Origin of the sequence: Oleiharenicola lentus (assembly GCF_004118375.1) — a bacterium.
Lineage (GTDB): Bacteria > Verrucomicrobiota > Verrucomicrobiia > Opitutales > Opitutaceae > Lacunisphaera > Lacunisphaera lenta.
In genome coordinates this window covers 226398-284068 of record NZ_SDHX01000001.1, presented here as the reverse complement: position 1 = coordinate 284068, position 57671 = coordinate 226398, and the positions used below count along the sequence as shown (strand labels likewise).

At 67.2% G+C, this 57671-nt stretch carries 41 protein-coding genes and 1 pseudogene (1 of these 42 only partly in view); 27 read left to right on the top strand and 15 right to left on the bottom strand.

The window, feature by feature from the left end:
* Positions 1-117 precede the first annotated feature (117 nt).
* From ESB00_RS01205 to ESB00_RS01170, 8 genes are all read right to left on the bottom strand, one after another.
* Entirely contained in the window at positions 118-2154 is a 2037-nt protein-coding gene (locus tag ESB00_RS01205; RefSeq protein ID WP_129045912.1) for a sodium:solute symporter family protein, read from the bottom strand.
* A gap of 247 nt (positions 2155-2401) precedes the next feature.
* The gene (locus ESB00_RS01200; protein WP_129045911.1) at positions 2402-4360 is read right to left on the bottom strand and encodes a tetratricopeptide repeat protein; all 1959 of its coding nucleotides are present in this window, start codon (positions 4358-4360) and stop codon (positions 2402-2404) included.
* A 259-nt stretch (positions 4361-4619) separates the two neighbouring features.
* Positions 4620-8411: a TonB-dependent receptor gene (locus tag ESB00_RS01195; RefSeq protein WP_164975972.1), complete on the bottom strand. Its 3792-nt coding sequence runs from the start codon at positions 8409-8411 to the stop codon at positions 4620-4622.
* 281 nt (positions 8412-8692) lie between these two features.
* Positions 8693-9661, bottom strand: coding sequence for an autoinducer 2 ABC transporter substrate-binding protein (locus tag ESB00_RS01190; RefSeq protein WP_218938652.1), 969 nt, complete (start codon positions 9659-9661; stop codon positions 8693-8695).
* A gap of 10 nt (positions 9662-9671) precedes the next feature.
* The gene (locus ESB00_RS01185; protein ID WP_129045908.1) at positions 9672-10691 is read right to left on the bottom strand and encodes an ABC transporter permease; all 1020 of its coding nucleotides are present in this window, start codon (positions 10689-10691) and stop codon (positions 9672-9674) included.
* A gap of 169 nt (positions 10692-10860) precedes the next feature.
* Positions 10861-11793 (bottom strand): ABC transporter permease, encoded by a 933-nt coding sequence (locus ESB00_RS01180; RefSeq protein ID WP_129045907.1) that lies wholly within the window; start codon positions 11791-11793, stop codon positions 10861-10863.
* Entirely contained in the window at positions 11790-13313 is a 1524-nt protein-coding gene (locus ESB00_RS01175; RefSeq protein WP_129045906.1) for a sugar ABC transporter ATP-binding protein, read from the bottom strand. The genes ESB00_RS01180 and ESB00_RS01175 overlap by 4 nt, the downstream gene beginning before the upstream one ends.
* Before the next feature lie 90 nt (positions 13314-13403).
* Positions 13404-14570, bottom strand: a complete 1167-nt coding sequence (locus ESB00_RS01170) for a Gfo/Idh/MocA family protein (protein WP_129045905.1) — start codon at positions 14568-14570, stop codon at positions 13404-13406.
* 224 nt (positions 14571-14794) lie between these two features.
* Here ESB00_RS01170 and ESB00_RS01165 point away from each other — a divergent pair, with 224 nt between their 5' ends.
* The 9 genes from ESB00_RS01165 to ESB00_RS01125 all read left to right on the top strand — a co-directional run bounded on the left by ESB00_RS01165 (position 14795) and on the right by ESB00_RS01125 (position 29120).
* Complete coding sequence (locus tag ESB00_RS01165) at positions 14795-17656, top strand: glycosyl hydrolase (RefSeq protein ID WP_129045904.1); 2862 nt, start codon at positions 14795-14797, stop codon at positions 17654-17656.
* Positions 17657-17816: 160 nt separating this feature from the next.
* Entirely contained in the window at positions 17817-18872 is a 1056-nt protein-coding gene (locus ESB00_RS01160; protein WP_129045903.1) for a LacI family DNA-binding transcriptional regulator, read from the top strand.
* 78 nt (positions 18873-18950) lie between these two features.
* Positions 18951-20684 (top strand): sodium:solute symporter family transporter, encoded by a 1734-nt coding sequence (locus tag ESB00_RS01155; protein WP_129045902.1) that lies wholly within the window; start codon positions 18951-18953, stop codon positions 20682-20684.
* Positions 20685-20691: 7 nt separating this feature from the next.
* Positions 20692-21771, top strand: a complete 1080-nt coding sequence (locus ESB00_RS01150; RefSeq protein ID WP_129045901.1) for a class I mannose-6-phosphate isomerase — start codon at positions 20692-20694, stop codon at positions 21769-21771.
* Position 21772: 1 nt separating this feature from the next.
* A complete protein-coding gene (locus ESB00_RS01145) occupies positions 21773-22777 on the top strand; it encodes a hydroxyacid dehydrogenase (protein WP_129045900.1) in 1005 nt (334 codons plus the stop codon).
* A 2-nt stretch (positions 22778-22779) separates the two neighbouring features.
* The gene (locus tag ESB00_RS01140) at positions 22780-24672 is read left to right on the top strand and encodes a DUF2264 domain-containing protein (protein ID WP_129045899.1); all 1893 of its coding nucleotides are present in this window, start codon (positions 22780-22782) and stop codon (positions 24670-24672) included.
* 1 nt (position 24673) lies between these two features.
* The gene (locus ESB00_RS01135; RefSeq protein WP_129045898.1) at positions 24674-26830 is read left to right on the top strand and encodes a heparinase II/III domain-containing protein; all 2157 of its coding nucleotides are present in this window, start codon (positions 24674-24676) and stop codon (positions 26828-26830) included.
* 136 nt (positions 26831-26966) lie between these two features.
* Positions 26967-28046 (top strand): alginate lyase family protein, encoded by a 1080-nt coding sequence (locus ESB00_RS01130; protein WP_164975971.1) that lies wholly within the window; start codon positions 26967-26969, stop codon positions 28044-28046.
* 210 nt (positions 28047-28256) lie between these two features.
* Entirely contained in the window at positions 28257-29120 is an 864-nt protein-coding gene (locus ESB00_RS01125; RefSeq protein WP_129045896.1) for an alpha/beta hydrolase, read from the top strand.
* Positions 29121-29312: 192 nt separating this feature from the next.
* Here the strand turns inward: ESB00_RS01125 and ESB00_RS01120 are convergent, their stop codons facing one another.
* Positions 29313-31883 carry a TonB-dependent siderophore receptor gene (locus tag ESB00_RS01120; RefSeq protein ID WP_164975970.1) on the bottom strand — a complete coding sequence of 857 codons (2571 nt, stop codon included), beginning with the start codon at positions 31881-31883 and terminating at the stop codon, positions 29313-29315.
* Between the two features lie 184 nt (positions 31884-32067).
* Here ESB00_RS01120 and ESB00_RS01115 point away from each other — a divergent pair, with 184 nt between their 5' ends.
* Entirely contained in the window at positions 32068-33423 is a 1356-nt protein-coding gene (locus ESB00_RS01115) for a Gfo/Idh/MocA family oxidoreductase (RefSeq protein WP_129045894.1), read from the top strand.
* Positions 33424-33614: 191 nt separating this feature from the next.
* Here the strand turns inward: ESB00_RS01115 and ESB00_RS01110 are convergent, their stop codons facing one another.
* Positions 33615-34709 carry a LacI family DNA-binding transcriptional regulator gene (locus ESB00_RS01110; RefSeq protein ID WP_129045893.1) on the bottom strand — a complete coding sequence of 365 codons (1095 nt, stop codon included), beginning with the start codon at positions 34707-34709 and terminating at the stop codon, positions 33615-33617.
* 172 nt (positions 34710-34881) lie between these two features.
* Between ESB00_RS01110 and ESB00_RS01105 the strand changes: the two genes are divergently transcribed.
* The 11 genes from ESB00_RS01105 to ESB00_RS01055 all read left to right on the top strand — a co-directional run bounded on the left by ESB00_RS01105 (position 34882) and on the right by ESB00_RS01055 (position 48435).
* Positions 34882-36537, top strand: a complete 1656-nt coding sequence (locus ESB00_RS01105; RefSeq protein WP_129045892.1) for a ribulokinase — start codon at positions 34882-34884, stop codon at positions 36535-36537.
* A gap of 130 nt (positions 36538-36667) precedes the next feature.
* On the top strand, positions 36668-38176 hold the full coding sequence (araA, locus tag ESB00_RS01100; RefSeq protein WP_129045891.1) for an L-arabinose isomerase: 1509 nt from the start codon (positions 36668-36670) through the stop codon (positions 38174-38176).
* Positions 38177-38272: 96 nt separating this feature from the next.
* Positions 38273-39289: an arabinose ABC transporter substrate-binding protein gene (locus tag ESB00_RS01095; RefSeq protein WP_129045890.1), complete on the top strand. Its 1017-nt coding sequence runs from the start codon at positions 38273-38275 to the stop codon at positions 39287-39289.
* A gap of 136 nt (positions 39290-39425) precedes the next feature.
* The gene (gene araG, locus ESB00_RS01090) at positions 39426-40934 is read left to right on the top strand and encodes an L-arabinose ABC transporter ATP-binding protein AraG (RefSeq protein ID WP_129045889.1); all 1509 of its coding nucleotides are present in this window, start codon (positions 39426-39428) and stop codon (positions 40932-40934) included.
* A gap of 115 nt (positions 40935-41049) precedes the next feature.
* Entirely contained in the window at positions 41050-42006 is a 957-nt protein-coding gene (gene araH / locus ESB00_RS01085; RefSeq protein WP_129045888.1) for an L-arabinose ABC transporter permease AraH, read from the top strand.
* A gap of 98 nt (positions 42007-42104) precedes the next feature.
* Entirely contained in the window at positions 42105-42806 is a 702-nt protein-coding gene (gene araD, locus ESB00_RS01080; protein WP_129045887.1) for an L-ribulose-5-phosphate 4-epimerase AraD, read from the top strand.
* A 355-nt stretch (positions 42807-43161) separates the two neighbouring features.
* Positions 43162-43698, top strand: coding sequence for a helix-turn-helix domain-containing protein (locus tag ESB00_RS01075; RefSeq protein WP_129045886.1), 537 nt, complete (start codon positions 43162-43164; stop codon positions 43696-43698).
* 118 nt (positions 43699-43816) lie between these two features.
* The gene (locus ESB00_RS01070) at positions 43817-45199 is read left to right on the top strand and encodes a glycosyl hydrolase (RefSeq protein WP_129045885.1); all 1383 of its coding nucleotides are present in this window, start codon (positions 43817-43819) and stop codon (positions 45197-45199) included.
* Positions 45200-45282: 83 nt separating this feature from the next.
* A complete protein-coding gene (locus ESB00_RS01065; protein WP_129045884.1) occupies positions 45283-46119 on the top strand; it encodes a sugar phosphate isomerase/epimerase family protein in 837 nt (278 codons plus the stop codon).
* 202 nt (positions 46120-46321) lie between these two features.
* Positions 46322-47470 carry a Gfo/Idh/MocA family protein gene (locus ESB00_RS01060; RefSeq protein ID WP_129045883.1) on the top strand — a complete coding sequence of 383 codons (1149 nt, stop codon included), beginning with the start codon at positions 46322-46324 and terminating at the stop codon, positions 47468-47470.
* A gap of 146 nt (positions 47471-47616) precedes the next feature.
* Positions 47617-48435, top strand: coding sequence for a 3-ketoacyl-ACP reductase (locus ESB00_RS01055; RefSeq protein WP_129045882.1), 819 nt, complete (start codon positions 47617-47619; stop codon positions 48433-48435).
* 55 nt (positions 48436-48490) lie between these two features.
* Here the strand turns inward: ESB00_RS01055 and ESB00_RS01050 are convergent, their stop codons facing one another.
* Positions 48491-48979 (bottom strand): type II toxin-antitoxin system VapC family toxin, encoded by a 489-nt coding sequence (locus ESB00_RS01050; RefSeq protein WP_129045881.1) that lies wholly within the window; start codon positions 48977-48979, stop codon positions 48491-48493.
* The gene (locus ESB00_RS01045) at positions 48972-49754 is read right to left on the bottom strand and encodes a hypothetical protein (RefSeq protein WP_129045880.1); all 783 of its coding nucleotides are present in this window, start codon (positions 49752-49754) and stop codon (positions 48972-48974) included. Before ESB00_RS01045 ends, ESB00_RS01050 begins: the two co-directional genes overlap by 8 nt.
* Before the next feature lie 279 nt (positions 49755-50033).
* On the opposite strand from ESB00_RS01045, the gene ESB00_RS01040 reads away from it, so the two are divergent.
* Positions 50034-50366 (top strand): nuclear transport factor 2 family protein, encoded by a 333-nt coding sequence (locus ESB00_RS01040; RefSeq protein WP_129045879.1) that lies wholly within the window; start codon positions 50034-50036, stop codon positions 50364-50366.
* 92 nt (positions 50367-50458) lie between these two features.
* A pseudogene (locus ESB00_RS20215) lies at positions 50459-50743 on the top strand (DUF1016 N-terminal domain-containing protein); the annotation flags it as partial.
* A gap of 48 nt (positions 50744-50791) precedes the next feature.
* Here the strand turns inward: ESB00_RS20215 and ESB00_RS01030 are convergent.
* Positions 50792-51490, bottom strand: coding sequence for a YceH family protein (locus ESB00_RS01030; RefSeq protein ID WP_129045878.1), 699 nt, complete (start codon positions 51488-51490; stop codon positions 50792-50794).
* 206 nt (positions 51491-51696) lie between these two features.
* Here ESB00_RS01030 and ESB00_RS01025 point away from each other — a divergent pair, with 206 nt between their 5' ends.
* Positions 51697-52005, top strand: a complete 309-nt coding sequence (locus ESB00_RS01025; protein ID WP_129045877.1) for a hypothetical protein — start codon at positions 51697-51699, stop codon at positions 52003-52005.
* Positions 52006-52161: 156 nt separating this feature from the next.
* Here the strand turns inward: ESB00_RS01025 and ESB00_RS01020 are convergent, their stop codons facing one another.
* Positions 52162-52995, bottom strand: a complete 834-nt coding sequence (locus tag ESB00_RS01020) for a GNAT family N-acetyltransferase (protein ID WP_164975969.1) — start codon at positions 52993-52995, stop codon at positions 52162-52164.
* A gap of 99 nt (positions 52996-53094) precedes the next feature.
* Between ESB00_RS01020 and ESB00_RS01015 the strand changes: the two genes are divergently transcribed.
* The 3 genes from ESB00_RS01015 to ESB00_RS01005 all read left to right on the top strand — a co-directional run bounded on the left by ESB00_RS01015 (position 53095) and on the right by ESB00_RS01005 (position 57182).
* Complete coding sequence (locus ESB00_RS01015; protein WP_129045875.1) at positions 53095-54390, top strand: TonB family protein; 1296 nt, start codon at positions 53095-53097, stop codon at positions 54388-54390.
* A 4-nt stretch (positions 54391-54394) separates the two neighbouring features.
* Positions 54395-55192: a hypothetical protein gene (locus ESB00_RS01010; protein ID WP_129045874.1), complete on the top strand. Its 798-nt coding sequence runs from the start codon at positions 54395-54397 to the stop codon at positions 55190-55192.
* 247 nt (positions 55193-55439) lie between these two features.
* On the top strand, positions 55440-57182 hold the full coding sequence (locus ESB00_RS01005; RefSeq protein WP_129045873.1) for an HDOD domain-containing protein: 1743 nt from the start codon (positions 55440-55442) through the stop codon (positions 57180-57182).
* 108 nt (positions 57183-57290) lie between these two features.
* Here ESB00_RS01005 and bamJ read toward each other — a convergent pair whose 3' ends face one another.
* Positions 57291-57671 carry the 3' portion of a BamJ family beta-barrel-assembly machinery protein gene (bamJ, locus tag ESB00_RS01000; RefSeq protein WP_129045872.1) on the bottom strand. Its footprint extends 345 nt past the window's final position, so 381 of the gene's 726 nt are visible here — the last part of the coding sequence; the start codon falls outside the window, past its right edge; it ends in the stop codon at positions 57291-57293.

The window sequence follows — 57671 nt, the reverse complement described above, 5'->3', positions numbered from 1 at the left end:
GTTGTCATCCTGATCCCACGCCCGCGGAAGAAGAATCCGGCATGCACCCGGCAGCGGGCAACGCGCTGGATTCTTCGCTGGGCTCAGAATGACAGGTGTCGGGAGGAGATTGGGGCTTCACGCCCCGCTGGCGAGATTGAGCAGGAAAAGGAACAGGCCGACGATGGAGCCGGAGAGGGCGCAGCAGGCGAGGAAGCCGATGGTGTCGGTCTTGTCCCAGCGGCAGAATTCCCACCACGAGTTCCGGCCGAGGAGCTTAGTGTCGTCAAAGCGACCGGGGTTGCGTCGCGTCTCTTCCATGGCGGCAGCTTCGAGCTCGGGCGTGTCGCCGACGGGGGTCTTCATCTTGCCGTAGAATAAGGCCACGCGCGCGGGGTCGGTGGGCTTCGTCAGCAGGCTGACCACGATCAGCACGGCGAAGGGGAACAGGCCGTCGAAGAAGAACTGGGCGGTGAACCGCTGCGTGGGCGTGAGCGCGACCACGTCCACCCCGGCCTGGCCGAGCAGCCAGACCTCGAAGTTGAAGCGGTTGGTGCGGGCCGGAGCAGCGATGTAGGGGCTCGTGAGATCGTTGGGGTCGGAGTGGACGACCTTGGAGAAATAGACGCCGGTGCCGGGTTTGGTGCTGGGCTGGGCCAGCTCGGCGCTATGCGCAACGGCGTCAAACTTCGAGGCGGTCCACGGCACGACGAGGATCACGAGCGTGGACAGGATCACGCAGGCCCAGACGGCGGGGCCGGTGACGCGGCGCCACCAGTAGGTGAGGAGGACGGCGGCGCCAAAGGGGATGTTCACCGTGAGCACGATGTTCACGATGTCGTAGAAGCTGCCCATCAGCGTGGCCGCGACGGTGCCGAGGATGAGGACGACGACGATGGTGCACCGGGCGTAGAAGACGCCCTGCTCCTGCGAAATATCGGGCCAGATCTGGCGATAGACGTTGCGGACGAAGAGCGAGGAGATGGCGAGGGCCTTGGCGGCAAGCGTGGACATGGTGCCCGCGATCACGCCGGCGAGCATGAGGCCGACGAGACCGGTGCCGAGCAGCTGGTTGGACATGGTGCCCCAGACCGCATCGGGGTCGGAGAGCCCGCCGGCGCCGAACATGGCCACCGCGATGAGTCCGGCGAAGGCCCAGAGGATGATCATGAGGCGCTTCAGGTAGGTGCCGGAGACGCCGGAGCGGGCGGCCATCTCGTTCTTGGCGGAGCCGCAGATGCCCATGTTGTGGCTGAGGCCGCCGTTCTGCACGATGCTGACGAGCAGGATGCCGCCCAGGCTCCAGGCGGTGAACTGGGCGCCGCCCGCCGAGCCGAAGAGGTTGAACATCTCCTGCGGCACCTTCTGGGCCAGGGCGCCCCAGCCGCCGATGGCGTGCAAGCCGGTGGGAATGAGCAGGAGGGAGAAGACGATGATGAGCACGCTCTGCAGGCCCTCGTTGAGCGCGGCGGCCGCCATGCCGCCGAGCACGATGTAGGTGCCGACCACGATCGTGAAGATGGTGTAGAAGAGGATGTCGTTGAGCACCGTCACGTAGCTGCGGAGTTCGCCGCGGGCGTTGCGGTCGCGCAGCGTGTCGAGCTTGAGCTTCGCCTCGGGAGCGAGCGGCGTGACGGCGGCCTGTTTCTCCAGGGCCTTCATCTCGCGGTAGCCCTCGACCGCGGCGCGCTCGGGGGCCGTCCACTGGACCTCCTGCTTCACGACGAGCGAGGAGGCGATCTTGTAGGCGGTGACGTTGCCGAAGCCCAGGAAGACACAGGCCACGAGGATCTGGAAGATGGCGTAGAAGAGGCTGAGGCCCTTGCTGGCGTAGCGGTCCTCGAAGAGGTCGGAGACCGTGGTGAGGCGCACGCGGCGGAACCAGACGTTCATGAACCAGAAGTAAGGGTTCATGAAGACGGTCTGGAACGAGAGCCACGCCCCCGGCGCACCTTGCTGGTAAACGAAGCTGGCCGTGCTCACGGCGCCCTGCGGCTCGGTGGCGTTGCCGAAGTTCAGGAAGAACTGGTAGAGCTTGCCGAGTTTGCGGCCCGCGAGGAAGAAACCCTCCTCGCTGTTGGTGCCGGCGGCGGCACGACGGCCGATCCAGATGACGGCCGCCAGGTAGGCCAGGACCACGAGAATATCGAGAAAGTGCAGGCTGCCAAAACGCATGGGGAGGTGGGGTTGGACGGACGCCGAGCCGCAAGCAGGAGTGGACCAAGAAACCAGACGCCGGGGAAGAACCAAAGCTTGGCCGTGGTCCCGGCCTCGCAACCGGACCCGGCTCTGACAGTTCGCGAAAGGGGGCGTGGATCGGGCCGAGGGGGAACCGCGCCTGAGTCCCGCCACCGCGGGACGAAAGCGTGGCCGCTAACCGACCACGCTGTCGCTCTGCTCCAGCGCGGCTACTTCCCGGTGCCTAGCGCCCAGCCAAGGCCTCGCGGGCGAGGCGCAGGTTTTCCTGCACGCGGGTGTCGCCGGGGCGCAGACGCAGGGCGGCCTCGTATTGGGCGGCGGCTTCGGCGGGCCGGCGGGTGAGCAGGAGCACGTTGCCGTAGTTGGCCCGCGCATCGGGGTCATCGGGCTGCCATTCGACCAAAACGCGGAACTGTTCCCCCGCCTCGGGCAGGCGACCCGCCTGCGCCAGCAGGAGGCCGAGGCGGCGGCGCGCGGGCACCAGACCGGGGTCGAGCGTCAAGGCGGAGCGCCAGGCCTGCTCGGCCTCAGCCGGACGTCCGAGTTCCAAAAGCACCACCGCGAGATTGTGCTGGGCATCGGCGGCGGGCTTCAGCTCGAGCGAGGTGCGAAAAGCCGCCACGGCGTCGGCCGCGCGGCCGGCGCGCATGAGCGCGTTGCCGAGCGCCAGATGGGCGTCGGCGTGGGCGGGACCGAGCTTCACCGCCTGCTCCAACCGGATGACGGCCTCCGGAGCGCGCCCCAGCTCCAGCAAGGCAAGTCCACCCGTGTAGTGCGCCGGCAAATAGTCCGGCGAAAGCGTCCGGGCGTTCTCCGCGTGGGTGAGCGCCTCCCCGGCGCGTCCGCGGTTGAGCAACTCGACCGCGAGATTGTGCTGGGCCCGGGCGCTGGTCGGATACTTCGCGACGGAATCGCTCCAGATGACGAGGGCATCGCGGTAGTCGTGGTTGCGCGCGACCGTCAGCCCGGCGAAAACCAGCGCGAGCGCACCCCACCCCGGCCATGCCCGCGGCCCGGTCAGCCGGTGCAAACCGATAAGCGCCAGCGCGAGCACGGCCGCCAGGGGCAGATACATGCGGTGCTCGGCCATGGTCTGCGTGACGAGCGGCACGACGCTGGAACTCGGCGCGAGGATCGCAAAGAATACCACCCCCGCAAAACCGAGCGCCGGGCGGCGCCAGAGCGCCCAGAGCGTGCCGCCCACCAGCGTCCACACGACCAGCCCCTGCCACCAGACCTCGGCCGGTGAAGCCGCCACGGCGGTGCCGTAGTCGAGGACCAGCGGGTGCGGCCAGAACGAGAGCTTCAGGTAGAGCACGAGCGCCTCGGCCTGCTTGAGCAGGTAGGTCCACCCCGAGACTCCGAGGCCAAGCCCCGCCGCCGAGCCGCGCGTGCCGCCGGCGCCGAGCACGAGGATCACGAGCAGCAGCCAGGTGGCGGCGAGCGCCAGATAATAGGACCGCCGCGCCCGCCACGCACCCACGAAAGATCCGGCCACGAAGGTGCGGTCCGCGAGCAGCACGAGCAGCGGTGCCGACACCATCACCTCCTTGCTGCCCATGCCGAGCAGGCAGGTGACGACGGAAACCACCAGCCATGGCCTATGGGTTTGGCTGTAGCGGCGGTCTATGACCGCCGAATCTCCCACCCCGGGCGGTCGCAGACCGCCGCTACAATCCGTGCCGCGCAGGAAGGCGTAGAGCGTGCCCAGCAGGAAAAACCCGCAGAGCACCTCGGTGCGCTGGGCCACGCAGGTCACGGACTCGGTCTGGAGCGGGTGCAGCGCCCACAGCAGGGCCAGACCCAGCGCGAGTGATGGAGCCGCCTCGGGCACGACGCGCTGGAACAACCGCCGGGCCACGCCGAGCAACGCGAGCGCGGCGGCGGCATGGAAAGCGATGTTGCCGGCCCGGTGGCCCCACGGCTCCGCGCCGCTGAGCTTGTAGGTCAGGGCAAAGCTGAAGTTTAGCACCGGCCGGGCGGTGGTGGTGCTGCCGTCAGCCGGCGGGAACCACGCCGTGGCGAGGCTCCGGATGCTGGTGTTCTCCGTGATGGCTCCGCGGTCGTCGAAGAGCAGCGGCGCGCGCAGGGTGCCCGCATAGACCGCGATGACCGCGGCGACGACGAGCACGGCCGGCCCAAGGGCGGCGACGGTGAAGCGGGCGGGCACGGGCGATGGCATGCGGCGGATCAGAGGAACCACGCTTTCGCCCCGGGCTCAAGCGCGGCCACGAGGCGGTTCGGGCGCCAGCGACGCCTCCAGCTGTAGGTCGGGGTCTCCGACGGAGGCTCGGCGTAGATGGCGAAACAACTCCCGCGTAAGGTGCAGCAACCTCATCCTGAAGAGGCGGGGTTCGGAGACCCCGCCCCTGCAGAACGCCCCAACAAAAAAGCTCCCCGGCTTGCACCGGGGAGCTCGTAATTTACCCAGACAGACAGACTCAGAAATCGAAGGTCGTCGTCAGGATGAACTGGCGCGGATCGATGATGCGGAAGCCCCAGGGCTTGCCGTCCCAGTTGACCGCCACCGGGCGGAGTCCGCCGTCTTCCATCACGTTGTTGACGTTCAGCTGGACCTTCATGCGCACCTTGTCGTTGAAGATGCGGCGCGTGTAGGAGGCCCAGAGGTCGGTGTAGAAGTTGCCGTTGTCGAGATACACCGGGCGGGTGATGTCGGAGGCGTTGATGACCGTCGGCAGGAGCGGGTTGGCGGCCTTGCCGTAGTAACCCACGGCGGCCTTGGACTCCCAGCGCTGGGCGCCACCCACGGCGAAGCCCTTGAAGCGGCCTTCCGTGATGTTGTAGTTCGTCAGGAACGAGGCGCGGTAGATGCGCTGGTTGGGCGAGACGGCGCCTTCCAACGCCTTGGCCAGGGCCACCTCGGACTCGACCACCTGTTGATGGTAGGCCTGCGGGCTCGTCTGCCCGTTGAGGTTTTCCTTGAGGGCGGAGGAGTGGAAGCCGTAGCCGGTCCAGAAGTTCTTGAGCGACCATTCGCGACCGTTGCTGGCGATGAAGTCGGGAATGTCGGACGCGGTGAGCGACTGCCAGACCGGGAGACGCTCGGCGAGCCAGTCGTCATACTGCGGAGCGACGTCGGTGTAGGTGCTCTTCGTCTTCGTGCCCGTGAACTTCATGGTCCAGTTGCGGGTGGGATTGTAGGTGAGCTGCACCTCCACGCCCTTCGCGATGCTCTGCTGCGTGGCCGCCAGCTGGATGCCGCTGTAGTAGTTGAGCGGCAGCTTGAGCGTGTCGTAGATCTTCTGCTGGTTGGCGGCGTCGCTGACGTCGATGCCACCGGCGGCCACGTTGTCCGAATTCCAGTCCGGATCAGCCGTGATGTCGGCGATGGTGCGGCCGGCGGCCATGCCGACGCGCAGACGCTGGACGGCGCTGGCCCAGGCATAACCCGTGGTGGTATCCGAGTAGGCCAGGCGGGTCAGCAGGGTGCCGGCCGCGCTGGTGCGCTCGTTCTGGTTCTCGGTCTGGAACCAGTTCACGCGGGCGACGAGCTTGTTGTCGAACAGGTTGAAGCCGAAGCCACCGTCCTTGCCGTCGCCGGTCGGCTTGGGCAGCTGCCGCTTGAAGTAGTCCGTCTGCTTGCCCGGGGGCGGGTTGAAGTTGTCGGACTGGTTGTAGTAGAGCGTCAGGCCGCGGAGGAAGTCGCTCAAGATGTTGCCGTTGTTGGCGCTGTTCTCGATGCGGTTCCAGCCGGTGAGCGGACGGAAGGCGGCGCCGACGGTCTTGGTGTCGCCCTCGAGTTCGTCCCAAACGTTCCAGCGGTTCATGACCAGGTCATAATTCGCTTCGCCGTTCTTGTAGGGGTAGATCTGGTTCGCGGTGAGGGCGGGCGCAATCACGGTGCCATCGAGGGCGTTGAGCGTGCCGCCGGTGGTGTTGCGGGCGCGATACTGGTCGTTGCGCATGCCGAGCGTCAGCACGAGGCGGTCGTTCCAGAGGTAGCTCTGGGTGGCGAGGGTCCAGCTGCTGACCTCGCGCTGGAAGTTCGCGCTGCCGTTGTCCGCAAAGGAGATCCGCTCGGAGGTGGTCACATTCTTCCAGGCGTTCTCGGCGATGTTGAAGACGCGGACCTGCGAAACGTAGGGTGTTTCCCAGCCGGGGTTGCCGTAGAAGCCGAGGGACTGGGTGACCGTGGCCTGCGGATCGCCCGGGCTCGCGGCGTAGTAGGCCTTGCGGATGGCCGTGGAATTCCAGTGGGACTGACCGTCCAGCGTGAGATTGCGGGTGTAGCGCAGCTTGCCCTCAACGTCGCCGTCGGTGTAGGTGAGGCGCCAGCGCTCGCGGTTGCGCCGCACGTCGTGCTGCGCGGCCAGGCCGAGCAGCCGGTGGCGACCGAACCACTTCGTCCAGCCGGCGTTCTTGGAGAAGTCGAGGTTGTAGGCGGCCATCAGGCGGGTGCTGTCGTTGGTCTCGGGCGAGAAGAACGTGTCCACGCCGCCACCGAGGCCGAGCGGAACGAAGGCGAGCCCGTAGTAGGGGTTGGGCGTGCCATCGAGCTTGTTGATGTTCGTGTCAACCTGGAGGGTGTTGCCCTGGAGCTGCGAGAGGATGTAGTTCTCCGCGGCGTCGATCTGCTGGCGATACCAGCCGGCGCTGAGGAAGAGATTGTCACCGATCTGCTGCTCGATCTCGATGTTGTAGTTGCCGGCCTTGAGCAGGCCGAAGTTCGGCTGGTTCAGGTTGTGGGTGGTCCAGTCGTAGATCGACGGGTCGGTCACGCCGGGCGCCTGGTAGGAGGCGTAGGTGTAGATGGTGCCGTTTTGCTCGAGCACCGGGGCGATGCCCGTGGTCGAGCTCGTCCAGTTGCGGTCGGTGGTGAGGAAGCGCTGATCACCGGCCAGCCACGAGCCGTTGGTCGGGGTGGCGGTCGCCGGGTTGGTGTGGGCGGGTGCGAAGAAGCCGATACTGCGCGTGATGTAGTCGATCTGGGTGCCGTTGTCGAAGCGCTCCAGCGTGTTGGTGTTGCCGGTGTCGAAAGCAAGGCCGGCCGGCAGATAGTAGGGCGAGAGGCTGTTGGTCAGCAGGGCCGCGCCGGTGAGGCGCTGGCCGTTGGCCGCCACAATGGTGGCAACGGAGCCCGGGGAGCGGGTGTCAAAGTAGATCGGTCCGATGACCTCGCCGGCCGTACGCGTCTGCATGTTTGCACCGGTCCAAGGCTGGTTGAAGACCTTGGGATAGCTGGTCGCATCCATGAACTTGATGGTGCGGGTGACCGGATCATAGGAGGGACGACCGGCCTTCAGCCAGGGCGTGACCATGTCGCGCGGCGTGATGAAGTTCGGGCGGTTGGATTTGTTGTCGAAGTTCTCGGCGAAGGCCCGGATGACGGTCTTCGGGAAGGGACGGAAGGTGATGGCGCCGAACTGGCGCTTGGTCAGGTCGTAGGAGGGTTTGCGCTCGAACTGCTGGTCATTGTAGAGGCCGGCGACATAGATCGCGAGCTTGTCCTCGATGAGCGAGCGGTTGAGGGCGAACGAGGCGCGGGCCGAGCCGAGGTGGTCGGTGCGCAGGCTCAGGGTGTTGGAGTTCCGGTTGATGACCGCCTGGGCCGAGGACTGGTTCACGATGCCGGAAGGGCTGCCAAGGCCGAAAAGCAGCGAATTCGGACCACGGCTGATTTCCACCGACTGGATGTTGTAGCTGTCGAACGGAACGCGGCTGTTCGAGGGGTGGTAGTTGATCGAGGCGTCGGGCGCCGCCAGGCCGCGCACGCGGTTGGACTGGGAATTGGTCGTGGTGTCGCCGTTGTTACCAAAGGAGTAGCCACCCACGGTGTCCTTCAGGGTGCCGCGGTCGGTGACCTGCGGGGTGTAGGTGCTCGAACCTTCGGTGCCCGCCTCATAGCGGAACACGTCGTTGATATCGAGGGACGCCGTGTCATCGAGCTGCTGCTTGGTGACGACGGTGATGGAGGCGGCGAGATCGGCGAGATTGGAATTCAGGCGGCTGCCCGCGAGCGTGTTCTCCGCGAAATAGCCCTGGTCCTTGCTGGTCGTGACGACGAAGGGCGAGAGCTCGAGCACACCCTTGTCACCGGCGCCAGCGTTGGCCGCCGGCGTCTGCGTGACCGGAACGGGTTTCTGTTCAGCGGGGGGCGGGGGCTGGGGGTTGTTGGCCACCTGCGCGAAGGCAGGCAGGGCCACCGACAGGGCCAGCAACGGCGTCAGGTAACGCCGGACTCGATCCAGATTGGGTTTGGATTGCGGTGTCATGGTTGGGTTGGGGTCAGTGAAGGGACGGACGGACGTGCGCATGCGCGAAGGCAGGCAGAACGGCACGGGCCGGTTTCAGGGGTGGAGGGGTGCGGGGTGCAACTACTACCATGCACCAGACACCCCGGCCGCGCCAGTGACAATCGGGGCTTGTTTCAGACAGTCCGAGCAATCCCGGCCCGCCACGGCCCGAGGGCGAATCCGCGCGCCGCCCTGGGTGCAGCAAAAATAAAAGCGACGCCCGGGCGGGGCGTCGCGGCCGGCGTCACAACCGGGGTCGCTCAGAAATCGAAGCGGTCAATGTTCTCGCGCGTGAACACGAAGGGCGAGCCGAGCAGAATGTTGTCGCCCTCGATGGCGAAGGTGCGGTTGCCGACCTTGAACTGCTGGTCGCCGGCCTTGAGCTTGCCGTCGGCCAGCGCGACGCCGGCCTGCACGGTGAGGTAGCCCAGGTCACCGGTGTCCCAGAGGATGACGGCGTCGGTCACGCCCTCGTGGACGTAGCGCTTGTTTTCGTTGGGCAGGCCCAGGCCGATGACCTTCACCGCGCCCGCGCGGCCGGCCTGCTTCACGGCCTCGGCGGCGCCGGGGACGCCCGGCGAGCAGATGGCCATGATGAGCTTCAGGTTCTGGTGCGCGCTCATGAGCGCGGTGGCCTCGGATTGCGCGCGGTCCTTGAGATCGTCGCAGGGGCGCACGGCCACGAGCTTCATCTTCGGATATTTCTCGGCGAGGCGCGCCTCAATGTGTTTCTGCCACTCGCGCTGGTTGGCGGCGGTGAGCGTGGCGGTGATGATGGCAAACTCCCCTTCCCCGCCGGTCAGCCGCGCGGCCTCGTCCATCAGCGTGTAACCGATGCCCTGCGGCGTGGCCTGGTTCACGAAAAAACTGCGCGCGGCGGCCTGGGCGTCGGCGTCGTAGGTCAGCACCGTGATGCCCTGCGCGCGCGCCTTGCGCAGCGCGGTGGAGATGCCGTCGCGGTTCTCGGCGGCCACGGCGATCACGTCCACGCCGAGCGTGATCCAGTTCTCGACAATCTCGTTCTGCTTGGCGGCGTTGGTGTCGGTGGGGCCGTCGAAGAGCAGCTCGACGTTCAGCTCCTTGGCGGCCTTTTCGGCTCCGGCCTTCACGGAGAGGAAGTAGGCGTTGCCCTTGGCCTTGGGCATGAGGGCGAACATCAGCTTGGCGTCGGCCGCGAGCGCGGCGACGGCGGTGGCGAGGAAGAGGGCGAGCAGGCGCGGGGTTTTCATGGGGAAATTTTTAATGCGGGGCACGGCGGGCGGACCAGGCACCGAGGCCCAGGGCCAGGAGGAGGAGCGCGCCGGTGGCAAGGCCGGCGATCTCCTCGGCGGCATTCAACCGAATCACAACCGGCAGCGTGGCAAGCCCGCTCTTCAGCACCGCGATGGCCGCGACGCCCAGCAGCGTGCCCGTGACGCTGCCGCGCCCGCCGAAGATGCTCGTGCCGCCGAGCACGACGGCGGTGATGGCGTAGAGCTCGTAGCCGGTGCCGGCATCGGCCTTGGCCTGGCCGAGGCGCGCCGTGTAGATGAGCGCGGCGGCGGCGGCGATGACGCCGGCCAGCACATAGACCAGCGCGACCCGCCGGTCGGCCGGCAGCCCGGCGAAGCGCGCGCCTTCCGGGGAAAAGCCGATGGCCCGCAGCGAGCGTCCGACCGTCGTGGCGTGCACCAGCACCCACACGAGCAGCGCGACGAGCAGGAAAATCCACGCCTGCGCCGGCAGCCCGAGCCAGCGCTCCTGACCGAGAAACAGGAAAGACGCCGGGAAATCCGTGTAGGTGACCGAACCCTTCGTGAAGGCCTCGGCCAAGCCCCGGAACAGCGAATAGGTGCCAAGCGTCACGATCAGCGGCGGCAGCCGGAGCTTCGTGATGAGCCCGGCGTTGAGCCCGCCGGCCAGGGCGCCGGCGCCGAGCGTCAGGGCGGCCGCCAGCGGCAGGCCCAGCTGCGCGTCGTGCGAAAGCAGGCCAAAGATCACCGCGCACAAGCCGAGCAGCGAACCGACCGACAGGTCGATGCCCGCCGTGATGATCACCGGCGTGAGCGCGAGCGCGAGCAGGCCGATTTCGCAGGAGTGGCGCAGGATGTCCATCTGCCGGTCGATCGTGCCGAAGCCGACCGTCACGCCACGACGGTTCACCGTCGTGCCAAAATGCCAGAACAGCAGCCACTCGACGACGAGCAGCGCGAGCAGCAGCGTCTCGTGCCGCAGGAGCAGGGCCTTCCAGGCGGGCTGGTTGTCGGCGGAAGTGCTCATGTTCGTGGCCGGAGAAATTTCCCGAAAGCCCCGTCATTACCCAAAACCGTCATCCTGAGCGAAGCGAAGGATCCAAGCTTTTGTCCGCGAGCGGCCGTACCCCTGGATCCTTCGCTTCGCTCAGGATGACAGGAATCTGTGCTGTTCTGGTTATCCGGGTTCATCCGTGTCATCCGTGGTTGCTCCTCTTCCGTCCGAGGCCGTCCGACGCCGCCGCCAGGAGGATGATCGCGCCCTGGATCGCCTTTTCCCAATACGCCTCGATGTGCAAGTGCGTGAGCGCGGGCGGGATCGTCGCGAGCAGCAGCAAACCCGCCAGCACGCCCCACAGGCTGCCGCGTCCGCCCGAGATGGCCACGCCGCCCACGACGGCGGCGGCGATGACCTTCAGCTCAAGACCGCTGCCCACGAGCGGCTGCACCTGCGGCGACTGGATGAGATTCAGCACCGCCGCAAAACCGGTGAGCGCGCCCATGAACACAAAAACTCCCAGCGTGACGCGAACGGGATTCACGCCCGCCAGCCGCGCCGCGGCGGCATCGCTGCCCACCGCATAGACAAACCGCCCGGCGGCGAGGTGCCGCGAGGCCCACGCCAGCGCGGCGAGCACGCCCGCCGCCACCGCGAGCACGAGCCACTGGCCGGCCGTCTGGCTCAGGCCGAACCATTGCACGCCGTCGGGCAGGTTCACGAATTCGCCCTGCCGCGCCAGGTTCAGGCCCTGGCGGAGGGTCACCATCGTCGCGAGCGTGACCACGATGGAGGGCAGCCCGGCGAGCGCGACCAGCGCACCGTTGGCGAGGCCCATGAGCGCGCCGGCGCCCAGCGCCGCCAGCAGCACGAGCGGCAGCGGCCAGCCGGCGGCGGCGAGCAGGCCCGCCAGCACGCTGCAGAGGGAGAACTGTGACCCGACCGAGATGTCGATCTCGCGCGCGACGATCACGAACGCCATGCCGCAGGCCACGATGAGCGCGGGCATCTCGCGCACGAGCAGCGAGCGCAGCGGTTGCGGCGAGAAGAACGCCGGGGCGACGATGGCCAGCGCCACCAGCAGCAGGGCCAGCACTCCGGCCACGGAAAGTTCGCGCGGGTGGCGCCTCATGCGACGGCCTCCTTCGTCTGGCCCAGCGCGGCCGCCATGACCGCCGGTGCCCCGGTTCCGCCCGGCAAAGTCTCCACCAGCCGGCCGCCGCGCATCACGCCGATGCGGTCGCTCATGGCCAGCACCTCAGGCAGGTCGCTGGAAATCAGGAGCACCGCGAGCCCGTCGGACGCGAGCCGCCGGATGATGCGGTGAATCTCGCCCTTCGCGCCGACGTCCACGCCCTGCGTCGGCTCGTCAAGGATGAGCACGCGCGGCTTGGTCGCGAGCCAGCGGGCGAGCGCAACCTTCTGCTGGTTGCCGCCGCTCAGGCTGGCGCCCGGGGCGAGCGGGCCGGCGGTCTTGACCGCCAGCTCGCGGATGTAGTCGGCCGCGAGCGCCAGCTCCGGGCCGGACCTCAGCCACCCGCCGGGAAACACGCGGCCGTGCACGGCCATCGTCATGTTCTGCGCGATCGGCATCTCGAGGATCACGCCGTGCCGGCGGCGGTCCTCCGGCACGTAGGCCAGGCCGGCGGCGATGGCCTCGCGCGGGCTGCGGATGCGGCGCTCTTCACCGTCCACGAGGATGCGGCCGGCGTCGGCCGGTGTCAGGCCGAAGAGCGTGCGCGCCAGCTCGGTGCGGCCCGCGCCGACGAGCCCGGCCAGGCCGAGGATTTCGCCGGCCCGGATCTCGAATGAAACCCCGTTCACGCCGCCCTCGGCGCAGGCCAGTTGCTCCACCGCGAGGCGCACGGCCCCGGGCGTGACGCCGGCGGTGCGCTCCGTGAGCGACACCTCGCGGCCGACCATGAGCTTGATCAGCTCGGGCTCGGTGACACCGGCCACGTCGCGCGTGCCCACGCTCACGCCGTCGCGCAGCACGGTCACGCGGTCGGCCAGCGCCCGGATTTCCTCGAGGCGGTGGGAAATGTAGATCACGCCGACCCCCGCGGCGCGCAGCCCGCGGACGATCCCGTAGAGCTTCTCCTGCTCGCGCCGCGTGAGCGAGGCGGTGGGCTCGTCCATGATGACGATGCGCGCGCCCGCGCCGAGCGCGCAGGCGATTTCCACCAGCTGCTGCTCGGGCATGGAGAGTTCGCGCACGGTGCGGGAGGCGGGAAATTCCGCGCCGATCCGCCGCAGCAACTCCTCCGCCTGCGCCGCGCGCCGGCGCCAGTCCACCTTCCGCCACACCCCGCCCGCCTCCAGGCGCAGGCCGATGTTCTCGGCCACGTCGAGCTCGGCGAACAACGCGGGCTGCTGGTAGATGCAGGCGATGCCGCGCGCCCGGGCGGAACCGGTCGTCAGGCCGGCCAAAGACTCCCCGGCCACGCGGATCTCGCCCGCATCGGGCCGGTGGGCGCCGGTGACGACCTTGATGAGGGTGGACTTGCCCGCGCCGTTCTCGCCCAGCAGGGCGTGCACCTCGCCGGCGCGCAGTTCAAAATCCACCCCCTGCAGCGCACGCACCGCCCCGTAGCTTTTGCGGATGCCGTGCAGGCTCAGCAGCGGAGACGGAGATTCCGTGACAGGGGTCATGCGTGGGGAATCGCGACGCTCCAATCTGATATGATTGGAGTCAATCATATCCCCGGTGCGCGGGGCCGCGGCGGCCCCCTCGGCCCGGCCTCAGGTGCCGAGCCGGAATCCCGCCTCGGCCAGCGACTGCTCAGCGGCATAGGAACGCCGCAGGGCCTCGCCCAGGCCGCGGATGTCCGGGACCTGCGTGGTCATGCCGTTTGCGCCGGTCCAGTTCACTTCGGCCGTCGGCACGACGCCGATGCGCCCCTGCCGGTGGATGGACTCGATGAGCGCCGTGTGGCGGCCGGCGAGTTCGGTCGTGCAAATGCGGGCGGCCGGGTCGCGCAGGCGCGCCAGCGCGGCGGCGAACATCGCGCGGCGGGCCCCGGTGATGTCGAGCAGGGCACGCCGCTCGGTCCGGCCGTCGGCAGCCCGCCACCAGGCCTCGGATTCGTAGCGCCAGGCGGCCTGGCCGCGGCTGCCGGTGATGACGATCTCCGGCTCGACGGTGTCCGCGCAGGCGTGGCTGGTGCCGAACCAGAGTTTGACGCCGCTGGGGGTGCGCGAGCGGACGACCGCGGTGTCGAAGCTCTCGATGGCGTGCGCGCGCATCAACTCGGCGCCCTCGAGCACCAGGTCCTGCCCGCCGACGAAGAACAGGCTCAGCATGACGAAGTGGGCGAAGGCGTTGTTGAGCGGCGAATCCATCACCGGCATGCCGTTGACCGCGAGGCGGCCGGCCCAGTCGTTGCGCGTGAAGTAGCCGCGCGTGCGCGGCCAGACGCCGAGGAAGCGCACGGACCTGATCTCGCCGATCACGCCGCGATCCAGCTCCTCCTTCAGCCAGGTTGTGCCGGGCTCGTAGAAATCCTGGAAACCCACCGCCACGAAGCGGCCGGTGCGCTGCTCCGCCGCGCGGACCGCCGCCACCTCGGTGAGCGAACCCGCCAGCGGTTTCTCCACCAGCACGTTGGCGCCCGCCTCAAGCGCGGCGATCGTCATGCGCGCGTGCCAGTGGATGCCGGTGGGAATCAGGCAGAGGTCAATGCGCCCGGCGTGGGCCCGCAGCATCTCGGTGTAGTCGGTGAAAATCTCCGCGCCGTGGCTGCGCAGTTCCGCGATGTTGGCCGCCTCCTGGTCGGGATTGATGATGGCCGCCGCGGTGATCTGCGCCTCGCCGCGCTGCCGGCTCTCCCGGGCAAGCTGCAGATGGATGCTGCCATAGCCGGATACGCCGATGATGGCGAGGCGGGCAGGTTGGGAGGGAGCGGTCATGAGACGAAAAAGTGGGGGCTACCGGCCGCCATCGGGAGCAGCCAGCGCGGGTCAACCGGCTGGGCGGCTCCTGCTGTGCAAGGGGTAGAATCTGGGGTTGCGAGTCATGGACGCTACCGCGTCCGCAAAATGCGTCATTGTTTCCGCGGTCTTGACAGTCCGAGCAGATTGCGGACCGGCTCGCTTGAAATGGCGCCGGGGCGGAACTACTGGTTGGCCACCCCATGAGAAACCGCCCCGTTCTGCCGTTGCTGCTGCTTGCCTTCGTCCTGCCCCTGTCCGCCGCCGAGCCGGCGGAGCTTGCCTGGCCGGCGATCACCCGCGACCACAAGCCGTGGACGCGCTGGTGGTGGCTCGGCAACATCGGCGACGCCCATTCGTTCACCTCTGAGATGGAGAAATACGCCGCGGCCGGCCTCGGCGGCCTGGAAATCACCCCCATCTACGGCGTGCGCGGCGCGGAGGACCGCTTCGTGCCGTTTCTGTCCGATCGCTGGGTGGGTAATCTGGAGCACGTCCTGAAAGAGGGCCGCCGGCTCGATCTCGGCATCGATCTCGCCACCGGCACCGGCTGGCCCTTCGGCGGACCCTGGATCGAGGGCGAGGATGCCGCGCACTACCTTGCGCACCGGACTTTCACCGTCGCCTCCGGCGGCACGCTGGGCGAACCGGTGCAACTCGTGCAGAAGCCGCTGCTGCGTTTCGCCGGCCGCACGCGTGTGCCCATCGCCGACCTGCGCGAACCCGTTACCGCCAACGCCAACCTGCAGGAACTCGCCATTGACCAGGTCCGCTTCCCCCGGCCGCTGCCGCTGGTCTCGCTGATGGCCTACCCGGGCGCAGGCGCCGACCGCGCGCCGCTTGATCTCACGTCGCGCGTGGCGGCGGACGGACGCCTCGACTGGACCGCGCCCGCGGACCGCGGCACCTGGACGCTCTACGCGCTCTTCCAAGGCCAGCACGGCAAAATGGTGGAACGCGCCGCGCCCGCCGCGGAGGGCTACGCGCTCGACCATCTTTCCTCCCGGGCGCTCGCGCGCTACCTCGCGGAGTTCGACCGGGCGCTGACCGGCCGCGCCACGAAAGGGATTCGCGCCTGGTTCAACGACTCCTACGAGGTGGACGACGGCGAGGGAGAGTCCGACTTCACGCCGCGCTTCTTCGCCGAGTTCACGCGGCTCCGTGGCTACGACCTGCGCACGCAGCTCCCCGCGCTCTTCGACCCGGCCGACAGCCGCGTGCTGGCCGACTACCGCGAGACCGTTTCGGACCTGCTGCTGGAACAGTTCACCGTCCCCTGGCGCGAGTGGGCGAACCGCCACGGCGCGCTGATCCGCAACCAAGCCCACAACGCGCCCGCCAACATCCTCGACCTCTACGCCGCCAGCGACATCCCCGAGCAGGAGGGCAACGGCCACCTCGCGATGAAAATGGCGTCGTCCGTCGCCCACGTCACCGGCAAGCCCCTCGCCTCCGCCGAGACCGCCACCTGGCTGAACGAGCATTTCCTCTCCACCCTCGCCGAGCTCAAGGCCACGGTGGACGGCTTCCTCCTCGCGGGCATTAACCACAACTGCTACCACGGCACGCCGTTTTCCCCGCCCGACGAGCCGTGGCCCGGCTACCATTTCTACGCCTCCGTCGAGCTAAGCCCCGTCAATCCCATCTGGCGCGACTTCGCCGCCGTCAACGCCTACGTCGCCCGCGCCCAGTCCTTCCTCCAGTCCGGTCAGCCCGACGAGGACCTACTTCTCTATTACAACATCCACGACCGCTGGGCTGTCCGCGGCACGGGTGAGATGCCGCACTTCGGCCACGGCCGCGACCCGCTGGGCGTCGACAGCCTCCGTGAGACCGCGACGCGTCTCGTCGATACCGGCGTGGGCTTCGACTACATCTCCGACCGGCAGATCCAAGGACTCGAATATCGCGGCAAGCTGATCGAAAGCGGACGCCAGGGTTACCACGCCGTGCTCGTGCCACCGACCAAGTTCATGCCGCTCGCCACGCTCGCTCACCTGGTCGCGCTCGCCGAACGCGGCGCCACCATCCTCGTCGAGCAGGCTCTCCCCACGAGCGCCCCCGGCCACTCCGGCCGGCTTCAGCAAAAGGAATTCGACCAGCTGCTCGCCCGCCTCACCGCCCGGGCGCTGCCCACCGGAGGCATCACCCGGCTGCCCGTCGGCAAGGGCGAGTTCATCGTCGGCCCGGACGCGACGCAGCTGCTCGCAATCCGGCCCGGCATTCCGCGCGAGTCGCTCACCGACCATGGCCTGGAGTTCGTGCGCCGGCGCACCGACCACGGTTTCCTTTATTTCATTGCGAACCGCAGCGACCGCCCGGTGAACGGCTGGGTGCCGCTGCAGGCGCACGGCCAAACCGCCGCGCTCTTCGATCCCGCGACCGGCCGCCTCGGCCGCGCCGCCGCACGGCTGATCCCCGCCCAACCGAGCCAGGTTTACCTGCAGCTCCCCCCCGGCGAGTCGGTGATCGTCACGCTCGAGAACCGCGAACTCACCGGCCCGGCCTGGGCCTACTGGCAGGATGCCGGAGAAACCCAGCCGCTGGCCGGCACATGGGGTGTCCGGTTCGCCGACGGCGGCCCCACCCTGCCCCCCGCCACCACCGTGCCGGCGCTGAAATCCTGGACGGATTTCGGCGGCGACGAACTGAAGCGCTTTTCCGGCCACGCCGCCTACACCCTGAGATTTGCGAAACCGGCCGGCCCGGCCCCGGCATGGCGGCTCGACCTCGGCCGCGTCGCCGAAAGCGCCCGCGTGTCCCTGAATGGCCGCGAGATCGCCACGCTTTGGCAGACACCCTATGCGGTCGTAATCCCCGCCGGGTTCCTCGCCGCGGAGAACACGTTGGAGATCAGCGTCGCCAACCTCGCCGCCAACCGCATCGCCGACCTCGACCGGCGCGGCGTGAACTGGAAAAAATTCTACAACGCCAACATGCCGGCCCGGTTCCGCGAAAACACCGGCCCCGACGGCCTGTTCAGCGCCGCCCAGTGGGCCCCGCGACCCTCCGGTCTGCTCGGACCCGTCACGCTCACGCCCTTGCGCCGGCTGGACCCCAGGTAACTTTGCCGTGGGTGGTGAGCCTGCTCTCGCCACAAAAATGCTGTCGCAGCCGTGGCGCCAGCCGTTCGGCAGGCTCAAGGCCCTGAGCCCATCGAACGGGCAAGCAGGCCGCCCACCCCACGCACAATTCCGTTGCCGTGCGCCTGATGAAAATTAGGCCATGAGCATGCGTCCGAAGCGCCGGGTCTCCCAACAGTCCATCGCCCGTGACCTGGGCATTTCCCAGGCGCTCGTCTCCCTGGCCCTGAACGGCCGCAAGGAGGGCATCAACCCGGAGACCTACAAGACCATCTGGGATCACGCCTCGCGCCTCGGCTACCAGCCCAAAGGCATGAACCCCGCGCAGTCGCCCGCCGGCGTGCGGCAGCGGCAGGTTGGCTTCATCCTGCGCTCCGGTCTCTCCATCCACAACCAGGGCTCCTATTTCAGCCTCGTGCTGCACGGCCTGCACACCGCGCTGGCGGCGCGCGGCCACACCGCGGTTTTTCTCGGCGCCGAGGACACGCTGGAACCGGCCCGCCTCGCGGAACTCTTCCCCTCCGGCCACTCGATGCGCGGCGTCGTGCTGCTCGGCGAGGTCGCCGCGCCGTTCCTGAAGTCGCTCCGCCGCCACGAGACCCGCCTCGTCGCCGTGTCCGCCCGCCACCCCGGCCAGTGCCACTCCGTCATCGGCAACGAAGCCCAGGCCCTCGACCTGCTCGTGCGACACCTGCACGAGCTCGGCCACCGGCGCTTCGGCTGGATTGGCGGCAACGTGGGCCTCAACCGCCACCAGATGCGGTTCGACGCCTTTCACGACGCGCTCCGGGCGCACGGTCTCGCCGCCGAGGAGCGCTACTGCGTGCGCCTCGCCCAGGGCGACCGCGCCGAGGGCTTCGAGGCCGTGCTGTCCCTGCGGCCGCATCTCCGCCGCAAGGATTTCCCCACCGCCTTCCTCTGCTACAACACCCTCATGGCCGCCGGCGCGGTCAAGGCCTTCGTCCACGAGGGCTGGCGCGTGCCGGCCGACGTGAGCATCGCGGGCGCCGACAACTCGCGCCTCGCCGCCGCCGAGTCGCCCCAGATCACCGTGGCCGGTTCCGACGCCGAGAAACTCGGCGCCGCCGCCGCCCGCCTCCTCCTCGACGCCACCGGCGATGATGAAGAGAGCATCAACGACCTCATCCTCCCCGCCCAGCTCGTGCCCGGCGGCACCACCGGCCCCGCGCCGGCCTGAATCCGGTCCGCCCGGCCGGCGCACTTTGGGCTTGTTGCCTAATAATTATTAGGCAAGCGTACCCCTCCGCCCCACCCCATGACTTTCTACGACCACGCCGTCATCGCGTTCTACTTCGCCTTCATGCTGGGCATGGGCTGGCTGGTGGCGCGTTTTGTCCGCAACACCAGCGACTACTTCCGCGGGGGCGGCCAGATGCTGTGGTGGCTGGTGGGCAGCTCGGCGTTCATGACGCAGTTCAGCGCGTGGACCTTCACCGGCGCGGCGAGCATGGCCTACACCGAGGGCTGGCCCATCCTGCTGCTCTACTTCGCCAACGCCGTCGGCTTCGTCTTCAACTGGCTCTACTTCGCCGCGCGCTCCCGCCAGATGCGCGTGATCACCGTGATCGAGGCCGTGCGGATCCGGTTCAGTCCGGCCAACGAGCAGGTGTTCACCTGGCTGCAGGTGCCGCTGAGCACGCTCTACGCCGGCATCTGGCTGAACGGGCTCTGCGTGTTCCTGACCGCGGCCTTCGGCTTCGACCTGGAATTCACCATCATCGTCACGGGCGCGGTCGTCGTGCTGATGACGATCTTCGCCGGGAGCTGGGCCGCGGTGGCGGGCGACTTCATCCAGGTGCTCATCCTCATGCCGGTCTCGGTCGTCGCAGCCTTCCTCTCGGTGCAGGCGGTCGGCGGTCCGTCGGCCTTTGTCGAGCGTTTGCCGGCCGGCCACCTCGACCTCGGCCGACTGCTCGACTCCAAGCTGCTTCTCCTCTGGGGCGTGGCGGTGCTCATCAAGCAGTTCATCTCCGCGAACAACATTCTCGATTCGTCGCGCTACCTCTGCGTCAAGGACGGCACGCACGCCCGCAAGGCTGCGCTGCTCGGCGCCGCGCTGTTCATCGTCGGCCCGATCATCTGGTTCATCCCGCCCATGGCCGCGCGCATCCTCCACCCGGATCTTTCCGCGGTGTTCCCGGGACTTGGCAACCCCGCCGAGGGCGCGTTCCTCGCCATGTGCCTGCACACCATGCCCGCCGGCATGCTCGGCCTGCTCCTCAGCGGCATCTTCGCGGCGACCATGTCGTCCATGGACAGCGGGCTGAACCGCAACGTGGGCATCTTCGTGAAAAGCTTCTACCAACCCGTGCTGCGCCCGCAGGCCACCGACCGCGAACTCGTCGTGACCGGCCGCATCACCACGACGGTCATGGGCGTGCTGGTCGTTCTCGCGGCGCTGAATTTCAGCCGCATGAAGGACCTCGGCCTCTTCGAGCTGATGCAGCAGTTCGGCACGCTCGTTGCCGTGCCGCTGACGATCCCGCTCGTGCTCTGCATCATCGTGCAGCGCACGCCGCCCTGGGCCGGCTGGTCCACCATGGTGGCGTCCTTCGTCGGCTCGCTGGTCGCAACCTACGTCTTCGACCTCGCGTGGCTGCAAGAGACCTTCTCCACCGGCCCGCTGAGCCCGGCGGAGCGCAACTACTGGACCGTTTCCGCGGGTCTGTTCCTCAACGTCACCGCCGGCTGCCTCTGGTTTTTCGGCACCTGTGCCTTCTGGAACTCCAGTTCGCCCGAGTATCGCGAGCGCGTCGGCCGGTTCTTCCATGATCTGCGCACGCCCATCGATTTTCAGAAGGAGATCGGCGAGGCCTCCGACCACCAGCAGGGCCGGGTGCTCGGCCTGCTCAGCCTCTGCTATGGCGGGTTCATCACCCTGCTCGCCCTCATCCCCAATCCGCCGGCCGGCCGCCTCGGCTTCGTGTTCTGCGGCGCCGTGCTGATCCTCATCGGCTGGGCGCTGCGGCGCACCCGCCCCTCCGGCTGAACGCCTCATGGCACTCCGCGGCAAACTCGTCCTCCTTCCGCCCAACCGCGTCTGGCGCACCTACCAGGGCGGGCGGGAGCTGGACCGCCTCGCGGGGACGGCCGCCCCGGCGGACGGCCATTTTCCCGAGGACTGGATCGCCTCGACCACGCGCGCCATCAACGCCGGTCGCGAGCACCTCCGCGAAGGCGTTTCCCAAGTCGTCGTCGGGGGCGAAACCCACGACTTTGCCGCGCTGCTCGCCTCCGCCCCGGAGTACTTTCTCGGCGCGGCCCATGTCGCGAAACACGGCGCGCAGCCGCACCTGCTGGTCAAGCTCCTCGATCCGTCCATCCGCCTGCACTTCCAGGTCCACCCGACGGCGGACTTCGCCCGGCGCTTCCTCGGCTCGCCCAGCGGCAAGACCGAGGCCTATCATGTCGTCGCCACGCGTCCCGAAGTCGCGTCGCCCTACATCTATCTTGGTTTCCAGCGTCCGCCCTCACGGACCGAGCTCCGCCGCATGATCGAGACGCAGGACATCGCGGCGCTCGAGGCCTGCTTCGACAAGATTCCGGTCAAACCCGGCGACACCTACCTCGTGCCCGGCGGTGTGCCGCATGCGCTGGGCGAGGGCGTGTTCCTCGTCGAGATCCAGGAGCCGAGCGACCTCGTCGTGCGGTTTGAGTTCGAGCGTGGCGGCTACGTGCTGCCCGAGAGCGCACGATTCATGGGCCGCGGGCTGGATTTTTGTCTCGATGTCTTCGACCTCGCGCCTTGGCCGCTCTCGCGCGTTTTGACCGAAGCGGCGCGCTCGCCGCTGCGCCGCCGGGCGCTCGGGCCGGATTCCTGGCAGGATGATCTCATCGGTCCGGCGCACACGCCGTGCTTCCGCGTCCGCCAGAGCCAGCTGCGCGGCCCCGTCGCCAAGGTCGAGGCCGCCCCCCACATCGGCATTGTCACGTCCGGCCGCGTGACGGTGGAGGCAGGCGGAGAGCGCCACGATTTCCGGCCGGGCGACAAATTTTTCTGCCCCGCCGGGCTCGGTGCGCTGCAATACTCGCCCGCGCCCACCGCCGAGATCCTCGAATGCATTCCCCCCGCCTGACATGAACCGCCGCCCTGCTGTCTTCGCCGCCGTCACCGACGCGGAACTCCTCGAATTCCTGCCCGAGCCCCTGCTCGGCGAGGTGCGCGCCCTCGCGGGCAGCTTCACCGCCTGCGACCCGACCGCGGGCTCCGTCGAAGACTTCCATGCCGCTCTCGCCGCGGCCAATCCCGAGGTGCTGGTCGGCGGCTGGAAAACCCCGGCGCTGCCCGCCACCCTGCCGCCGAACCTCCGCTACGTGTGCTACCTCTGCGGCTCCGTGCGCCGGCTCGTCACGCGCCCGCAGCTCGAGGCGGGCCTCACCGTTACCAACTGGGGCGGCTCGATCAGCCGCATCGTGGCCGAGTGGGCGCTGTTCCACATCCTGTCCTGCCTGCGGCGCGCCACCTACTGGACCATCGCGATGCACCACGAGGGCGCGTGGAAAAACGGCGGCAGCGAAACCGCCTCGCTCTTCGGCCGGCGCGTGGGCCTGCACGGCTTCGGCCAGATCGCGCGCGAGCTCGTGCAGCTGCTGCGTCCCTTCGGCACGCCGATCATGGCCTTCGCGCCGGACGTCACGCCGGGCACCGCTCCCGGCCTCGGCCTCGCCTGCGCCGGTTCGCTGGAGGAACTCTTTGCCGAGAACGACATCATCGTGGAACTCGCCCCCCTCAACGACTCCACCCGCGGCATCGTGCGCGAGGAGCACCTGCGTCTCGTCCGTCCGGGCGGCGTGTTCGTCAATGTCGGCCGCGGCGCCGTGGTGGACGAGGCCGCGCTGCTTCGCGTGGCCCAGGAGGGACGCATCCAGATCGGGCTCGACGTCTATACGGTCGAGCCGCTGCCCGCCGACTCGCCGTTCCGCGGCCTGCGCAACGTCACGCTCACGCCGCACATCGCCGGCCCGACCACTGACCGCCGCCGTGACGCCGGGGCCTTCGCCCTCGCCAACCTGCGCGCCTATTGCACCGGCCGGCCCTTGCAGGCCGTCGTCACGCCCGAGGTTTACGACACAGCCACCTGACCATGCTGCCTGCATCATACCGTCATTGGCAGGACGCCGCTCGCCGGCTGCTCGAGCCGCTCGCTGCGCTGATGCAACCCGGTCGCGCGGACCTGCCGATCGCGGGCGCGCCGTCCGACCACGACGCGCAGGCGGACCGGCTGGAATCCTTCGCCCGCCCGCTCGTGCTCGCCGCCTTCTGGCTGCAATCGGTCCCGCGGCCCGAGGACGCCGCGCTGCGCGAGAAAACCGCCGCGTGGTTCCGCGCCGGTCTCGCCCTCGGCACCGATCCCACTTCGCCGCATTACTGGGGCCCCGACGCCAGCTACCACCAGCACCACGTCGAGATGGGCCTCATGGCCATCGGGCTGCAACTCGCTCCGCGCGACCTGTGGGAGCCATTGCCCGCCGCGACCAAGGCGCAGGTGGTGCGCTGGTTCGCGACCTGCCGCGGCGGCGGCATCGTCAACAACAACCACCTGTTCATGTCGGTGCACATCCTGGAATTCCTGCGCACCCTGGGCGCCGCGCACCGCACCGACGCCGCCGTCGTCACGGCGCATCTCAACCAGCTTGAGACGATGCACCGCGGCGGCGGCTGGTTCGAGGACGGCATCAACCAGGCCTACGACCACTACAACGCCTACGCCTTCCACTTCTACGGCCTGATGTGGGCCCACCTCCACGGAGCAACCGACGCGAAACGCGCCCAACGCTGGCGCGACTGGGCGCGGCTCTTCGTCGCCGACTACGCGCACTTCTTCGCCGCCAGCGGCGAGCACCCGGCCTTCGGCCGCTCCATCACCTACCGGTTCAACGGCCTCAACGTCTTCGGCCTCGCGCTCGCGGAAAACTGCACCGATCTCGCGCCCGGGCTGCTGCGCCGGCTCTGCACGCGCAACCTCGACTTCTTCCTCGCGCGGCCGATCTACACGGCCCAAGGCGCGCTCGCCTCGGGTTTCACCGACGTTTTTCCGAAAATCATCGAACCCTACTCCGCGCCGGCCTCGCCCTACTGGGCGGCCAAGGGTTTCACCCCGCTCCTGCTGCCGCCGGAGCATGCGTTCTGGACGGAACCCGAGCAACCGCTGCCGGCGGAGCGCGGCTTTGTGCGCGTGATGCCCGCGCCGGGCCTCGTCACCCGCAGCACGCCGGATGGCGAGGTCGAGATCCTCAACGCCGGCTCCATGGTCGGCAACACCCAGCTCCGCTACGGCGCGTGGAAATGGAGCAAGCTCAGCTACCGCACCGGCGTCCACTTCACCTACGCCTTCCCGGAAATCTCGAACGTCTCCTGCGACAGCGCGCTCACGCAGCAGCTCGACGACGACCGCGTTTTCGGACGCCACTCAACCGTCGCGGTCGAGCTGGACGCCGACCACCTCGGCTATTCCTGGAACATGGGTTTCAAGACGGGCCAGGTGAACACCAGCGTCGAGACCTTCGTCTTCTGGCGCGCCGGCTGGCTGCTGCACGTCCACTGCTACGAGGCCCGCCAACCCGTGGTGCTCCGTCTCGGCGGTTTCGCCCTGCCGCTCACCCAGGTGGAGCCCGCGCTCCGCGCGGGCTTAAATCCAGCCGGAAGCACCGGCTCCACGCTCGCCTTCTTCTCGCCCGACAATCGCGGCACCGTCCTGCAACTCCTCGCTGGCACCGCCACGCCCGACTGGGACCAGCGGCTCGACGACGCCACCGAGCGCCGCCACGTCGCCGCGCCGTATCATGTGACGCCCGTCTTTACCACGCCCCGCCACTCGGGCGCGGGCGTGCTGGTCGCGCTCAGCTGGAGCGGCTCCGACCGCACCGAGGGTGATGCCTGGGTGATTGTGACCGCCGCGGCGGGCGAGTGGACCCTCGCCCATCCGAAACTGGGAGGGTGGATCGTGCGTCACTGGTCGTTGCCGGCTTTTACCTAATATGCGCTCAGCCCGTCACCTTGCTTTTTCATGGGGCCTGTGGGCCGTATACGCCCTATGGGGCCTATATGCCCAGGCCGCTATCGATTCCGCCGCGGTCGTCCCGGCGACCGCCCCGCGCACCGGGATCATCGCCGGCCAGCACGAGGCGTTCCGCGCCTACTGCACCACCGGCGAGGGCGCGGCGGCCTTTGCCAAGCTTAAGGCCGACCTCGACCGCGACTGGCTGGCCTGGCCGCTGCCGGCCGATCCCGTCACCTACGGCGACCCCACGCCGTCCAAGCGCGACACCGACAAGACCACCCGCTGGCGCGCCGTGCAGGACCTTTGTGGCCGCGCCACCGGCGTCGCCGAGGCTGCTACGCTCTGCTGGATCGTGACCGGGGAGGAGCGTTACCTCGCCAAGGCGAAGGAACTGCTCCTCGGCCTCTCCGGCTGGCGCTTCGCCCCCGACTGGAAGTCCGGCGACGTCCCCGGCGCCACCGACATCTACTACAACGACGAGGCCCACTTCCGTCTCTGGCGCAAACTCCCGCTGATTTACGACCAGCTGCGCGCGCAGCTCACAGCTGAGGAAAAGCAGCGCATCCTCGCGCACTTCCGCGAGCGCGGCACCCGCTCCGCGCGGTGGATCGAGGAGGAAGGCAGCATCTCGCAGATCACGCGCACCTCCATCGCCGCCGACCTGTCGTCACACCCGGTGCGCTTCATGCCGATGACCGGGCTGGCGGGACTGGCGCTCTGGGACGACCTGCCCGAGGCGCGCGCGTGGTGGGCCTACGCTTATAAGTTCTACCGCGACCAGTTCCCTCCCTTCGGCGGCGACGACGGCGGCTGGGCCGAGGGCAACGCCTACTGGCGCGGCACCTTCGAGCATGCCGCTTTTCAGGACGCCTTGCTCGCCATTGGCGATCCCTCCGCCTACGCGGACCCGTTCTGGAGAAACTCGCCGCTCTTCGCGCTCTACAACGTCCAGCCCTACCTGCACACGACCTTCGGCGACGCGTCCAACGCCGGTCGCTTCAACCTCGAACCCGTCGTCGCCGACTACATGGAACACCTCGCCCGCGTGCAGCAGAACGGTTTCCTCCGCAGTTACGCCGCGCTCTGCACCGACCAGCGCACACGCCCGGTGGAAAAGGGTCTCGCCGGCCTCAACCGCACCTACCCGGTCGCCGCGGAGTTTCTCGTGCGCAACTTCCTCGCCTCGGGGCGGCCCATGCCGGCCGCGCGGCCGCTCAGCGACTTGCCGCCGCAGCGCCACTTCGCCGACGTGGGCTGGGTGTCGCTGCACAGCGCGCTCGGTGCGCCGGCCGAGGATATCCACGTCACGTTCAAGGCGTCGCCCTTCGGCTCTTTCAGCCACAGCCACGCCGACCAGCTGGCCTTCATCCTGAACGCCTACGGCGAAAACCTCGCGATCAACTCCGCCTACCGCGAGTTCCACAACTCCCCGCACCACCGCGAGTGGACGCGTCAGACGATTTCGAAAAACGCGCTGCTCATCGACGGCCTCGGCCAGAAGGCCCAGAGCAAGGCCGCGACGGGACAGATCACGCGCTTCGAGGTTGGCGACCGCTACGTGCTCGCCACCGGCGACGCCACCAAGGCCTACGCCACGCTCCAACCCAAGGGCCGCGTCAAACGCGTGACCCGCGACCTCGTGTTCATTGATAAGCATTACGTGGTCCTGCGCGACCGCGTGGAGCTCACGACGCCGGGCAAGCTCTCGTGGTTGCTGCACTCCACCAAGACCATTGGCTGGCTCGGCGACGACCGCGCCCTCCTCGAGGGCGACCTCGGCCGTGCCGCGCTGCAGGTGAAACTCATCGCCCCCGGCGTGACCTGGCAGGCGCAGGTTAAGGATCACTTCCCCGTGCCTGTTGACGCCCGCTACGTGAGCGGCGAAGTGGGCGGCGACTATGTTACCGGCCAGTGGAAAGATCACTCCCACCTCACCGTCGAAAGCGCGACGCCCGCCGCGTCGTTCACGGTGTATGCGGTGCTCTTCCCCCACCGCACCGTCACCCCGGACGGCGCCGCCGTGCGCCTGGCCTTCGTGGACGCCACCCTCACGCCCGACGGCGAACTCGCCATCACCCACGCCGGCACCTCGATCCGCCTGAAACTCACCGATGATTCGATCCAAGTTCGCTGAATCCATGTCACCAAGCGACTCCACACCCCGTCGCTTTGCGCCACCCCTCTCCAGAGGGGATTCAAGCCCACGCCGCGAAGATCCCCTCTATCAAGAGGGGTGCCCGCAGGGCGGGGTGTGTGGTTCGGGGAATTATTTGGATCACGGCGCCCTTCCCGCACCTCACCGCACCTTCGGTCTGCTTCTGCTCGCGCTTGTCGCCGCCCGCCTCCCCGCCGCGGAGCCCTGGCTGGTCACCTCCGCTGAACTCGCCGACCTGGCAAAAAACGCGCCCGCCGCGCTCACGGTGCCGATCACCACGGTCGTGGATGGCGAGTCCCTGCCCGGCGGCGACCCGCACGACTACATCAGCTACGCCCGCTATTATTGGCCGGACCCGGCAAAGCCCGACGGCCTGCCCTTCGTCCAACGCGACGGCGAGCACAACCGCGACCAGGTCGCCAAGGGCGACCGCTCGCGCATCAACACCTTCGCCCATGCCGTCACGCGCCTCGCCGCCGCGTGGCATCTGCATCGCGACGAAGCCGCCGCGCGCCGCGCGGGGGAGTGGCTGCGCGCCTGGTATCTCGACCCGGCCACGCGCATGAACCCGAACCTCGACTACGCGCAGGTGCGCCTCGGCCACAAAAGCAACCGCGGCAACCCCGCCGGCGTGCTCGACACCCGCGACTTTGCCGGGGTCATCGACGCCCTGCGCCTGCTCGAGGACTCCCCCGCCCTGAGTGCCGACGAACACGCCGCCCTCCGCGCGTGGTTCGCCCGTTACCTCGACTGGCTGCTCAAGGCGCCCAACGCCGTCGCCGAGCGCGCAGCCAAGAACAACCACGCGACCTGGTATTACGCCCACGCGATTCCGGTCGCCCGTTACGCCGGCCGCGACGAGGTTGCCCGCGAACTCAGTGCCGAGGCCCGCGACCGCATCGCGGAGCACATCCGCCCCGACGGCAGCCAGCCCGAGGAAATCCGTCGCGTGGACGGCCTCGGTTACAGCCGCTTCAACCTCGAAGCCTACGCCGCCACCGCCCGGGCCGCCCGCGGGCTGGGTTTCGACCTTTGGAACTACACCGCCCCCAACGGCGCGAGCCTGCGCCAAGCGTTGGAATTCCTCCGCCCCTACAACGCCGCCCCCGAAAAGTGGCCCACCTCACAGAAGGAGAAACTCGAACCCGGCTTCCTCGACGACCTCCTCGCCGAAGCCGCAACAGCCAAACCCTGATTTCGGAAGGATTGGCCACAAAAGCCACGAAGAACACAAAAGTGGAAGTTAGGATTTCTAACCACTAATGAACACTAAGACCTCACTCATTCAGAGGGTTCGGATTAGTGACCAATCAGTGTGGATGAGTGGTTAAACCGGCTCGGGTTCGTTTCTGTGCTTTTTGTCGTAATCCTCTCTGAATAATTTCGATTCAAAAGCGCCTCCCCCATGCTCCTGCGTTCTCTGCTCCTCGTTCTCTCTCTCACGATTTCGCTCGCCGCCCAGCCGGCTGACGAGGCCGATGGTCCGCTGAAGGTCGAGACTCCGCTCACTCTGCCGGGTGCCGAGACCTTCATCTACAGCGACCTGCCGCCCGAGCCAATGCGGCTGCATGTATTCAAACCGAAGGATTGGTCCGCCGCAGACCAGCGTCCCGCGTGGATTCATTTCTTCGGCGGCGGCTTCCTCAACGGCACGCCGCTGCAATCCGCCGGCTACGGCCGCAACGCCGCCAAGCTCGGCCTCGTCGGCATCGCCGTGGACTACCGCGTGAAGAACCGCCACGGCACCGACGCCTCGGCCTGCGTCGCCGACGCCCGCGCCGCGCTCCACTGGGTGCAGACCCACGCCGCTGAACTCGGCATTGATCCCGCGCGCGTCATCGTCAGCGGATCCTCCGCCGGCGGCCACCTCGCCCTCTGGACCGGCATCACGGCGTCGCCCTGGGGGAGCGACCCGGCCAAAGCGCCCCTGCACAAACCCGCCGCGCTCATCCTCCTCAGCGCCGCCAGCGACACCTCCGAAGTAACCGGCCAGCGCGCCAACCGCTTCGCCGGCCACGGCGCCGACCTGTCCCCGGCCCAGCACCTCGACGCCAAAATGCCGCCGACCCTGCTCTTCCACGGCGACGCCGACCCCACCGTGCCCTACAAGTATTCCGTCGCGCTCCTCGAGAAGCTACGCGCCACCGGCAACGACAGCGAACTCGTCACCCTCCCCGGCGGCGCCCACAACCTGAACACCCCAGAGCAACGCGCCACCATCTCCGCGCGGTCGAAGGCGTTTTTGGAGCGACTAAAGCTGCTACCTTAAAGGTGGTTCGAATACCTAGACCACGAAGGCACGGAGAAATACTTTGGTGCCACGGATTACACTGATGAACACGGATGCACGAGGCCGGGAGCCGTGATCAATCCGTGGCATCCGTGAAATCCGTGGTCGGTTCGGTGGTTCGTCCTTTCGTGTGTTTCGTGTCTTTCGTGGTGCCCTGCCCACTCCGCCCGCTCAGAACTTCGAGCTGAGCGAGAGCATCACGCGGCCGGGGTTGCCGCGGGACTGGTTGGCGTTGAAGTATTCGGTGTCGGCGATGTTCTTCCACGCGAGGGTGGCGCTCCAGCTGGCGCCGGCGGCCTTCCAGTCGTAGCCGATGGTGGCGTCGAAGATCGTGTCGGCCTCGAGGAAGAGCGTCGGGTTGGCCGTGCGCTGGGCCTTGTCGCCCGTGTGCACGAAACCGCCGCCGAGCCAGACGTTCTTGAGCGGGCCGTCGGTGAAGGTGTAGCGCGTCCAGAGCGTGGCGAGCGTCTCGGCCGAGCCCTCGGGCACGGCGTTGAGGATGAGTCCCTTCGCCTCGTTGTAGGCGGCGAGGTAGGCGGCCTGCGCGGCGGCATCGGTGCTGCCGCTGTAAACCGGGTTGGCGGCGAACTCGGCCTTGATCGTCTTGATGTCCATCAGGCTCAGCGTGGCGAAGATCTGCCAGTTGTTGCGCGGCGACCAGGTGACCTCGAACTCGAAACCCTCGCTCTGGTCCACCGTGCCCTGCGACGTGAGGGTCGGGAAGGAACCGTCGGGCGCGGTCTGGCGGAAGCGCAGGACGCGGTCCTTGCGCTCGAGGTGGAACCACGAGAGCGTGGACGACACGCGGCCCTCGAGGAAGTCGGTCTTGAGGCCGAACTCGTAGCCGCTGCCGGTGGTCGGCTTGGCGGGCGTGGTGACCGTGACGGCGTTGGTCGAGCTGGTGGGCAACGCCGGGTTGTAGGCGGGATTCCACGCGGTGAGCGAGCGGTCCTCGATGAAGAACGACTCCGAGTAGCTCGCGAACAGCAGGAGGTCGCGCCGCACCTTGAAGCCGGCGCCGAACTGCGGCGTGGTCTCGCTGGCCTCGAACTTGTCGCCCACGACCGGGTCGCCAAGCGGGGGCACGACGGTGCGCAGGTAGTTGGTGTTGACGGTCCAAGTCTTGTTGTAGCGGGCGCCGCCGACCAGAATCAGGCGGTCCTCCAGCAGGGAGGTGTTGAGCAGCGCGTAGTAGGCCGACTCCTCGCCCTCCGCGTCGTTGAAGGAGTTGATGTTGGGGATGAGCGCGAGGTCGTAGTCGCTGGTGCGGTCCCAGGTGGACGGGTCGTTGTAGTTCCAGGGCTGGAAGTGCTGCAGGCCGGTGGTGGCCGAGTTCGGCGTGGTGGACGGAGGCGTGGTGGCGGTCTCGCGCCGGAAGCTGCCGCTGCCGATCTTGTTCAGGTAGGCGCCGAAGAGCGGACGGAACTTCACGGAGCCGGCCTCGATCAGGCCGGTGACCTCCGCCTGGTAGGCGCGCGAGTCTCCCATGGACTGCTCGAGACGCTTGCGGCGGGTGAGTAGCGCGCTGGCCGTCTTGCTCGGGTCGGTCAGCACGGCGCGCGGGTCGGCGGCGAGCTCGTCGCGGAAGGTGAAGCGGTTCTTGCCGGCCGTGGCGAGGTAGCCAGCGGCAGGCGTGACGGTGAACTCGGCCAGGCCCGTGAGCTTGTTGCTGATTCTGAATTTGCTCCAGCCGACGTTGGCGCGGGCGCGCCAGTTATCGCCGAGGCGCACGTTCAGCTCGGCGTTGGCGGAGTCGAACCAGGAGATGCGATAGTCGTTGTTGCTCGGGTAATTGAAATCCGCCGGCAGCGGGGCGAAGCCGAGGAAGCCGAGGTTGAGATTGCCGGCGTCGATATAGGCCTGGGCCCGGGCGCGATCGGTCAGGACGGGGTAATTCGCCGCCGTGGCGGAGTTGAAGCCCGCGACCTGAAGGTTCGGCTTCATGCCGATGAGCGGGGTCTGGTTCTTCGTGTAACTCTCGAGGTCGATCGTGAGCGAGACCGCATCGACCGGCTTGATCACGATGCTGCCGGCGAGCAGGTGGGCGTCGCCGCCGCTGGGGTCGGCCCAAGCGAGGAGGTTTTCGTAGGCGCCGATGAAACGGGCGCTGACCTTGCCGTCCGCGAAGGTGCGGTTCACGTCGAGGTCGGTGCGGAAGAAGTCGTCGGTGCCGACCTGCGTCTTGATCTTCACGAAGTTCCGGTCGGTTGCGCGCTTGGTGATGTAGTTCACGGTGCCGCCGGGCGTGATCTGCCCGTAGAGGAGCGACGCCGGGCCCTTGACGACCTCGACGCGGGCGATGTTGCCGCTGTCCACGTAGCGGTTGCCAACGAAACCGTTGCGCTGTGGCGTGACGTCGCCGTCGAAGCCGCGGATCGAGTAGCGGTTGTTGCCCTGCGTGAACTCCTTGGCACCGCTGGTCACACCGGGGGCGAAGTTGACGACGTCGAGCAGCTCGAGGGCGCCGATGTCCTCGATGAACTGCTCGGTGAAGGCGCTGATCGAGAACGGCAGGTCCTTGATCGGCGTGTCGATGCGGGTGGCCGACACGGAGTTGCCGGCGAGGTAACCGCGGTCGCGGGTCGTGGTCACCTGGAAGGTGTCGAGCACGACGACCTTGTCGTCGGCCGGCGCCGGGGTGTCGGCGGTGGAGGCGGTCTGGGCAGGGGCCACGGAGGCCGCGAGGCCCACGGTCAGGGCGGCCAGGGCACGCCGCGCGGTCAGGCAGGGGGAGGTTTTCATGGGGTTCCGGGGTAGGTGTAGCAATTGATAATTATTAGTTTCTTGTTTTGTCAAGCGGGCTTTAGTCGGGCGTAGGGGTGTAATTCTTATCAACCATGCCTTGATAGCCGATTCTCCCACGGTCCGAGACACCGCCGCTTGCGCCGTCGCCGCCGTTCCCCCAGCCTGCGCCTTCCCCTCTCCCATGAGCAAGAAACGCTTCGCTTTCGTCGGCACCGGCGGCCGCGCCATCAGTTTCGTCGAACCGCTGGTCACGACCTACCGCGACCACAACGAACTCGTCGCCCTCTGCGACCTGAGCCCGGCCCGCATGGCCTACTACAACGGCCTGCTCGCCGGCGACTGGGGCTACCACGCCGTGCCGGCCTACCCGGCCGCGTCATTCGACGCCATGCTGCGCGAGACGAAGCCCGACGTTGTTTTTGTCTGCTCCAAGGACGACACGCACCACGACTACATCATCCGCGCCCTGCACGCCGGCTGCGACGTCATCACCGAGAAACCCCTGACGATCGACGCCGGAAAATGCCGCGCGATCCTCGACGCCCAGCGCGCGACCGGGCGGAGCGTGCGCGTGGCCTTCAACTACCGCTGGGCGCCGTTCCGCACGAAGGTGAAGGAACTCATCGCCACCGGCGTGATTGGCCGGGTCCGCTCGGTGAACCTCGAATACCTCCTCGATACCAACCACGGCGCCGACTACTTCCGCCGCTGGCACGCCTCTGCCACCGAGTCGGGCACGCTGCTCGTCCACAAGAGCACGCACCACTTCGACCTCGTCAACTGGTGGCTCGACGCCATCCCCGCGCAGGTCTTCGCCTACGGCGACCTCGTGTTCTACGGGAAGCAGAACGCCGAGGCCCGCGGCGACGGCGCGCTTACGAAATACCCGCGCTACACCGGCGAGCCCGCCGCCCAAAACGACCCCTTCCGCCTCGACCTCGACGAAAGCGAGGCCTTCCGGAAGATCTACCGCGCGGGCGAGGCCGACTCCGGCTACATCCGCGACCAAAACGTGTTCCGCGAAGGCATCGACATCTACGACCAGATGTCACTCAACGTCCGCTACCGCACCGGCGAGGTGCTCACCTACTCGCTGACCTGCTACTCGCCGCGCGAGGGCATGCGCGTGACCTTCAACGGCGACCGCGGCCGCATCGAATACCACGAGTTCATCGGCTCGCACATGAACCGCGCCGTCCGGCCCAAGGACTTCAAACTCGAGGACGACCGCCCCGGTCAGGAAGCCGAGGGCGAGTGGATCAAGGTCTTCCCGCATTTCCAGACCGGCTACGTCGTGCCCATGCCCGTCATCAAGGCCGCCCACGGCGGCGCCGACGAGATTCTCAACCGCTCCTTCTATACGCCCGGTGCCGCTGCAACCGACGAATGGGGCCGCTTCGCCGGCCACGAGCAGGGCGCCGCCTCGATTCTCGTCGGCATCGCCGGCGTGGAGTCCATCAAGCGCAACCTGCCCGTGAATCTCACCGACCTCGTCCCGCTCCGCCCCGAGGCGAAGAAGCTCAGCGAGTTGGTGTAAGCGGGTGGTATTTTATGTAGGGTCGGCGCTTGCGCCGACCTCATGCGCGAGGTCGCCGCAAACAGCGCCCTTCAAAACACTCCTGGATCCTTCGCTGCGCTCAGGATGACAGAAACGGGTGTAAATTGCCCAAGCGTGTCATTCTGAGCGCAGCGAAGAATCCAGTGGTTCGCGATCGAACGGCCGGCCGGCTACTTTGCCTTTGCCCGCCGCTTCGGCGCCGCCGGTGCCACGCTATCCCCCGCCGTCTGCTTCCGCACGCTCGCTCCGTCCACCCAGGTCGCGCCGATGAGCGTGGCGCGCGGGAACTCCTGCACGCCGGTCTCGTTGTTGTGGATCTGGCTCACGACCATGTCCACGGCCGCCTCGCCGGTCACGTAGTTGTGCTGGTTCATGCCGGCGATCTCGGGGCGGCCGGCGCGCCATTCGAGTTGGATGACGCCGATGTCCTCGGGCACGCGCAGGCCGGCGCCTTTCAGCCAGGGGATGACGTTGTTGTAGAGGGTGAAGATGACGTCGGGCCGGTGTTTCTCCAGCCACGCGCGGAAGCCCGGGGGTTCGGCCTGCGCGCCGGCCTGCTCGGTGAACATCGGCACATGCTGCGCGCGCGGCAGCAGCATGCGCTGCCCGGTCAGGTAACCGGCCGAGAAACGCCGCTCAACCAGCGCGTCGATCACGTCGTCGATCACGAGGCCGGGGCGCTTGTAACCGAGCGCGAGCGCCCGCTCGAAGGCGTTGAGCGCGAGGTGGTGGTGGTCCACGCAGCAGAAGGACAGCGCCGGGTCGCGTGTGCGCACGCCCGTGACGACCGTGGGCAGCTGCGCCCAGACCGGTGCGAGTTCGTCGGGCAGGTGCGTGGTGTCCATCAGGCCGACGAGCACGAGCCCCTTGATGCCCCGCGTGTGCAGGATGCGCAGCCAGCGCTGGGCGCTGAGCGTGGGGTCGTGCAGCCAGAAGCGGTCGAAGCCGTAGCCGAGCTTCGCGGCGCGGCTCTCGCAGCCCTCGACGTAGGTCGGGATCGTCGGATGCGAACGGAAGGCCTGCGGATCGCGGTTGGCGTTCACCAGCGCGAGCTTGGCCTGCAGCCGCAGCGAGCGGCTGGCGCGCAGTTGCGCCATCAGGTGCGAGACGACGGCGTTGGGCTGGTAACCGAGCTTCTCGGCCGCCCTGCGGATCTTCTCGCGGGTTTCCTCCGGGATCTGCCGGTCACCGCGCAGCGCAAGCGACACGGTGTTTTTGGAGTAGCCGACCTGGCGGGCGATGTCGTTGAGAGTGGGACGGGCCATCACGGAAAGCGGAAGGGGCAGTGTTCGCCCGAAATCATGTAACCGTCAAGTTGGCGGTGCATTCTACCTATAGCAAATCCGCGGCGGCACCCCCGGGAGCACACATTACGGTCATGCCTGCCGGCGCGTTGACCGGCCCCACGCCGCGGCGTAGAAGTCACGCCTTACCCCCATGTTTACTCTCGGCATCGATTACGGCACCAACTCAGTCCGCGCGCTCGTCGTGCGCTGCAAAGACGGCAAGGAGTTCGGCTCCAGCGTCGTCAACTACCCCTCCGGCCATCAGGGCGTGCTGCTCGACCCGCGCGACCACAACGTCGCCCGCCAGCACCCCGCCGATTACCTCTTTGGCCTTGAGAAGGCCGTGAAGGGCGCGCTCGCCCAGGCGCGCAAGCAGCCGGGTTTCAGCGCGGACAAGGTCGTCGGCCTCGGCGTGGACTCGACCGGCTCGAGCCCGATCCCGGTGGACGCGCAAAACCGCGCCCTCGCCGCCGACAAGAAGTGGGCGAAAAACCTCAACGCCCAGTGCTGGCTCTGGAAGGACCACACCAGCTGGCGCGAAGCCACGAAGATCACCGAGCTGGCCGCGCAGCATCGCCCCCATTTCATCGCCAAGTGCGGCAACACATATTCCTCCGAGTGGTTCTGGGCCAAGCTCTGGCACTGCCTCCAGGTGGACCCGAAGGTTTTCTCCGCCGCCTACTCGTGGGTTGAACTCTGCGACTGGGTCCCCGCCCAGCTCGCCGGCGTCACCGACCCCAAGGCCGTGAAGCGCGGCGTCTGCGCGGCCGGCCACAAGGCGCTCTACGCCGAGGACTGGGGCGGCCTGCCCGACAAGGAATTCCTGGCCCTGCTCGACCCGAAACTGGCCGACCTGCGCGACCGCCTCTACGAGAAGGCCCACGACGCCAGCGAATCCGCCGGCCACCTCTCGCCGGAATGGGCGAAGAAGCTCGGCCTCCCTGCCGGCATCCCGATCGCGATCGGCGAGTTCGACGTCCACTACGGTGCCATCGGCTGCGGCGTGGCCGAGGGCACGCTCGTCAAGGTCATCGGCACCTCCACCTGCGACTGCGGCGTCGTCTCCGCCGCCAAGACCGTGCCCGACATCCCGGGTATCTGCGGCATCGTCAAGGGCGCGATCCTCCCGGGCTTCTACGGCATCGAGGCCGGACAAAGCGCCGTGGGCGACATCTTCAAGTGGTTCGTCGAGGGCGTCCTCCAGGACGTGAAGCTGCACGCCAAGCTCACGGCCGAGGCCGCGAAGCTGAAGCCCGGCCAGAGCGGCCTCCTCGCCCTCGACTGGAATAACGGCAACCGCACCATTCTCGTGGACCAGCGCCTCACCGGCCTGCTCGTCGGCCAGACGCTCTATACGACCCAGGCGGAAATCTACCGCGCGCTCATCGAGGCCACGGCCTTCGGCGCCCGCGCCATCATCGAGCGCATCAAGGAATACGGTGTGCCGATCGACCGCGTCGTCTGCGCCGGCGGCATCGCCGAGAAAAACCCGCTGCTCATGCAGATCTACGCCGACATCACCGGCTGCACCATGCTCGTCGCCGGTTCCTCGCAGGCCTGCGCGCTTGGCTCCGCTGTCAGTGCCGCCGTGCTCGCCGGCGCCCACCCGGACTTCCCGACCGCGCAGAAGAAGATGACCTCCCTCAAGAAGGTCGCTTACAAGCCGAAGCCCGCCGCGCAGAAAACCTACCACGAACTCTACGTCCTCTATCGCCAGCTCCACGACAGCCTCGGTGGCCGCAACAAGTCCGCGGACCTCGGCGGCGTCATGAAGGAGCTGCTCATGATCAAGGAATCCGCGCACTGATCTTTCTCTTTCCTCTTTATCTTTCTCTTCAATCCCAGCGCTGCCAGATCTCGCGCCAGCCGGACGAGAGAAAGAGGAAAGATTCTCCTCCACCTCTCACCCTCAATTTCAAGCCTCCCCTTTTCCTCCCATGTCCGTCATCCATCTCTCCACTCCCGAAATCTGGTTCGTCTGCGGTTCGCAGCACCTCTACGGCCCCGGCCCGCTCAAGCAGGTCGCCGCCAACGCGCAGGCCGTCGTGGACGGTCTCGCGAAGTCCAAGCGCCTTCCGCTGCCCTTGAAGTTCAAGGCCCTGCTCGTGGACGCCGACCAGATCGCCAAGGTCTGCGTCGAAGCCAACGCCGACGCCAACTGCGCGGGCCTCGTCCTCTGGATGCACACGTTCTCGCCGTCAAAGATGTGGATCCGCGGCCTCACGTCGCTCAAGAAGCCCTTCCTCCATCTGCACACCCAGTTCAATCGCGACCTACCCTGGTCCACGATCGACATGGACTTCATGAACCTCAACCAGGCCGCCCACGGCGACCGCGAGGCCGGGTTCATCCACACGCGCCTCCGCCTCGGCCGCAAGGTCGTCGTCGGCCACTGGTCCGACAGCGAGGTGCAGGATCGCATGGCCGCCTGGATGCACGCCGCCCACGCCTGGCACGACTGGCAGGGCGCCAAGGTCGTCCGCTTCGGCGACAACATGCGCTACGTCGCCGTCACCGAGGGCGACAAGGTCGCGACCGAAATCCGTTTCGGCTTCGAGGTGAACACCTACGGCGTCGGCGATCTCGTCGCGAAGGTGAACGCCGTTTCCGAGAAAGACATCTCCGCCCTCTGCGCCGACTACGAGAAGCTCTACGCCGTCGTCCCCGCCCTCAAGAAAGGCGGCGCCCGCCACGACGAGCTCCGCTACAGCGCGCGCCTCGAGCTCGGCATGAGCGCCTTCCTCAGCGAGGTCGGCGCCAAGGCCTACACCGACACCTTCGAGGATCTGCACGGCCTCAAGCAGCTCCCCGGCATGGCCTCGCAGCGCCTGATGGGCATGGGCTACGGCTTCGGCGGCGAGGGCGACTGGAAGACCGCCGCACTCGTCCGCGCCATGAAGGTCATGGCCGGCGGCCAGCAGACCTCCTTCATGGAGGACTACACCTACCATATGTCCCCCAAGGGCCACCAGGTTCTCGGCGCGCACATGCTCGAGATCTGTCCGTCCATCGCCAACGCCAAGCCCGCCGTCGAGGTCCATCCGCTTGGCATCGGCGGCAAGGAGGACCCCGTCCGCCTCGTGTTCGACGCGCCGGCCGGCGAGGCCCTCAACGCCTCGCTCGTGGACCTCGGCAACCGCTACCGCCTCATCGTGAACGAGGTGAAGGCCGTCAAGACACCCAAGCTCCCGAAGCTCCCCGTCGCCCGCGCCGTCTGGGAGTGCAAACCCGACTTCAAGACCGCCTGCGCCGCGTGGATCTACGCCGGCGGCGCGCACCACACCGGCTACAGCTACGTTGTCACGAGCGAGATGCTCGAGGACTTCGCGACGATCGCCGGCATCGAGACCGTCCACATCAACGCCGGCACGACGCTCCCTCAGCTCAAGCAGGACCTCCGCAACAACGAGGTCTATTACCACCTCGCCCAGGGCTTCCGCGTCTGACGCGTTTCTTGGCCGACCTTGGTCATTCTCCAAAGTGAATGATTAAGGTCTGGAGCGACGGGGGAATTCCGGCTCACTGTTTGCCCAACTGCCCCTATGAAATTCCCCCGTCTTTTCTCCGCCCTCCTCGTGGTTGGCGCCGCCCTGTTCCTCGGCGCCTGCAGCAAACAGTCCGCCTCCGCGGGCGGCCCCGCCGCCCCGGCCAAGATCAAGCTCGGCTTCCTCGTGAAACAGCCCGAGGAGCCTTGGTTCCAGTATGAGTGGAAGGGCGCCGACAAGGCCGCCGCCCAGCACGGCTTCGAGCTGATCAAGATCGGCGTGCCCGACGGTGAGAAGACCCTCGCCGCCATTGACAGCCTCGCGGCCAACGGCGCGCTGGGCTTCGTCATCTGCACGCCCGACGTCCGCCTCGGGCCCGCCATCGTGGCGAAGGCCAAGGCCAACAACCTCAAGGTCATCACCGTGGACGACCGTTTCGTCGGCGCCGACGGCAAGTTCATCGAGTCCGTCCCCTACCTCGGCATGTCCGCCACCAAGATCGGCCGCATGTCCGGCGCCACGCTCGCCGAGGAAATGAAGCGCCGCAACTGGGCCGCCGCCGACACCGCCGCCTGCATCGTGACCTTCGAGGAGCTCGACACCGCGCGCGAGCGCACCGACGGCATCATCGCCGCTCTGAAGGAAGCCGGCTTCCCCGCCGACCGCATCTTCAAGGCCCCGCAGAAGACGACCGACATCCCCGGCAGCTTCGACGCCGCCAACGCCCTGCTCGCCCAGAAGACCGGCATCAAGAACTGGCTCGTCGCCGGCATGAACGACACCGCCACGCTCGGCGCCGTCCGCGCCACCGAGGGCAACGGCTTCAAGGCCGCCCACGTCATCGGCGTCGGCATCAACGGCACCGACTGCCTCGACGAGCTGCGCAAGCCCGCGCCCACCGGTTTCTACGGCTCGATCTACGCCTCGGCCCCCTACGAGGGCTTCCGCACCGCCGAGCTGCTCTACTTCTGGGTCAAGGACGGCACCCAGCCGCCCCTCGACACCCGCACCGACGGCCAGCTCATCACCCGCGAAAATTTCGAGGCGCTGCTCAAGGCCGAGGGGATTCTGTGAAAGTAGGGCGCGGACTCCGTCCGCGCCGCGATTACCCTTCAATTACCCAAACCCTGTCATTCTGAGCGCAGCGAAGAATCCAAGTGATCGCTCCTGACTTCGCATTCGCTGCCTTGGATTCTTCACTTCGTTCAGAATGACCGCGACTGGAAATCTTCTCACCTTCGCCGCTCTCACCAAGGAGTTCCCCGGCGTGCGCGCGCTCGACGACGTGTCGTTCGGCGTCCGTGCGGGCAGCGTGCACGCCCTCATGGGCGAGAACGGCGCGGGCAAGTCCACGCTCCTCAAGATTCTCAGCGGCGCCTACCAACCGACCGGCGGCAGCGTGCGCCTCGACGGACAGGCGCATGTCTTCAGCTCCACCGCGGAGGCCATCGCGGCCGGCGTCGCCGTCATCTACCAGGAGCTGCACCTCGTGGCCGAGATGACCGTGGCCGAGAATCTCCTGCTCGGACGCTACCCGCGGCGCGGTCCCTTCCTCGACCGCGTCGCCCTCCGCACCGAGGCCACGCGCCTGCTCCAGCTCGTCGGCGAGGACATCTCCCCCGACGCCAAACTCGGCCGCCTGCCGCTCGCGCAGCGCCAGATGGTCGAGATCGCCAAGGCCCTCGGCCGCGGCGCGAAGATCGTGGCCTTCGACGAGCCGACCAGCTCGTTGTCCGAGAAGGAAACGCAGCGCCTCTTCCAGATCATCCGCGACCTGCGCGACCGCGGCACCGCCATCCTCTATGTCACGCACCGCATGGACGAGGTCTATGCGATCTGTGACGCCGCCACCGTGCTGCGCGACGGCCGCCACGTCGTCACGCACGAGTCGCTCGCCAACGTCACCCGCGATTCGCTGGTGAAGAGCATGGTCGGCCGCGAACTGACCAACGTCTTCAACTACCGCCCGCGGCCGCACACGCCCGGCGGCCTCGAGGTCCGCGACCTCGCCGGCCCCGGACTCCGGGCGCCCGTGTCCTTCAGCGTGGCACGCGGGGAAATCCTCGGTTTCTTCGGTCTCGTCGGCGCCGGCCGTTCCGAGCTGATGCGCCTGGTGTGCGGCGCCGTGGCGCCGGCTGCCGGCGAGGTGCGCATCCACGGGGAACCGCTCGGCGGCGGCTCGCCGCGCACCGCCATCCGCGCCGGCCTCGTGTTCTGCCCCGAGGACCGCAAGAAGGAGGGCATCATCGCCATCCGCTCCGTGGCCGAGAACATCAACCTTAGCGCCCGCCGCTCGCGCCTGCGCGCCGGACTCTTCCTCGACCACGTCTGGGAAAAAACCAACGCCGCCGCCCAGATCGCCAAGCTCGGTGTCCGGACCGCTTCGCCCGACACGCTCATCGGCCTGCTCTCCGGCGGCAACCAGCAGAAGGCCATCCTCGCGCGCTGGCTTTCGGAAAAGGTCCGTGTCGTCGTGCTCGACGAGCCCACGCGCGGCATCGACATCGGCGCCAAGAGCGAGATTTACGCCCTCATCCACGACCTCGCCGCCGCCGGGACGAGCGTCGTGATCGTGTCCAGCGAACTGCCCGAGGTGCTCGGCATCGCCGACCGCATCATCGTGATGCGCGAGGGTCTTGTCGCCGCCGAATTTCCCCGCGCCACCGCCACGCCCGAAACCGTCCTGCACGCCGCGCTGCCGGTGGGAACCCCGACCTGAACACCATGTTCCTTTCCTGTCATCCTGAGCCGTGCGAAGGATCCAAGCGGATTCGCGCCCGCCCTTGGATTCTTCGCACGGCTCAGAATGACGGAACTGCTCATTTCATTTGAGAATGTCCGCTAACAAAATTTCCCAACCCTCCCCCTTCGCCCGCCTTTGGGATTCCGCCGGCATGCTCGTCGTGCTCGCGGTGCTCTTCCTGATCTGCGCGCTATTCGTGGACAATTTCCTGACCGTGGTGAACCTGCGCGGCCTCGCCCTCGCGGTCGCGACCATCGGCATGGTGGCCTGCACGATGATGTTCTGTCTCGCCGCCGGTGACTTCGACCTCTCCGTCGGCTCGGTCGTGGCCTTCGCCGGCGTGCTCGGCGCCACGGTGATGAACCGCACCGGCAGCGTCGCCGCCGGCGTGGCCGCCGCGCTCGGGGCGGGCGCGCTCACCGGTTTCGCCAACGGCCTCTTTGTCGCCCGCCTGGGCATCAACGCCCTCATCACCACGCTCGCCTCGATGCAGATTGTGCGCGGGCTCGGTTTCATTGCCTCCGACGGCCGCGCGATCGGCATCCGGACCGACGCCTTCTTCGCCCTCGGCAACACCGCCTGGCTCGGCGTGCCGGTGCCGGTGTGGCTGACCATCGCCTGCTTCACGGTGTTCGGCGTGCTGCTCAACCTCACCGCCTTCGGCCGCAACGCCCTCGCGATCGGCGGCAACAAGGAGGCCGCCCACCTCGCCGGCGTGGCCGTCACCCGCATCAAGATCACCATCTTCACCCTGCAGGGCCTCATCGCGGCCTTCGCCGGCCTCGTGCTTGCCGCGCGCATGACCAGCGGCCAACCCAACACCTCGCAGGGCCTTGAACTGGAGGTCATCTCCGCCTGTGTGCTCGGCGGCGTCTCGCTCAGCGGCGGCGTGGCCCGCATCGGCGCGGTCATCGCCGGAGTGCTCATCATGGGCATCGTGCAGAACGCGATGAACCTGCTGAACATCCCGCCCTTCTACCAATACGTCGCCCGCGGCGTCATCCTCCTCGGCGCCGTCATGCTCGACCGCTTGAAGCAGCGGACGTGATCTCACACCAAGGAGCAAAGCAGCCAAGTCCCGCCCCACCCGCTTCGCTGCTTGGCTTCTTCGTGTTCAATTCATAACGATTTGTTTTCCTTTCTCCCATGTTGACCGAACTCAAACGCGAAGCCTACGAAGCCAACGTCGCCCTGCCCAAGCACGGCCTGATCAACCTCACCTTCGGCAACGCCAGCGCCATCGACCGCGCCAAGGGCATCTTCGCCATCAAGCCGAGCGGCGTCGCCTACGCCGACCTCAAGCCCGCCGACATGGTCCTCATCGACCTCGAGGGCAACAAGGTCGAGGGCAAGCTCAACCCCTCCTCCGACACGCCCACGCACCGCCGGCTGTTCCTCGCCTTCGCCGACATCGGGGGCGTCGTGCACACGCACAGCTCGCACGCCACGGCCTTCGCGCAGGCGGGCCGCGAGATCCCGATCTTCGGCACGACCCACGCCGACTACTTCTTCGGCAACATTCCCGTCACGCGCAAAATGACCGCCCAGGAGATCGGCGGCGGCGCCTACGAGTGGGAAACGGGCAATGTGATCGTCGAGCGCTTCAAAAAACTCGACCCCCTCGATTTCCCCGCCGTGCTGGTCAACCGCCACGCACCCTTCACCTGGAACAAGTCGGTGGCCAAGGCCGTGGAGGTCGCCGTCGCCGTCGAGTGCATCGCCCACATGGCGCTGATGTCGCTGCAGCTCGAGCCGAAGCTCAAGACGATCGAACCCGCGCTCCTGAACAAGCACTTCAAGCGCAAGCACGGCCCCGGCGCCTACTACGGCCAGCCCGGCAACTGCTGAGGCGTATCTTACCCGTTGGGTCGGCCCTTGGGCCGACCTAACGACCGAGGTCGGCGCAAGCACCGACCCTACACAGATGCGTGGAGGGCCCAGCTCCAGCTGGGCCGCGGCACATCGGGAGATGTGCCCGCCACACCCCGTCGCTCCGCGCCACCCCTTTCCAGAGGGGACCCGATCTATACTTCCCAAAATTCCCCTCTTGAGAGGGGTGCCCAAAGGGCGGGGTGTGTTATGAACATTCGGCACCCCGGGAATTATTCGCGCCCATTCGCGGGCAAACCGTCGTTTTTACACCTCCGAGGGACACTATTTCGTTGACGCACATAATTCGCCTATTTTTGTCCGACAAAGAAACGTGCCCCCCGCTGCCCCCAAGTTCGACTTCTCCGTGCTGCGCACCTTGCGCGAGCAGCATGAGTTGACCCTCGCCGCCCTGTCCGAGGCTTCGGGCGTGTCGGTGGGCGTCATCTCCAAACTCGAGCGCAACCAGCAGTCGGCCGAGCTCGACACGCTTTACCGCCTCGCCCGCGCCTTCGGCCTGAGCGCCACCGACCTCCTCGCGCTCTGCGAGTCCGAGCTCGTGCACCGCACGGCCGAGAAGGCCTACCGCTCGGGCGACTTCAAGTTCCGCCAGGTCAAATACGCCAACGTCGTGGCCCACCTCGGCTCCGCGCCCGCCGGCGCCAAGGTCAACCGCCCCGAGATCCACCACGACGACACCGAGGTCTGCTGGGTCACGGCCGGCCGCATCCGTGTTACCCTCCCGCACGAAACCGTCGAGCTCGGGGCGGGCGAGAGCATCCAGTTCGACGCCATCCAACAGCACGCCTACGAGACCCTCGCCGACTCCGACTTCGTGATCCTGCATCTCCGAAAGGATAAGCGCTACTGAGCCCGAGCCTTTTGAACCACTAATCCACACTAATGAGCACTAATTCCAATCCCTCGGGGGTCTTCTCCTGATTAGCGAGTCATTAGTGGTCATTAGTGGTTAACCCTGCCTTTACCCCATGAAAATTGACGACCAGCTGAAAGCTTCCGCCCTCACGCCCGCGCTCCAGAAGTTCTGGGCGCTCTCCGGCCAGAAGATCGACTCGATCTTCAACACCTACGATCCCGCCAAGGGCTCGCCCGTCTTCACCGTCGCGGGCAAATACACCGCGCGCGGCTGGACCGAATGGACGGAGGGCTTCAGCTACGGCTCGGGCTTCCTCCAGTTCGACGCCACCGGTGAGCAGCGCTTCGCCGACGCGGCCGCGAAGCTCACCGTGGACCGCATGGCCTCGCACGTCTCGCACGTCGGCGTGCACGACCACGGCTTCAACAATCTCTCCACCTACGGCAACTGGCTGCGCCTCCAGCGCGAGGGCAAGCTCCCCGCCAACCAGATCGAGTTCTGTGAGATGGCGCTCAAGGCCTCCGGCGCCGTGCAGGCCGCGCGCTGGTCCACCATCCACGGCGGCGGCGGCTACATCTACTCCTTCAACGGCCCGCACTCCCTCTTCGTCGATACCATCCGCTCCGTGCGCATCCTGATGGTCGCGCACAAGCTCGGCCACCGCCTGATGGGCGAGAACGACGCCGCGCACTCGCTCCTCGACCGCGGCCTGCAGCACATCGAGGCCACGGCGAAATACTCCATCTTCTACGGCGAGGGCCGCGACAGCTACGACGTGCCCGCCGAGCGCGGCCGCACGACCCACGAGGCAGTGTTCAACCGCAACGACGGACGCTTCCGTTGCCCGAACTCCCAGCAGGGCTTCTCCGGTTTCACCACCTGGACCCGCGGTCTCGCGTGGGCCATGATCGGCTTCGCCGAGGAACTCGAGTTCCTCAAGACCGTGTCCGACGCCGAGCTCGCGCCGCTCGGCGGACGCGCCAAGTGGGAGGCCCTTCTTCTCAAGGGCGCGACGGCCACCTGCGACTGGTTCATCGCCAACACCGCTCTCGACGGCATCCCGTATTGGGACGGCGGCGCGCCGAACCTGCACAAACTCGGCGACTGGCGTTCCCGCAACGCCGAGATCTTCAACGACCACGAGCCTGTCGACAGCTCCGCCGCCGCCATCGGCGTGCAGGGCCTGCTCCGCCTCGGCCGTTATCTCGGCGAGAACACGCCCGCCGGCAAAAAATACTGGCAGGCCGGCCTCACCACGATGCGCACGCTCCTCAGTGACGCCTACCTCGGCGTGGACCCGCAGCATCAGGGCCTGCTCCTCCACACCGTCTATCACCGCCCTAACGGCTGGGACCACATCCCGCCGGGTCAGAAGGTCCCCTGCGGCGAAGCCTGCATGTGGGGCGACTACCACATCCGCGAAGCCGCCCTCACCCTCCAGCGCCTCATCGAGAACAAGCCCGCCTACACCTTCTTCGGGTGCTTGAAGGGCTGAGCCCAAACCGATCTCACACGAAGCAGCCAAGTAGCTAAGCCCGACCCTTCGCTTCTTCGCTGCTTCGTGTTTTCCCTTCCTTCATGAATCCTTCCGCCCCACTCCCCGATCTTTCGCGCCTCTGCATCCACACGATCACCACCAAGCCGTGGGCGATCGAGACGTCCGCGGCGAAGTTCGCCGCCGCGGGCGTGAAGGGCATCACCGTCTGGCGCGACACCCTCGCCGGCCGCGACATCGCCAAGACCGGCCAACTCCTCCGCGACCACGGCCTGTCCATCGTGTCACTCTGCCGCGGCGGATTCTTCCCCGCCGCCACCGCCGCCGACCGCGCGAAGGCGCTCGATGACAACCGCAAGGCCATCGCCGAGGCCCACGCGCTTGGCGCTCCGCTCATCGTGCTCGTCTGCGGCGCCGTCCCCGGCCAGCCGCTCACCGAGTCGCGTAAGCAGATCACCGACGGCATCGCCGCCCTCCTGCCCGACTGCCAGGCCGCCGGCGTGAAGCTCGCCATCGAGCCGCTGCACCCGATGTATGCCGACAGTCGCTCCGCCGTGAACACCCTCGGCCAGGCCAACGACATGGTCGAGCAGCTCAAGTCGCCCTTCGTCGGCGTCGCCGCCGACGTCTACCACCTCTGGTGGGACCCCGCGCTCGAGACCGAGATTGCCCGCTGCGGCAAATTGAACGCCCTCTTCGCCTATCACGTCTGCGACTGGCGCACGCCGACCATCGATCTCCTCAACGACCGCGGCCTCATGGGCGAAGGCTGCATCCCCCTCCGACAGATCCGCGCCTGGGTCGAGGCCACCGGCTTCAAGGGCTTTAACGAAGTCGAAGTCTTCTCCACGCGCCTCTGGGCGATGGATCAGGACGAATACCTCAAGAAAATTGTCCAAGCCTACCAGCAGCACGTCTGACGACGTGCGCGAAGAAACAAGTTTCAAGTAACAAGTTCCAAGAAGCAGAAATCCCAGACGCCAAACCTCCAAACGCCAAAGAAACCCCAACCATCTCAAAGCTCCGAATATCGCAGGCCTCCTTCTGTGTGTTCCGTGTATTCCGTGGGCCAAGCCTCTTCCCTAATTACCAACTCCTAACTCACCAACTCCTTCCTCCCTTATGAAAACCCACAAAATCGGCATCATCATGAACGGCGTCACGGGACGCATGGGCACCAACCAGCACCTCATCCGCTCCATCAAGGCCATCATGGACCAGGGCGGCGTGAAGCTCTCCGACTCCGAGGTCATCATGCCCGACCCGGTTCTCGTCGGCCGCAGCGAGGAAAAACTCAAGGCCCTCGCCGCCCGCGTCGGCGTCTCGCGCGTCTCGACCAACCTCGACGCCGAGCTGGCCAAGCCCGAGAACCAGATCTACTTCGACTCGACCCTCACCGGCCAGCGCCCCGCCGGCGTCCGCAAGGCCATCGCCGCGAAGAAACACATCTACTGCGAGAAGCCGACCGCCACCACCTCCAAGGAGGCCATGGCCCTCGCCAACGAGGTCACCGCCGCCGGCCTCAAGAACGGCGTCGTGCAGGACAAGCTCTGGCTCCCCGGCCTCGTGAAGCTGAAGTGGCTCATGGACCAGGGCTTCTTCGGCCAGATCCTCTCCGTGCGCGGCGAGTTCGGCTACTGGGTCTTCACCGGCGAGCACGAGAAGCTCCAGCGCCCGTCGTGGAACTACCGCAAGGAGGACGACGGCGGCATCATCGTGGACATGGTCTGCCACTGGCAGTATGTCATCCAGAACCTCTTCGGCGACATCAAGAGCCTCACCTGCCTCGGCGCCACGCACATCCCGCAGCGCTGGGATGAAAACGGCAAACCCTACAAGTGCACCGCCGACGACTCCGCCTACGCCACCTTCGAGCTCAAGAACGGCGTCATCTGCCACTTCAACTCCTCGTGGGACGTTCGCGTGGACCGCGACGACCTCCTCACGCTCCAGGTGGACGGCACCAAGGGCTCCGCCGTCGCCGGCCTGCGCGACTGCAAGGCCCAGTCCATGGCCGCCACCCCGCGCTGCGTCTGGAATCCCGACATCGACAGCCCGATCAAATACAAAGACGGCTGGGTCCGCGTCCCCGACCAGGGCGTCTATGACAACGCCTTCAAGATCCAGTGGGAGCTCTTCCTCAAGCACGTCGTCACCAACAGCCCCTTCCCGTGGAACCTCCACGAAGGCGCCAAGGGCGTGCAGCTCGCCGAACTCGCCCTCGACTCCTGGGCCCAACGCCGCTGGCTCGATGTCCCCGCGCTCAAGTGAGCGCGTGGGAAGGAAGAAGTAAGAAGGAAGAATTAGGAAACCCGAGTTAGACGGTTTGTTTTCATCCTTCTTAATTCTTACTGCTCCTTCGACTGCCATCCCCCTCGCCCGGCTCTCATTCCCGCCAACTTCAAATTCATCCCAACATGTCCAAAGTAGCCCTAGTAACCGGAGGCAGTCGTGGCATCGGTTTCGGCATCGCCGAGAAACTCGCCGCCGAGAAATGGGACCTCGTCATCAACGGCGTCCGCGAGGAATCCGCCGTCACCGAGCCCCTCGCCAAGCTCCGCGCGATGGGCGTGAAAGTCGGCTACGCCCGCGGCGACGTCGGCAGCGCCGAGGGCCGCGCCGCGATCCGCCAAGCCACCTTGTCTTTCTGTGGGAGCGAGCTCGCTCGCGACGACTCGACCTCAGGTTTCAGCTCTCAGGTCTCAGGTTTCCTTTTGGTCAACAACGCAGGTGTTGCACCAAAAGTTCGGGCCGACCTCCTGGAGACGACGGAGGAGTCGTATGATTATGTGGTCGGCACGAATCTGCGGGGCGTGTTCTTCCTCACCCAGGCCTTCGCCCGCGACATGGTCGCCGCCAAGAAGGCCGACCCGGCCTTCAGCGGCGCGATCATCAACATCACCTCGATCTCCGCCACGGTCGTCTCGATCAACCGCGGCGAATACTGCATCGCCAAGTCCGGCCTGAGCATGATGTCCCAGCTCTTCGCCACCCGCCTCGGCCCCGACGGCATCCCCGTTTACGAAGTCCGCCCCGGTGTCATCAAAACCGACATGACTGCGGGCGTGACGGAGAAATACGACAAACTCATCGCCGGCGGCCTCAACGTGCAGCCGAGATGGGGATTCCCCGACGACATCGGTCGCGCGGTGGCCGCGCTCGCCCGCGGTGATTTCCCCTTCTCCACAGGTCAGGTGGTCATGGTGGACGGCGGCCTGACGGTGCCGCGCCTCTAGGTTCACATGGAACGCCGAGGCTTCGATTTCCTTTAGAACGCCATCGCCGCCGCTATCAGCTTTTTAGATCCTCGAAAGTGGTTTGCTTTGAGGCATCGAAGTGAGAGTGCGAAAACCCATCGGACATACAAATCGACCACGTTCGCAATTTCCTCTCTTTTCGGAGGTCGCTGCAGATTGCATGAAGCCCTTTATCGCCAGTTATAATGTATTGAACATCATTCGCGGCAGCTTGGCCCAGAACTTTGAAATCATCTTTTAGCACCACCCGTGGCGCAGAGCCCTTAAATCGGGTAAAATCGAGTTCTGCTGCTGCCATCGCATCCCCCAAGTTGAACGGAAGGACGATAAATGCCCCAAGCTGCAATAAATCGGCTGGGGATTGTTTGAGGCCGAATTCCGACGCGACAATCGTCGAGAGAAACATGGGGACGCCTTCGCTGACAAAATGCTGAAAATATTCGACCGCGACAGGGTGATCCGGTTGGCCTGAATCTACAAAGGAGATCAGGAAGCTCGTATCCAAGAGGACGCCGTCAGCCATTTTCGTTACTCCTCAATTTCTTTACCCAATCTGCGGCGGCTCCAACATCTTTCCATGCAGCGGCTCCTTTGGCGAAAAGAGCTTTTAGGGCTCCTTCATCAACCTGCGGTCCATAAGGGCGCACGTCCAATAATCGATACTGGTCAAGCTCTCCAGTGCGCGGATTCTCCTTAGCCTGAACGTGCACTACCACGCGATGGTAGACCAAGTTTTCTTTCTCATCTCGGATTTGTTCTGGTTTGGCGGCGATCACGATCGGCTTCGACGTATTTCTCTGTCTCAAATGCAGATTCACGTTCTGCAGCCCACCCCATTCGATTATCTCGCCAATGATATACCGCTCGACGTCGATAAGCTGAGGCTGCTCATCAGGAAGAAACATCGTATCGCTGCTCACTACAAACCCAGCTGGATTACTGTCTGTAGTTGCCACCTCATACGACAGAGTGCCCTCAACGCGGGCACGTTCTTGCCATTTTTGGACAATCTTCGTCCGAACAGGGTCAACATCGGCAAGCGATTTTGTCGTCGAAATCTTCTCAGTATCACTGATTAGCGAGGCAAGGATTCCGGCTGGAATGACGATCCTGAGTTTCAGCGAACCCTCATGAATTTCCACATCCACGCTTCGGAGCACCGACTTCGAATCCGATCCTGTCAGATACTTTTCAACGTCCTGACTGAACTCGATGAATTTGTTGTATGGCAATCCCTTGGTGGCCGAAATATCTCGTCCACCCAACGTGCCGGCGAGTTTGAATTCCAGGGTGCTCATCCCAAATTTTTCGGACAGGAAGCTGGATGTAGTATGGCGAAGGCGCAACGGCAATTAGCGCTACGTCACCCCGGAAAGCCGAACTCCTGACACAACGCTGTCAGAGCCGATAGGGGGGCGGCCGCACGGGGTCAGGCCGTTGTTCGTTGTTTCAGGAGCAAGGACTGACGGAGGCCAGCATGCTGCAGCCCTAGGGCTAAACCCGCCCTAACTCCTGAACTCATCCTCCGGGCTCTCTCCTGACACAGGGCTGTCAGTCGCCTGTGCCATACTGAGCTCATGAAATTCAAACTCCCACCCCCACTGGACGCGTTTGTCGCCGCCAAGAACGCCCACAACAGCGCCGCGTTCATCGCCTGCTTTGCGGCCGATGCGGTTGTGCGCGACGAGCAGCAGACCCACACGGGCCGGCGCGCCATCCAGGCCTGGTTCGAGGAGGCGTCCCGCAAATACCGCACGCAGCTGAGCGTGACCGGCGTCGAGGAGCGCGGCGGCAAAACCGTGCTGACCGCCGACGTTTCCGGCGACTTCCCGGGCAGCCCCTTCCCGTTCCAGTATCACCTGACGCTCAAGGCCGGAAAAATCGCCGCCTTGGATATCACCTCCGACTGAATCCGCCGTTGCCTCGGCTTCCGCCCCAAACCAGCCTCCCTGCCACGGGCCAACGCCGCTGCCGTCCGCAGCCGATCTCCACGTTGCCCGCCATGCCCAAGCCCGCCCGCCCCGCCGCCCTGGTCCCGGCTCCTGCCAGCCCTCGCACCCTCCTGCCCGATCTGCGCCACCTGATCCTCACCGCCCGCGAACAGGTCGCGCGGACAGTGGACAGCACCTTGGTCGCGCTGAATTGGGAAATCGGCCAACGCATCCGCCAAGACATTCTGCGCGAACAACGCGCCGGCTACGGTGAGCGGATTGTTGCTACACTGTCGCAACAATTGGTCCGCGAGTTCGGTCACGGCTGGTCGCGCTTCAATCTGGCTCGCATGCTCCAGTTCGCTGCTTGGCTCCTTGGTGCTTTTCCCTGCCTTCTCTGTGGTTCAGCCCGTTTCACCCAGCGCCTTCCTCAGCCGCGCCAGTTCGGTCTTCAACGTCGCAACTTCCGTCTCCAACGCCGCGATGCGCGTTTCCACCTCCGGCGGCAAGGTCATCGCCACCGCCACCTTGAGCGGTTCGCGCGCGCCCTCGGCTCCGGCCAAATCTTCCGCCGTCGGTTCGCCGGTCAACAACTGCACCCAGCGCGCTTCCTTCTGTCCGCTCTGACGCGGCAGCTTGCGCACCAGCGGTTCCGCTCCGCCGGTCAGGTGCACGAGCAGCGCCTCGCAGCCGGCCAGATCCGGCACGGCGGCCAGGCGTTCACAATTTCCGCGCAGCCCCGCCGTGGTCTGCGGGCCGCGCAACATCAGCTCGGCCAGCATCGCCTGCGCGAGCGGCTCCACGGGGAAACGCTCGCTGAAGCGGTGCTTGTATTTGATCGCCCGCGCGTTCGCGCCGCTGAACGCGGTCACGAGCCGCTTGCCCCGCAACCGGTCCAGCGCGCCCTCGACCTCGCGCTCGCCCAGCTCCATCACCGGCGCGCGGTTGTTCTTCTGGTTGCAGGCGTTCACCAGCGCGTTGAGCGAGAGCGGATAGACATCCGGCGTGGTCGCCTCCTTCTCGATCAGGCAGCCCAGCACGCGGGCTTCCAGGGCATCGAGTGTGACCATTGCTTCCGGCACGGGGTGATCGGCATCTGGCATGCCACATTTCCGCACCCGGGCCGTCCCGAGGCAATCCCGGCCATTTGCCCCTCAGCGAATGTGAACAACTCCCTATAGACCGGGCAACGCGGGAGGAGTATTCTAACGCTGTTCTCAGCAAGCTGGTCGTTGCGAAAGCGATTCACCCCGATCGAAAACGCACGCCGCCGGGACCCCGACCGTCGGCGTCGAAACCCCGCCTTTCCATGCTCGACGAGACTTCCCCCCAACTCCCGGCCCGCAGCGGCCGCGACGACGCGGGTCTGTACCGCACTTCGCGCCGGCTCTACGCCGACATCCGCGCCCTCGACCGCGCGCTCGTGCAGGCCGACCTTTCCGCCGCCCGCGCCGCCTTTGAACGCATGCAGCAAGACTCGCCCGTCATCGCCGAGGCGGTTTCCCGCCATCCGTTTCCGACCGAGCCCCGACCGAGCCGCGCGCTCCAGACCCTCGCCCGCTGCCTGTTGCAGGGCAACCTGACAGGCGCGCGCCGCGCCTTCGAGCTGTTCAGCTAGCCCGGATATTTCACCCCAAGGAAAGACGTTGAATCAGAAATATCCGTTTTGCCTTCGGCAAAAGTGACATCGTCGCGGTTAGCCCCGACAAAGTCGGCCCGACAGGGCGCATCTTTCTCACCTCTGGGTGTGAAATATGCGGGCTAGGCGGGGCGCTCACAGCTCACGCGCCATCTGCCACTGCGTGAGCTCCTGCCGGGCAAAGCCGGCGCCGGTAAACCATGTCGCCCATTCCTCGGGCCAGAGCGCGCTCATGCGCCAGCCGGTCACCGCCGGGTGCCGCGCCATCAGCGCCCGCAGGATCCGCACCGCACGGCGTTCGCGGTCCGTCTTTCCGTCCACCGCGAGCGCGCGCAGTCCGACGACCGGTCCGGCGGGGTTCAACACCACGGCCCACGCGCCATCGAGGGTGTAGCCTTTCGCCGGAGCTGCCAGTTGCGCCAGCGTCGGGCCCGAAATCTGCCAGGGCCAACCAACTTCGTCGTCCAGGCGCGTCACGGCGGCGGCCACCTCGCGCAGCTCCGCCTCCACCAGGGCGGGCTCGGCCGCGAGTCCGGCCGGGGAGGAGCCGGCGAAACCCACCAACCGGCGAATCCGCGCGAAGCCCACGGCTTCGTAGAGTTTCACGGCCGCGGTGTTCTGCTCGATCACTTCGAGCACCAGGCGTTGGTCGCCACGGTTCCGCGCCGCGGTGAACAGCTGCTCCATCAGCGCCCGGCCCGCGCCGCGTCCGCGGGCTGCGGGCACCAACGCCATGCCGGCCAGCCGGCTCGTCGCTCCCCGCCGCGCGATCAACGCCGCGCCGACCGGATTTCCGTCGAGCCACATCACCGGACTCCGGGCCAGGTCCACGCTGTCGGACAGCTCCATCTGCCGCAGCCCCGTCTCGGTGAAGGGAATCTTCACGAAGTAGTCGGCGAAGGCCTGGGTGAGCAGCTCCGCCGTGCGGGCCGGGCTAAATTCCTCGATGCTCGTGAACCTCACGTTCATGGCGGCCAAGCTACGCGTCCGCGTCGCCGCTCCAAGTCCGAACCCGGCGCATTTATTTTGTGCGGTTTCCCGGCCGGCGGGTGCTATAGGTAAACCGCCATGAAGGACGACGCCGACCTCCTCCGTGCCTACGCCGAGACCCGCTCCCAAACGGATTTCGCCGAGCTGGTGCGCCGGCATCTCAACCTCGTGTATTCCGCGGCGCTGCGGCAGGTCAACGGCGACGCCCATCTCGCGGAGGACGTCACGCAGCTCGTCTTCACCGACCTCGCCCGCAAGGCGGCCACGCTCGCCGGCCGGCCGGTGCTCGCCGGTTGGCTCTTCACCAGCACGCGCTTCGCCGCAGCCAAGCTCGTGCGGGGCGCATCGCGCCGGCGCATCCGCGAACTGGAGGCCGAACTCATGCAAGCATCCGACCCGACCGACTCGCTCGACTGGGAGCGCGTGCGCCCGGTGCTCGACGAAGCCCTCGCCGAGCTGAACGAGCAGGACCGCGAGGCGATCCTGCTCCGGTATTTCGAGGGCCGCGACTACGCCAATGTCGGCGCGCGGCTCGCCCTTTCCGACCACGCTGCGCGCATGCGCACCGACCGCGCGCTCGACAAGCTCCGTGGTCTGCTCGCCCGCCGCGGCGTTCGCTCCACCGCCGCCGCCCTCTCCCTGGTCCTCGCCAACCAGGCCGTCGTCGCCGCGCCCGCCGGCCTTGCCGCCGCGGTCACCGGCACCGCGCTCGCCGGCGGCGTGACCTCCACCCTCGTCTTTATGGGCCTCACCAAACTCCAACTCACCCTCGCCGGGGCCGTCGTCGCCACCGGCGCCGGCATCTACGCCGTGCAGGAATCCAGCAACGCCGACCTGCGCGCCGAGATCGCGGCCCTCCAAATGGAATCTCAGGCCACCCGCGCCGCCCCGCCGGCGGTTTCCACGGCGGCCCCACTCGATCCCCCGGCCGCGAACCTGGAGATCCCCGACGAGGAGCTCGTGCGCCTGCGCAACGAGGCCGTGGCCCTGCAGCAGCAACTCCAGGTCGCGGCCCAGCCCAAAGCCCGGCCCGCTGCCCCCGCCGCAGGCAGCGACCCGCTTTCCATGAAGGAACTCGACAGCCCGCCCAAGGCGCTCACGCGAAAATCACCGGCCTACCCCGCCGCGCTGCGCGCCGCCGGCATCGAGGGCAGCGTGGTCGTGTCTCTGGTGATTGATAAGACCGGCGTGGTGCGCGAGGCCAAGGTCGAGAAGTCCACCCACCACGATTTTGAAACGGCCGCGCTCGAAGCGGTGACGCAGTGGCGGTTCGAGCCCGGTCGCAAGGGCGGCCGGCAGGTCAACACGCGGGTCAGCCAGGTGCTGCAGTTCAGCGTCGGCGGCAACGCGCCCTCGGCGAGCGACTGGTTCTGAGTCCATGCGCGCGAACCTCCGCTTCCTGGTCGTCATTGCCCTGCTGATCGCGGGCCTGCTGGCCGTGCTCGGCTGGCACCGGCGGACGACGGAAACCCTCCGCGCCGAACTCGCCCGGCAGCGCGCAGCTCTCAGCCGGCAGCAGGCGAGCCGTCAGGCCGAGCTGCAGGAACAGCAACTGGTCGCCGCCCGCGTGCGCGCGGAGGAACTCGACCGCCTGCTCGCCGAGCGGGCGGCCGTGGCGCGCCTGCGGGAGGAGCTCACGGCACTGCGCCAGCGTGCCGCCGCATCCGCCGCACCCCGTGACGAGCGTGCGCCGGCATCCGTCCGCCCCAGCCTCGTGGGCAATGCCCTGTCTTTTTCTCTCTGGCAGAATGCCGGCCGCACGACGCCCGAGGCCAGCCTCGAGACCGCCCTGTGGGCCGCAGCCAACGGCGACATCGACACCCTCACCGGCCTGTTGGTTTTCGACGCCGAAGCCCGCCACGAGGCGACGGCGCTCTTCGCCCGGTTGCCCGCGAACCTTCGGCAGGAATTTGTCTCCCCCGAGCGGCTGGTGGCGATCCTGGCCGCCAAGGACGTGCCCCTCGGCAGCGCGGCGCTGCTCAACCAGTATCCCACGCCGACCGAGACCAAGCTTTCGGTGCAGGTCTTCGACGCAGAGGGAAAACACCGGATGGCACTGCTTGCCGTGCGCCCCGACGACGCCGGCTGGAAATTCGTCGTGCCGGCCAACGCCGTGAAGCGCTACGCCGCGTGGCTCCGGCCCCCGGCGAACGAGGCTGTCGACCGCCCACGGTAAGGCTTGCCCGTCCGAGGAACCCCGGAACCCGACGGAATCAGCCCGGCTTCAAGGCCGGTTCAGCCGCGACGAAACCTCCTCGCCCTTCGGGATTTGGGGAAAGCTCCGAGCCGTCGCTTCGGTGGGTTAACCCCGCGTTCCCTGTTCTTTTACCTCAAGCCCCCGGCGCTGAAACCGATGCAACCAGCAACGCCCGCGGCACCCCCTCCGCCTTCACCTCGCGGCCGCCGCAGCGTTATCCCCGTCCATGGCTCGCATCTTACTCATCGATCCCAGCGAGACGGCGAGGCGGGCCATGCATGGCATCCTCGCCCGGGGCGACCATAAGCTGGCGGCGGTGGACAACGGCAGCCAGGCGTGGAAGTTCCTGCACGAGAACCCCGGCGTGGACCTCATCTTTACGGAACTGAAGCTGACCGATGGCAGCGCGCTCGACCTCATCAAGCAGCTCAAGGCCGACCCCCTGCTCCGCCTCCTGCCGGTGGTGCTCTACACCGAGCACGGCGACCGCGAGGCGGTGCGCCAGGCCATCGCGCTGCGCGTCCAGAATTTCCTCATCAAGCCCTACCATGACGACGACATCTTCGCCGAGGTGGACAAGGCCGTGGCCGATCCCTGGCGCGACCGGCACTTCGAGGCGGAGAAATCCTTTTGCCAGCTCATGGGTTACACGCCCGCCGACCTGCGCCGGATGTTCGGCGAGTTGGAAACCGGCCTCGCCGGCGCGCGCGAACCGCTTCGCAAGTGCGCCGAGACCACCGACGTCCGCAAGGTGTCGGAACTGACCAATCCGCTGAAGGAGGAGGCCGAGACCGCCGGGGCCTGGTGCCTGGTCGAATCCCTCCAGCATGTGGCCACCATCGCCACGGAGGGCCGCTGGGCCGCGTGGCCCGCCGCGCTCGAGACCCTGGAATTCTGCTCGCTGCTGCTCGCCGGCCGGCGCGACCCGGAGCGCGACCTCGCCCCGGGCTTCAGCGCGGACGCGAACCAGGAGGCCGGCAGAAACCTCACGGCCACCGAACAGGATTCCTGGCTCGCCGCCCCGGCCGAGGGCCGCTGTCCCGTGCAAAACCTCGAGCGCCTGCAGCGCGCCATCGACGCGCTCCCCGGCTGCCCGGTGATCAGTTCCGCCGCCGCCTCCTTCCAGATGGTCGCCAACGGCCATCCGTCCTGCATCAACCCGCTGATGGACCTGGTCGCGCGCGACCCGGGCCTGTCGGCGCAGATGCTGATCGCCGCCAACAAGGCGCATCCTCCCGCCGAAGAGTTCGACCGCATCGAGGACGCCCGCCTCGCGGTGGGCCAGCTCGGCGAGCAGCGGTTGGAACAGCAGGCGCGCAGCCTCGCGGTCATCGAGGAGCGGGTCATGGACCTGCCGCCCTTCTTCAACTGGCCGCGCTACTGGACCTATCAGCGCGGCGTCGCCCGTATCGCGCAGGTCATCTGCCGCGACCTGGAATTCCACAGCATCGAACCCGCCGCGCGCGCCGCCGGCCAGCTCTACGACATCGGCAAACTGCTCCTGGCCCATATCCATCCCGGCGGCTTCCGCGCCATCATGGAGCACGCCCGCCGGCACCACCTGCCGCTGCGCGAGGCGGAGAAGCTGTTCCTCGGCTGCACGACCAAGCAGCTCGGCGCCCATTTCGCGGACCGCTTCGGGCTGTCGCGGCGCTTCGCCAACGTCATGCGCTGGATCGACGATCCGGCCGCCGCCACCGAGGACGCCAACCTCGTCGCCATCCTTTCGCTCGCCCGTGACCTCTGCCGGCACAACCAGGTCGGCGCCTCCGGCGATCCGTCGGCGGACCAGCTCAAGCCCATTGCGGAGACCGCGGAGTGGGCGATCCTCCGCGAGAGCGTCTATCCCAGTTTCAACCTGCAGAAATTCGAGCAGGAGATCCACGCCCAGTGCGGCCGGCTGCGCACCGAGTTCAGTGGCCAGCAGGCCGGCACCGTCGCCCAGATCATGGCCGGGGCGGCGGGGTAGAGCGGAAAAAACACGTAACTGCGTTGGCGCGCAGCGACAACGTGGCTTCCCCGGGCCACGCTTTCGTCCCGCGGGCGCGGGATTCAGGCGCGGCTACGAAGTTACCCCTTACTTCACTTCCAGCAGCTCGACCTCGAACAGCAGGACGGAGTTGCCGGGAATCTTGCCCGTGCTGCGCGGGCCGTAGGCGAGATTGGCGGGGATGGTGAGCTTCCACTTGTCGCCGACCGACATCAGCTGCAGGGCCTCGACCCAGCCCGGAATGACGCCCGTGACGGCAAACTCGATGGGTTCGTTGCGCTCGACCGAGCTGTCGAAGACCGTGCCGTCGGTGAGCGTGCCGTGGTAGTGGACCTTCACGGTGTTCGTCGGGGTCGGCTTCGCGCCGGTGCCGCTCTTGATCACCTCATACTGGAGACCGGAGGCCGTGACGGTGACGCCGGGCCGGGCCTTGTTCTTCTCGAGGTAGGCGTTGCCCTCGGCCAGCTG

Bases quoted from the DNA above. Each gene is read 5' to 3' on its own strand.
- ESB00_RS01205 (WP_129045912.1), bottom strand. From the start codon at position 2,154: ATGCGTTTTGGCAGCCTGCACTTTCTCGATATTCTCGTGGTCCTGGCC.
- ESB00_RS01150 (WP_129045901.1), top strand. From the start codon at position 20,692: ATGGCACTCCGCGGCAAACTCGTCCTCCTTCCGCCCAACCGCGTCTGG.
- ESB00_RS01010 (WP_129045874.1), top strand. From the start codon at position 54,395: ATGCGCGCGAACCTCCGCTTCCTGGTCGTCATTGCCCTGCTGATCGCG.
- ESB00_RS01005 (WP_129045873.1), top strand. From the start codon at position 55,440: ATGGCTCGCATCTTACTCATCGATCCCAGCGAGACGGCGAGGCGGGCC.
- ESB00_RS01050 (WP_129045881.1), bottom strand. From the start codon at position 48,979: ATGGCTGACGGCGTCCTCTTGGATACGAGCTTCCTGATCTCCTTTGTA.
- ESB00_RS01195 (WP_164975972.1), bottom strand. From the start codon at position 8,411: ATGACACCGCAATCCAAACCCAATCTGGATCGAGTCCGGCGTTACCTG.
- ESB00_RS01135 (WP_129045898.1), top strand. From the start codon at position 24,674: ATGCGCTCAGCCCGTCACCTTGCTTTTTCATGGGGCCTGTGGGCCGTA.
- ESB00_RS01040 (WP_129045879.1), top strand. From the start codon at position 50,034: ATGAAATTCAAACTCCCACCCCCACTGGACGCGTTTGTCGCCGCCAAG.
- araG (WP_129045889.1), top strand. From the start codon at position 39,426: ATGACCGCGACTGGAAATCTTCTCACCTTCGCCGCTCTCACCAAGGAG.
- ESB00_RS01190 (WP_218938652.1), bottom strand. From the start codon at position 9,661: ATGAAAACCCCGCGCCTGCTCGCCCTCTTCCTCGCCACCGCCGTCGCC.
- ESB00_RS01045 (WP_129045880.1), bottom strand. From the start codon at position 49,754: ATGAGCACCCTGGAATTCAAACTCGCCGGCACGTTGGGTGGACGAGAT.
- ESB00_RS01105 (WP_129045892.1), top strand. From the start codon at position 34,882: ATGTTTACTCTCGGCATCGATTACGGCACCAACTCAGTCCGCGCGCTC.
- ESB00_RS01145 (WP_129045900.1), top strand. From the start codon at position 21,773: ATGAACCGCCGCCCTGCTGTCTTCGCCGCCGTCACCGACGCGGAACTC.
- ESB00_RS01065 (WP_129045884.1), top strand. From the start codon at position 45,283: ATGAATCCTTCCGCCCCACTCCCCGATCTTTCGCGCCTCTGCATCCAC.
- ESB00_RS01115 (WP_129045894.1), top strand. From the start codon at position 32,068: ATGAGCAAGAAACGCTTCGCTTTCGTCGGCACCGGCGGCCGCGCCATC.
- araD (WP_129045887.1), top strand. From the start codon at position 42,105: ATGTTGACCGAACTCAAACGCGAAGCCTACGAAGCCAACGTCGCCCTG.
- ESB00_RS01165 (WP_129045904.1), top strand. From the start codon at position 14,795: ATGAGAAACCGCCCCGTTCTGCCGTTGCTGCTGCTTGCCTTCGTCCTG.
- ESB00_RS01110 (WP_129045893.1), bottom strand. From the start codon at position 34,709: ATGGCCCGTCCCACTCTCAACGACATCGCCCGCCAGGTCGGCTACTCC.
- ESB00_RS01175 (WP_129045906.1), bottom strand. From the start codon at position 13,313: ATGACCCCTGTCACGGAATCTCCGTCTCCGCTGCTGAGCCTGCACGGC.
- ESB00_RS01185 (WP_129045908.1), bottom strand. From the start codon at position 10,691: ATGAGCACTTCCGCCGACAACCAGCCCGCCTGGAAGGCCCTGCTCCTG.
- ESB00_RS01120 (WP_164975970.1), bottom strand. From the start codon at position 31,883: ATGAAAACCTCCCCCTGCCTGACCGCGCGGCGTGCCCTGGCCGCCCTG.
- ESB00_RS01070 (WP_129045885.1), top strand. From the start codon at position 43,817: ATGAAAATTGACGACCAGCTGAAAGCTTCCGCCCTCACGCCCGCGCTC.
- ESB00_RS01180 (WP_129045907.1), bottom strand. From the start codon at position 11,793: ATGAGGCGCCACCCGCGCGAACTTTCCGTGGCCGGAGTGCTGGCCCTG.
- araA (WP_129045891.1), top strand. From the start codon at position 36,668: ATGTCCGTCATCCATCTCTCCACTCCCGAAATCTGGTTCGTCTGCGGT.
- ESB00_RS01170 (WP_129045905.1), bottom strand. From the start codon at position 14,570: ATGACCGCTCCCTCCCAACCTGCCCGCCTCGCCATCATCGGCGTATCC.
- ESB00_RS01140 (WP_129045899.1), top strand. From the start codon at position 22,780: ATGCTGCCTGCATCATACCGTCATTGGCAGGACGCCGCTCGCCGGCTG.
- ESB00_RS01095 (WP_129045890.1), top strand. From the start codon at position 38,273: ATGAAATTCCCCCGTCTTTTCTCCGCCCTCCTCGTGGTTGGCGCCGCC.
- ESB00_RS01060 (WP_129045883.1), top strand. From the start codon at position 46,322: ATGAAAACCCACAAAATCGGCATCATCATGAACGGCGTCACGGGACGC.
- ESB00_RS01200 (WP_129045911.1), bottom strand. From the start codon at position 4,360: ATGCCATCGCCCGTGCCCGCCCGCTTCACCGTCGCCGCCCTTGGGCCG.
- araH (WP_129045888.1), top strand. From the start codon at position 41,050: ATGTCCGCTAACAAAATTTCCCAACCCTCCCCCTTCGCCCGCCTTTGG.
- ESB00_RS01015 (WP_129045875.1), top strand. From the start codon at position 53,095: ATGAAGGACGACGCCGACCTCCTCCGTGCCTACGCCGAGACCCGCTCC.
- ESB00_RS01020 (WP_164975969.1), bottom strand. From the start codon at position 52,995: ATGAACGTGAGGTTCACGAGCATCGAGGAATTTAGCCCGGCCCGCACG.
- ESB00_RS01125 (WP_129045896.1), top strand. From the start codon at position 28,257: ATGCTCCTGCGTTCTCTGCTCCTCGTTCTCTCTCTCACGATTTCGCTC.
- ESB00_RS01160 (WP_129045903.1), top strand. From the start codon at position 17,817: ATGAGCATGCGTCCGAAGCGCCGGGTCTCCCAACAGTCCATCGCCCGT.
- ESB00_RS01025 (WP_129045877.1), top strand. From the start codon at position 51,697: ATGCTCGACGAGACTTCCCCCCAACTCCCGGCCCGCAGCGGCCGCGAC.
- ESB00_RS01030 (WP_129045878.1), bottom strand. From the start codon at position 51,490: ATGCCAGATGCCGATCACCCCGTGCCGGAAGCAATGGTCACACTCGAT.
- ESB00_RS01055 (WP_129045882.1), top strand. From the start codon at position 47,617: ATGTCCAAAGTAGCCCTAGTAACCGGAGGCAGTCGTGGCATCGGTTTC.
- ESB00_RS01155 (WP_129045902.1), top strand. From the start codon at position 18,951: ATGACTTTCTACGACCACGCCGTCATCGCGTTCTACTTCGCCTTCATG.